The sequence below is a fragment of the Bacillus sp. 7_6_55CFAA_CT2 genome, from assembly GCF_000238655.1.
Lineage (GTDB): Bacteria > Bacillota > Bacilli > Bacillales > Bacillaceae_G > Bacillus_A > Bacillus_A cereus.
In genome coordinates this window covers 599,213-655,985 of record NZ_JH414710.1, presented here as the reverse complement: position 1 = coordinate 655,985, position 56,773 = coordinate 599,213, and the positions used below count along the sequence as shown (strand labels likewise).

The window sequence follows — 56,773 nt, the reverse complement described above, 5'->3', positions numbered from 1 at the left end:
TTCTGCCTGTGCATTTGTAATAATCCCTGACGGAATATTTACCCGCATCATAAAATAACCAGCTTCTTTCGGTCTTTGTAAATACAAGCCTGCCCATTTAAAGGCATCCCACTCTTCTTTCGGAATAGATTCGAAACCATTTTCCGCATAGTAAGGAATATCATTAAAAATTTCTAAGCCATCTTTTTCTAATTTATTTTTCTCGGTCTGATTTAATTTTTCATTGTTAGCCCATACTTTTTCATAATTCATTGTTTATCCCCCTATATAAAACTACGCTCTTGTAAGTACTTCACGATTTGTTCTGCACATTCTTCAATAGAATATTTGTGCGTTTCTACAATTAATTCTGCTTGCTCTGGCTCTTCATAAGGCGAATCAATACCTGTGAAATCCTTAATATCACCTTTTCTTGCCTTTTTATAAAGCCCTTTCGGATCACGTTTCTCACACTCTTCAATCGGACACTTCACAAAAATTTCAATAAATTCATCTGCCGCTAATAAATCTCTTACTTGTTTACGGTCTACTCGAAATGGTGAAATAAATGCTGTAAGGACAACTGTTCCTTGATCTACAAATAACTTTGCCACTTCGCCAATACGTCTTATATTTTCCATGCGATCACTTTCAGAAAATCCTAAGTCTTTATTTAAACCGTGGCGAATGTTATCCCCATCCAGCACATAATTTCCAATATTCTTTTCAAACAGTTTACGAGCGACCGCATTCGCTACTGTAGATTTACCCGAAGCTGATAAACCAGTAAACCAAATTACAAAACTATGATGTCCATTCTTCAATCTTCTCTCATCTTTTGAAACCGAAGCTGTATGCCAAGTAATATTCGTATCCATCTCGTTCTCTCCCTATTCTGTTACTACTTCTTTTTTTAAACCTTTAATTAGCACTTCTACTACTTCTTTACGACTAAATGTACTTGGCGGAATCTCACCGTTTCTTAATAATTCTCTTACTTTCGTACCTGATAAAATAACATGATCTTCTTTTCCGTGCGGACATGTTTTCGTTGAAGCCATCGCTTCACATTTCGTGCAGTAAAAACTATGTTCAAAGAATAGTGGTGTAATGCCTAACTCTTCTATCGTAAAATTCGTGAAGATTTCTTGCGCTTCGTATGTTCCGTAATAATCTCCTACTCCGGCATGATCACGTCCTACAATAAAGTGGGTACATCCAAAATTCTTTCTTACTAACGCATGAAATATCGCTTCTCTTGGTCCTGCGTAACGCATTGCAGCAGGAAATACACTTAAAAAGACACGATTTTTCGGATAATAGTTTTGAAGGAGTACTTCATAGCTTTCCATTCTTACATCAGCAGGAATATCGTCCGATTTCGTTTCTCCAACGAGTGGATTTAAAAAGAGACCATCTACAATTTCAAGAGCAGACTTTTGGATATACTCATGGGCACGATGTACCGGGTTTCTCGTTTGAAACCCGACCACTGTTTTCCACCCACGTTTTTTAAATTCTTCCCTCGTTTCAATTGGGTCTAAATGATAAGAAGGAAATTGATTATTTTCAAAGCGTTTTGTTAGAATAATAGTTCCTCCAACGTAAACGTTTGGTCGTTCATATAATTTTTCCACTCCTGGATGAGCCTCATCCGTTGTTTTATATACAAGTAACGCTTCTTTTTCTTTATCTGGTACAAAAATATCTTCTATTTGAATGACACCATATATATTTCCATTGTTGACAAGCTTTACTTCCTCTCCAACTTTCAGGCTTTCTGCGACTTTTTCTGTTACAGGTAATGTAATTGGTATACTCCACACACTACCATTTGCTAAACGAAGCGTTTCTACAACTGAATCATAATCTTCCTTCCCTAAAAAACCAGTAAGGGGGCTATATCCACCTGTCGCCAATAGTTCTAAATCACTTAACGCAATATTGTCTAACTTAATTTCTTTTTCAATTTGTGATACGTCATATGCCTCATCTATACGGTTTACTAATTCGTTTACTATACTCATTTTTCTATATCCTCTCTTAGCTTTATTTCAAGATTCATCTTATTGGTAATGAAGACCACATTCAGTTTTCACTTTTCCAGCCCATCTACCATCTCTTGAATCGCCACCATTCCCAACAGGTAACGTACATTTCTCACACCCAATACTTGGATAACCAACATCATGCAACGGGTTATACGGCAAGCTATGTTTGTATACATATCGCCAAACTTCTTTCCACGTCCAATGAATGAGTGGACAAACTTTAATAGATTGAAAACGATGATCTTGATTTATAAACTTTGTATGCTTACGTGTTTCTGATTGTTCCCTTCTTAAGCCTGATATCCATGCTTTTTCCACCACTAATGATTTTTCTAAAGGTAAAATTTTTCTAATCTTACAACAAAGATTCGGATTACTTTCCCATAATTTCTCACCATGCAACTTCTCTTGTTCATCAAGCGTAAGTTCCGGTTGTTTTTCTATAATATTTAATGAAGGAAATCGCCTCCGCACTTTTTGAATTAATTCATATGTTTCTTGAAAATGAACATTTGTATCTAAAAATACAACTTTAGCAGATGGATTTACTTGGTTTATAAGGTGCAGCAATACCATACCTTCCACCCCAAAGCTACATGCGTAGACGATTTCATCTTTATATTCTTTATAAGCCCACTTTAATACTGATAGCGCACCTTTTGTTTCATCTTCTTCCGAAAACGAAACAACATTTTCTTCCCACGTTTCATACGTCAACATGTTTTTTCCCCCTGTAAAAGCAAAAAGACGGTTTTAACCTAATGAAAATAGGTTAAAACCGCCTCTAGTTTTTCTAGTCAGCGCTTTTCACTTTAAACGTACTTTTTCACTTTTCTCTAACTGAATTACTTTTCCATCTTGCACAACAATTGTAATTGAACCATATTTCATATCAGCAAGCATCGCTTCAATCTTCTCGGATACTTCATCAAAATGTTCCCGTACACCCACGCGAACAGCCCCCCTTTTTATTCATAAAAAAAATCTTTCCCATTTCGAAAAGACTGTTCGGTAATATATTTTACCTTATCTTTCAAAATGGATCCCATTTTGCTGGATTTAGCACCTTGCTTTCTATAAGCAGGTTGCCGAGCTTCTTCGGGCCAGTTCCCTCAGCTTCTCTTGATAAGCTTTGTATTTGTATTTTATCACAATTCTGATTTTTTTCAATCCTAGTTTTCCGATATATTTTAATTATTTTATTTTATAAAAAAGGAATTGCCCATACGAACAACTCCTTTTCCTATTTAGACAAGTTCTTTAATACGTATGCGATCGTTCCCAATAATATTTTCATATGTTTCGCGTTCCACAACTACTTGCGATGTTCCGCCTTTTGCAAAGACAACGGCTGGTCTTCGAATCCGATTGTAATTATTCGCCATCGAGTACCCGTATGCTCCTGTACAGGAAACTGCTAGTAAATCAGAAGCAGCGACTTTCGGTAAATGAATATCCCAAATCAACATATCTCCACTCTCACAGCATTTCCCAGCAATCGAAACGAGTTCCTCATTCTCATCATTCCCTCGATTCGCTAACATCGCTTCATAACGCGCACTATATAAAGCAGGTCTTAAATTATCTGTCATTCCACCATCGACTGATACATATTTCCGAATACCAGGAATATCTTTCACAGATCCAACTGTATAAATTGTTGTCCCAGCATCACCTACAATGCTACGGCCTGGCTCAATCCATATTTCTGGCAATGGATATTCACATACAGTAAATTGTTCTCTCACTGCACTTGTTACAGCTCGCACATATGTCTCAAGAGTTAATGGTGTATCTGACTCTGTGTAACGTATTCCAAATCCCCCGCCTACATTTAACACTTTTACTACATAGTTTGTTTGCTCTCTCACTTCTTCTAAAAATTGGCGAAGAACTTCAATTGCTCGAACAAAACCAGCTGTTTCAAATATTTGCGACCCAATATGTGAATGGATCCCTAGCACATTATAATTTGATTTTTGTAAAGCAAATCCAATTGCCTGCATCGCTTGACCGTTTGAAACACCAAATCCAAATTTCGAATCATCTTGACCTGTTGTAATATATTCATGTGTGTGCGCCTCTACTCCAGGCGTTACACGAATTAATATGTTCACAAATTTCCCATGTTGCATCGCTAAATCGTGTAAAACTTCTAATTCAAAGAAATTATCTACGACAAAACAACCGATATTCGCCTGAAGAGCCATCACTATTTCTTCTTCTGTTTTATTATTTCCATGAAAATGAATACGTGATGCCGGAAATCCTGCTTGGAGCGCAGTATATAATTCTCCCCCAGAAACAACGTCTAATGACATACTCTCTTCACGAGCTACTCGGCACATCTCCATGCACAAGAACGCCTTGCTTGCATATGCTACTTGATAAGAGAAACCACTTTCTTTAAAAGCACGATGAAATGCTCGGCATTTTCCTCGAATAGACTCTTCATCGTATACATAAAGTGGTGTTCCGTATTGCTTTGCTAGCTGCGTCGTATCGCACCCTCCAATTTCTAAGTGTCCTTGCCCATTAATTCGGCTTGTGCCGTGTAAATACATTTAAATTCCTCCCTTATTTCCTCTAAAACTCATAACCCCAATCTTCTATTCATTGCAGCACGCTTTTAGATAGACAAAAAACGCGCGGAACAATGTTCACACGCGTTTCTTATTAGGAAAAATATATATTGAAAAAATAAACGAGTTGTTATCTCCTCAAAATAAGAAACCGCATCAACATCTCCAAATAGCTCTCCATAAAATAAATCTTATGACAGTACTACATTTATTCAATGCAGTCCCAATATATGAATAAGATGGTTATTCTTATATTTCGGCAATAGTCCCTTTCAACCTATGATTACAGATTCCATTAAATCTCCCATAGCTTACTCTTTCCTATCGCGGCCTCTACCTTTGAGAGTAGATGAGGTAAGTCTATTTAATTTTCAAACATCTAATTGTTGCTATTAACAATACCAAAGGACCATTTTATTTGTCAAACAATTTTTTATATTGTTTTTTTGCAGTTTAATTTCGTATCGTCTGGTAAGCGCTTTACTAATACCTTTGTTACTTCCCATTCGCCTTCTTCGTTATTAAATGTAATCGTTACCTTCTCAAATGGTGGAGCAATTTTCCCAGCAACACGTTCATACTTTGTCACTTCAATACTTGCTTGAAATAAATATGTACCGCTATACACTTTTTTTAAACTAATAATTTTAGGACATTGATAAGGTTTCAAACTTCCATATTGTTTTTCAATTGCTTTATTTATTTTTGGAAATAAAACAGAATAAAGTGCATCTTCCATAAGAGGTGCATCATATTGGGCTACCGACACACTCGGTGAAGTAAAAAATATAACACTACTGCATGCTATAAAACATAATAATTTTCGCATTATAACCTCCGTATTATCACGCGATTCTTTCTGCGTACGATAATTATCATACATAGAAATTCTGTTTTATTGTCTCCCACCACTCTTTTTCTACTCGATTATTATAAAAAAGCCCACAACCTTCTTTTATTTTCGTATAATGATACTCATAGTATAATAATCATAATAACAAAGGACTGTTCGTATATATAAAATGAGTCGTTAAGCAAACTGACTCTCAAGAACTGTCATGCTTTTTAGGAGAGGAGTATATTATGCTACAACATCTGTTTCCAAAACTGCGATTTGCACTCGTTGCAGTCGTTTTACTATGGATTAAAACATATATTGTGTACAAGCTAGCATTTGATATTAAAATTGATAATTTCTTTGAAGAATTCATGCTTTTTATCAATCCACTAGCTGCGTTACTTTTATTTTTCGGCTTAGCTTTACTTGCATCTAAGCACCGAAACCGAATTATAATTGGAATCAGTTTTATACTGTCATTTATTTTATTTGGAAACGCAATGTTTTATGGGTTCTATAACGATTTCGTTACTTTCCCGGTTTTATTCCAAACAAACAATATGGCTGATTTAGGGACAAGTATAAAAGAACTCTTTACGTACAAAACATTACTTTTATTTGCAGATGCAATTATTTTAATGTTTATTTCGCGTAAATTCCCATCATTTGGCGACAAAACACCACTTTCCCGCTCAGAGAAGCGAACTTTCTTTAGCGGTGTAACAGCTTTATTAGCACTACAAATTGTTGTATCAGTTATTTATAAACCACAAATGTTCTCACGCTCATTTGACCGTCAAACTGTCGTGAAGAATTTAGGTTTATACACATATCATCTATTTGATATTACGCTTCAATCCAAGTCTTCAGCTGAGCGTGTATTTGCAAGTGGGGATGGGTTTTCTGAAATTAAAAACTATACAGACTCAAAAGATAAACAAGTTGATAAAAACTTATTTGGAGCTGCAAAAGGTAAAAATGTAATTTTAATTTCAATGGAATCTACACAAAGCTTTGTTATTAATAAAAAAATAAATGGAAAAGAAATTACACCATTTTTAAATAAATTTATTAAGGATAGTTTCTATTTCGATAACTTCTATCATCAAACTGGACAAGGTAAAACTTCTGATGCTGAATTTATCGTTGAAAACTCACTTTATCCGCTAGATCGTGGTTCTGTATTCTTTACTCATGCAACAAATGAATACACAGCGACACCAGAACAATTAAAGAAATACGGATATTCTTCTGCCGTCTTCCATTCAAATGATAAAACGTTTTGGAATCGGGATGTAATGTATCCTGCGCTTGGATATAATCGTTACTTTAATTTAAATGATTACGCAGGAACGGAGCAAATGTCTGTCGGTTGGGGATTAAAAGATAAAGAGTTCTTTGAACAATCTATTCCAAAGTTAAAATCTTTACCGCAACCGTTCTATACAAAATTTATTACATTAACAAATCATTTTCCGTTTCTTCTAAATCCGGAAGATCAATATGTTGATGAATTCAACTCGGAAAGTGGTGTTGTAAACCGCTACTTCCCAACTGTTCGTTACACAGATGAAGCTCTTAAATTATTTATTAAACAATTAAAAGAAGAAGGATTGTATGATAATTCCGTTATTGTCATCTATGGTGATCATTACGGTATTTCCGAAAACCATAACGCAGCTATGGCACAGTTCCTAGGAAAAGATACTATTACACCATTCGATTCTATGCAATTACAACGAGTCCCTCTTATTATTCATGTGCCTGGCCAAGAAGGAAAAGTTGTTTCTAAAGTATCCGGTCAAATTGATATTAAGCCAACGCTCCTTCATTTACTTGGTATTAAAACAAATAAATCCGTTGAATTTGGAACTGACTTATTTATTAAAGAGAAAGACCCGCTTATGGTAATGCGTGATGGTAGCTTTGTTTCTGAAGAGTATGTTTATACAAAAAATATGTGTTACAAAAGAAGTACGGGTGAAGAAGCTGACATGACGCTATGTCAGCCGTATATTGAAAAAGCAAAAACAGAATTAAAACTCTCCGACAAATTAATTTATGGAGATTTATTACGCTTCGATCCTAATAATCGATATAAAACTGGAACGATGACAACGAAATTTGAATAGTAAAGGAAGCAACTTTATATAAGTTGCTTCCTCTTTGTATTTGCACTTAATTTTCAAACCATCCTTCTATGAAATCTTTCACAAATTGGTAATTTCTTTCGTATGAGGAATAAATTTATGGTATGATAAAATAAGTAAACTTTCATACACTAATTAAGAATTTATTACAGAAAGCAAGGGATCAGATTTTGTATAGAGCAGCTATTCCAAACTTATTTACGCTCGGAAATTTATATAGCGGATTTTTATCAATCGGCTATGCATCTTTAGGATATTATAAATCAGCTGCTATTTTAGTACTTATCGGGATGATGTTAGATAGTCTTGATGGTCGTGTTGCTCGTTTATTACGTGTTGATTCACAAATGGGAAAAGAGCTCGACTCGCTTGCAGATGTCGTAACATTTGGTGCAGCACCAGCTGTTTTAATGTATTACACATCTTTCTCAAACTACGGAATCATCGGATTATACATAGCGGGATTATTCCCTCTTTTCGGAGCATATCGTTTAGCACGATTTAATGTAACACCATCTTCTACTTCAATGAAATATTTCACTGGAGTACCGATTACAGCAGCGGGAGGGCTTGTTGCTTTCTTAACGTTATTTTCACATACCATTCCAAAAATCGTTCTTATTACTGTATTTGTAACGTTCGCATTTTTAATGGTGAGCCGCATTCGTATCCCAAGTTTAAAAGATGTACCAATTCCACGATATAGCATCATTATTACACTATTTTTAGTTGGAATCATTATTACAATGTATCAAACAGGATTTGGCAATTTTTCTGTTTTCTTATTTATTGCCATTCCACTATATATTTTGTACATGTTATCTCAATTCATTAGACAAAGACCGTCTAAAAAAGCGAATAAAGAAAAATAAGAAAACCTTCCGAGTCCGGAAGGTTTCTTTTTATTTTGTAACTAATACCTTTTCATTTACAGGTGTTACTGGCTCTTCGCCGTTTAATACAGCTAAAATATTTCTAACAGCCATTTCAGCCATCGCATCACGAGTTTCAAATGTTGCATTCCCTACGTGTGGAGCAAGTACTACATTCTTTAATTCTTTTAGCTCTTCTGTAATTTTCGGTTCAAATTCAAACACGTCAAGAGCTGCTCCTTCAATTTCATTCGTTTTTAATGCATGAGCAAGTGCTGCTTCATTCATAATTGGTCCACGTGAAGCATTTACAATATACGCTGTTTTCTTCATCATTTTAAACTGCTCTTCATCAATCATATGATGTAAATTTGGATTATAAGCACAGTTAATTGTAATAAAGTCTGCTGTTTGTAATAATTCTTCCAACGTCACATACGTTGCTCCCAGTTCACTTTCAGCTTCAAGCTTACGATTTGGCCCTGTATATAAAACATCCATTCCAAATGCTTTCGCACGTTTTGCAACAGCCTTCCCGATTTTTCCAAGACCTATAATTCCAATTGTCTTACCATGGACTTCTCTTCCTAAGAAAAATAACGGTGCCCATCCGTTAAATCCAGTCGTACGACATAACGTATCCCCTTCAGGAATTCTACGCGCCGCTGCTAAAAGAAGTGCAAATGTTAATTCTGCAGTCGCTTCCGTTGATACTTTCGGTGTATTCGTAACTGCAATTCCTTTTTCGCCCGCATACGTGTAATCAATATTGTCGTAACCAGCACCATAGTTTGCAACAATCTTTAAATGAGGCGCTGCATCAATAACTTCTTTTGGCACCTTTGTCGAAAGTAAACTTAACAATGCATCTTTATCTTTTACACGCTCTGTTAATTCATCTATAGAAATTAACTCCTCTTTATCGTACATTTCTACATCATGATCTTTTAATAGTTCTAATCCAATTTCCGGAATTTTTCCCGCTACTAATATTTTTGCCACTACTAACACCTCTTCTATAGAAAATAAGATATCTCTTATATTTCATTGTAAGAAATCCACATATAAAAACCAAGGAATTTGATTATAGTTTTAAAAATCGACACTTTTCCATGAAAAAAGAGGAGATGCAACTCTCCCCTTTTCTTACGCTTTTTCCTGCGATTCTTTTCCAAGCTCCACATCAATCGTTCCTTCTGCAACCGTATCGCTAATTTGCTCCTCAATAACCGATTGAGATGCAGCATTCGTTTCAGAAGTATAAGCTTGTTGCTGTGCACCTTGTACATTTTGTTTATTTTGTTGTTTCGCCATTTCTTACCCTCCTTTTCATTCTTTCTTATTTTGAACAAAAAGGACGGTTTTCATCAAAAAATTGCGTTTCATTTTGAATTTGTTACTTCTTCTTCAAGCGACCTCATTACTCTTGCTCGCTTCGTAAATGTTGCAACCTGAGTAACACCGTGAGCTAGTAATGTTTGTACATTTTCTTGTACATAATTCCCTAAATCATTTGGATAATGGGCATCCGAAGAAATCGTAATTGGAACACCATACTTAGCTAATACTTGTAAATATAGTGGACTTGGGCACATTTCACGAACAGGATAACGATAGTATAATCCTGCATTTATTTCTGTTGCCGTATTCGTTTCTACTAACGCACAGGCAATTTCCTCATAATAAGAAAGCTGTTCATTCTCATCCAATCGATAATTAAATACCTTTATATTATCAAGATGAGCGATAATATCAAATAACTCGGTACGAATCGCACTCTCAACTGTTTTAAAAAACATATCATATAATGCGCGTAGGTCATGCTTCTCAAAATATTCTTTCGTATCTGGATTATCAAATCCCCAGCCATTTAGAAAATGAACAGAACCAATTATATAATCAAAGTCTCCTAGCGCTAATAATTCTTTTAACTCTCCTTCACAACCAATAAAATAATCCGCTTCAATTCCAAGTTTAAGTGTGACACCTCTTTTACTCCATCGTTCTTTCGCCTCTTCAATGACCTTTGTAAAATCATACAGTGAAACTACCCTTACTTGATCTAACCATTCCTTCTGTATACGACCGAGCTTAGAATCACTAATATCTACATATTTTTCATAATATCCTTTCGCTTCATGAAAACGATATAAATGATCAACAATCCCAACTTCTGTTATACCTTTTCGCACAGCTTCTTCTAAATAGAGGTCCATCCATTCTGTTGTAAATGGCCCTTCCTTCACACGCTTTTGCAAACGCTCTTGTGTTTTCATAAGCCAATCAATAGAATGCCTTTCTTGAAGCGGTTCATAACGTTCCAGCGCTTCATTTATTTTAGCAAGCCATCCTATTGAATACGGTCCTTCTTCTAAGTGAAGATGATAATCTACTTTCATATACATTCCCCCTTATAATGTATCTATTTCCCTTCTATCCCCAACTCTCGAAAGCTTTCCATTTCGTTCTTTCACCTCCCGCATGACATCTTCCAATGTAATATTTTTTTCAGCTAATAAAACGAAACAGTGATAAAATACATCAACCATTTCTTTCACTACTTCTTCTTTATCATTATTTTTACATGCGATAATTACTTCAGCACACTCTTCACCAATTTTCTTTAAAATTTTATCTTCTCCTTTTGAAAATAAATAATTTGTATACGATTCAGGAAGTGGGCTTTCCTTTCGTTCTTCAATTGTTTTATACAGCAACTTAAAGGCATTTTCCATATGTATCCCCCTATATAATTTGATAGTGAAAACATGTCTTCTCTCCCGTATGACAAGCAGGTCCTACTTGTTTCACATTCACAACAATTGAATCTTGATCACAATCTAAATATAAAGATTGCACATATTGAAGATTCTCTGATGTTTCCCCCTTATTCCATAACGACTGCCTAGAACGAGAATAAAACCATGTTCTTTTCGTCTCTAACGTTTTTTCATATGCTTCTTCATTCATATAAGCTAGCATTAAAACTTCTTTCGTACCTTCTTCGATGACAATTGCTGGTATTAATCCTTTTGAAAAATTAGGTTTCATAACCGCACCTCAACATTTGCATCTCTTAATTTTCGCTTTACACTCTGCACTGTCGCCTCACCATAATGAAAGATGGATGCCGCTAACGCTGCATCAACTGTTGTCTTTTGAAAAACTTCTATAATGTGATCCGTATGACCACAGCCCCCTGATGCGATGACTGGAATGGAAACACTTTTTGAAATTTCTTCTGTTAAACGAAGGTCATATCCGCTTTTCGTTCCATCTGCATCCATACTCGTTAACAAAATTTCACCTGCCCCAAGTTTAACAACACGCTTCGCCCATTCTATGGCATCCATTCCTGTGTCAACTCTTCCGCCGTTGACGTATACGTTCCATTTACCTTCTGCTACTTTTCTAGCATCAATTGCCACGACAATACATTGTGATCCAAAGTGTTCTGTCCCTTCTTCTATAAGCTTCGGGTTTCGCACTGCCGCTGAGTTTATTGAAACTTTGTCTGCTCCAGCTCTTAGTAAATTGTACATATCTTTCACACTTGAAATCCCCCCGCCAACCGTAAGAGGAATAAATACTTTAGCTGCTGTTTTTTCTACAACATCTATAATCGTTTTTCTTCCTTCATGAGTCGCTGTAATATCTAAAAATACGATTTCATCTGCCCCTGCCTCGTTATATGCTTCAGCTATTTCAACCGGATCACCGACATCTTGTAATCCTATAAAATTTACACCCTTTACGACTCGCCCTTCTTTCACATCTAGACATGGAATGATTCGTTTCGCTAACATAACTTCGTTACCTGTAACACTTCTTCTAAATCAATCGTTTTCTCGTAAAGCGCCTTTCCAATTATGACACCATATATATTCATATCATTTAACTTTTTCACATCTTGAATAGATGCCACTCCTCCAGAGGCGATGAGACGAATGCCCACACTTTTTTGAAGTATCGCTAATTGTTCAAAATTTGGACCTGCAAGCGTCCCGTCTTTCGAAATGTCTGTAAACACAATCGTTTGAACACCTAAACTTTCCATTTGTTTCGCTAAACTAACGTAAGAAATTTCAGACAGATCAAGCCAACCTCTCGTTGCTACGAAACCATTTTTCGCATCAATTCCAACAATGATTTTCTCTTTATATAGACGAACTGCTTCCTCTAAAAATGACTTATTATAAAGAGCTGCTGTTCCTAAAATCACTTTTTCTACACCTGCTGACAATAACTTCTCCACCGTTACAAGTGAACGAATTCCTCCTCCCACTTGCACAGGAATACGTACCGCCTTGCAGATTTTTTCAATGACGGGCAAATTTAACGACTCGCCAGCAATTGCACCGTCTAAATCAACAATGTGTAGTATTTCCGCTCCAAGCTTTTCAAATATGATCGCCTGCGCTACCGGATCTTCATTCATCACCGTTTCTTTACTAAACTCTCCTTGATAAAGTCTAACGCATCGCCCTTCTTTTAAATCGATAGCTGGGAAGATTTCCATGCTTCTACCACTCCTTGAAAATTTTTTAATATTTGCATGCCAATTTCGCCACTTTTTTCTGGATGAAACTGTGCACCAAATACATTTCCTTTCGCGACAAACCCTGGTATTTGCATTCCATAATCACTTACTCCGCATACAATTTCATCTGGACAATCCGCGTAATATGAGTGAACATAATACACGAAAGAACCATCCACTAATCCATTCCAAAGCGGAAATTCTCTTTCCTTCCTTAATTCATTCCATCCCATATGAGGAATTTTATACGAAACTTTTAACTTCCGAATTTCACCTGGTAGTAAACCTAACCCGCTACAATCTTTTAGTTCCTCACTTCGTTCAAATAAAAGTTGCATGCCCAAACATATACCGAGGAGTGGTTTTCCTATGTCACAAACTTCTTTTAGTACACACACTAAATCTCTTTCTTTTAATACTTCCATCGCTTTCGGAAATGCACCTACTCCCGGTAGAATCACGCCATCGCTTCTCAATATCTCTTCTTTATCACTCGTTACAATGTACTCTGCGCCAATATATTTTAATGCTTGCTCTACACTGCGAATATTCCCCATTCCATAATCTATAATGGCAATCAATTACAACATCCCTTTCGTTGAATTTACACCAGTAATGTTGGCATTTTTTTCGACCGCTTCTCTAAGCGCTCTACCAAAAGCTTTAAATAATGCTTCAATTTTGTGATGTGTATTACTTCCGTATAGAACGCGCGCATGTAATGTAATATTGGCAGCATGTGCAACTGCTCTAAAAAATTCCTCCGTCAATTCTGTATCAAAATCCCCGAGCTTCGGATTTGTTAATTCCCCTTGAAATACACAATATGAGCGTCCACTTATATCAATTGCGACAAATCCTAAAGATTCATCCATCGGTACATACGCAGAACCGTAACGATTAATTCCTTCTTTATTTTGCAATGCTTCTTTCAAACAATTTCCGAGTACGATTCCAACATCTTCAACGGTGTGATGTGCATCGACAAATACATCACCTTCTGCCTCAACTTGCAATCCAAATCTTCCATGTCTAGCAAATAAAGTCAGCATATGATCGAAAAAACCAACCCCCGTTTGAATAGATACACTCGTACTTTCATCAAGCTGCAAACTTAATTTAATTTTTGTTTCTGTCGTCTCACGTGCTTGACTGGACTGACGCATTATTTTTCCTCCTCAAACCTTATTTGGATTGCTCTCGCATGTGCATGTAACCCTTCTTTATTTGCAAGCTCTACAATATGATGCTGTACATTTTTTAATGCTTCCTCTGTATAAGAAATAAAACTTAATTTTTTCACGAAATCATCGACTGATAACGGAGAAAAAAATCTTGCCGTTCCGCTCGTTGGTAATACATGATTCGGTCCCGCCAAATAATCCCCGAGCGGTTCAGGTGCATATGGCCCAAGGAAAATAGAGCCTGCATGTTTCACATAATCTAGAGCATTCATCGGTTCTTTTATATGTAACTCTAAATGTTCTGGAGCAATTTTATTTGATAACTTTAGTGCCTCCTCTAAAGAAGCAACGATAAAGATGGCTCCATTTCTATTTATTGATTCACGTGCAATTTCACTTCTTGGTAACGTTTCTAACTGTCTTTCTACCTCTTTTTCTACTTCTTTAGCTAGTTCCATATTCGTTGTAATACAAATCGCCGTTGCTCTCTCATCATGCTCTGCTTGCGATAATAAATCCGCTGCGATATATTTTGCATTACCTGTTTCATCCGCGACAACTACAATTTCTGATGGACCAGCAATCATATCAATATTTACTATTCCGTATACTTCTCGTTTCGCTAGAGCGACGTACAAATTTCCCGGTCCAACTATTTTATCCACTTTCGGAATCGATTCCGTCCCGTATGCTAACGCAGCAATTGCTTGTGCTCCACCTATCGTATAAATTTCATCTACTCCCGCAAGATTTGCAGCAGCTAATATATGAGGATCAATTCCTCCTTTCCTCGGCGGTGTTACCATTACAATCTTTTTCACACCTGCGAGTTTCGCCGGCAATACATTCATTAATACTGAAGAAGGATATGAGGCTGTCCCACCCGGTACATATACACCTACATTTTCTAACGACCGAATGAGTTGCCCTCTAATTATCCCTTTACTTTCACAATCGAATATTGAGTGCTTCTTTTGCTTTTCGTGATACGAAACAATGTTTTTCTTCGCCTCTTTTAAAGCTTCTAAAAATGAATTCTCTACAAACATACTCGCTTGCTGTATTTCTTCTTCACTTACACGAAAATCTTTCATCTCTACACCATCAAACTTTTTTGTATAGAAAGATAAAGCCTCATCTTTTCCTTCCCTTACATTTCTAATGATTTCTCTTACACTTCTTTGAACAGTTTCTTCTATTATATTAGCGTTTTCTCTTAGCACTTTTATTTTAGATAATGCCTCCTTAAAATCTTCATAAATGATTTCCACTTTAAATCCTCCTATTTCCCTGATAAGATTTCTTGCTCCATCATATTTACAATACTGAATATTTCGTCTTTTTTAGTTTTTAAAGCTGCCTTATTCACAATCATCCGAGCCGATATAGAGTGCATTTCCTCAAATACAATGAGTCCATTCTCTTGTAATGTTTTTCCTGTTTCAACAATATCTACAATTGCATCCGCCAATCCAAGAAGAGGAGCGATTTCTACAGAACCTTCTATTTTAATAATTTCTACATCCTCTCCCTTATCATGAAAATAAGTAGAAGTAATATGCGGGTATTTCGTAGCAATTCTTTTCTTCCGGTAACTCTTCGGATTATACGTAGGAATAGATGCCACACAAAACTTACAAATCCCCACTCCTAAATCCAGCATTTCATAAATATCTTTCTCGTTTTCCATTAAAATATCTTTTCCAACGATGCCAATATCAGCTACCCCATGTTCTACATAAGTAGCAACATCAATCGCTTTTACTAAAATAAATGAAATATTTGTATTTTTACTTTGAAATACAAGCTTCCGACCTTTATTTTTGAGCTCGGAACAATCAATTCCAATCTGCTCAAAAAGTGGAATGACATGTTTTTCTAACCTTCCTTTCGTTAACGCAATTTGAATGTTACGCATGAAGCCTCTCCTTCTTTCTGGACTACCCATTTCTCATTCCATACATATTCCACTAAGTATTCATTCTTTGCCTCAACGACCGTTCTTATTTTATTTTTTCTTGCGAATTGAAAGGTATCGCTTAAATTAGAGAATAGAGATAACCAAGCATTTTTTCCATCCTTTCGAATTAAATTTCGTAGCCTTTCTGCTTCCGCTATTCTATTTAACTCATAATGAATCACAATCTCAATTTGATTTCGTTCATATGGTTCTTGTTGCTCTTGCAGCGCCTTCACAATTTGATTTACTTGTACCGCGAGTCCAACAGCTGGCAGCATTTCTCCAAAATTGCCAATTAGCTCATCGTATCTTCCGCCACTAACGATTTCTTCTCCAATTTCATATATATATCCTTTGAAAATAACACCCGTATAGTAATCTAAGTGTTGAATCATGCCCAAATCAATTGATATGTAAGAACCATATCCTAACGTTTCAATTGTTTCATACATTTCTTTTATTCTTGCAATTGCCATTTTCATTTCATTACTTGAAGCAAGCTTTTCTGCCTCCTCAATAACTTCTAAATTTCCAAATAGCCTTGGTAATTTCTCAAGTAATCTTACTGTCTCATCGCATCGATCTAATTTCTTTTCTCCGATAAAATTTGAGAGGGCTGCATAATTTTTACTTTCTATATACGTTCTAAGTACCCTTTCTTCTTCATCATGGATGGAGAGTTTTTTTACAATACATTTATATAACTGTACTTGCCCAATCTCAATTGTAAAAGATTGCACCTTCAACTTTTGAAGTGCTTGAATGACACTTATTACACATTCAATTTCAGCTCTTACATTATCAATCCCGATAACTTCAATACCACTTTGTACGATTTCATTATATTTTCCAGAATGGGATTCATTCGCTCGAAATACATTCCCGCTATACGTCACTTTAAGTGGCGTATCCCATCTCTGTGTTCCAATAACTCTCGCTAAAGGAATTGTCATATCTGGACGTAAAACGATAATCCTTCCCTTTTCATCAAAAAATTTATACATCTTCTCTTCATCTATCGGTCTATTTTGAAATGCAAAAACGTCATAAAATTCAATTGTAGGTGTTCTTATTTCTTCATAACCTCTCTCTAAAAAAGTAAGCCTTAATTTTTGTTCTACTTCTTCAATTAACGTACATTCTTCGAATAAATAATCTCTCGTTCCATTTGGATTTGCCCGTTTCCATTTTGTCATCTAAATTTTCACACCTTTCCCCTTCTAATGTATGCCTATTTCATTCCCCTAAGCCGAAAATAAAAAGAGCCTTGTAGACAAAATACCTACAAGGCTCTTCAGTAGAGTGTAGGTACAACGGGAATAACCCTTGTACCTACACGTTTTCACGCTAGGTTCAAGGGTTTCATGTATGATGATGTAGTTGTGTAAGCATTGTAATAGATTGCACGATATTCATAATACTTACTCCCTTTCTCCTCTGATTTTCACATAGTATATAACAGTTAATTTTGAATGTAAATACATTTTTAATATTCCGTCATTTTTTTAATGTAAAGCCACTTTTCTTTCATACTCTTTTATTTCTTGTTCATATTGCATTGTAATACTAATTTCATCTAAACCATTTAATAACTTCTCTTTCCACATTTTCTCGATTGTAAAATGGAATCTATGCGTATTCGTTGTCATTATTTCATTTTCTAAATCAACTGTGATTTGTTCTCTCGCATCTGTTTTAGCAAGTTGTTCACGCATATCTTTATCCATTACAATCGGTAACATGCCATTTTTCATACAATTCATATAAAAGATATCGGCAAATCCTCCAGCGATAATAACGCGGAAACCATAATCAGCAAGTGCCCATGGAGCATGTTCTCTTGACGAGCCACATCCAAAATTATCGCCTGTGATTAATATACTGGCTCCTTTTCTTTCTTGTGCATTAAGCGGGAAATTAGGGTTTTCTTGGCGATTATTATCATATCGCCACTCATCAAATAAAAACTTCCCAAACCCAGTTCTTTCAATTCTCTTTAAATATTGCTTCGGAATAATTTGATCTGTATCAATGTTATCATTCATCAGTACTGCGGCAGTACCTTTATGAATACGAAATGGCTCCATCATAACTCTCCTTTCTAATATCAACAAAATGACCATATAACGCAGCCGCTGCCGCCATTGCCGGGCTAACTAAATGCGTTCGTGCTCCCTTTCCTTGTCTTCCTTCAAAATTGCGATTTGACGTAGAGGCACAATGTTCCCCTTCAGGCACTTGATCTGGATTCATACCTAGACACATTGAGCATCCGGGCTCTCTCCATTCAAATCCAGCTTCTTCAAATATGCGATGTAATCCTTTATGCATCGCTGCTTCTCTTACCCTTTGAGATCCAGGTACAACAAGTGCTCGCACACCTTCTTTTACTTTTTTACCTTTCACGACAGATGCAGCAATTTCTAAGTCAGAAAGCCTGGAATTTGTACAAGATCCAATGAAAACATGTTGAACTGGAATGTCATACGTACTTTGTCCGGGACTCAATCCCATATAAGAAAACGCTCTTTCTTCATTTGCATCATGCTTTTCTGGCAATTTCTCATCGATCCGAACACCCATACTAGGATTTGTTCCCCACGTAACGTACGGTGCTAAATCCGTAACATCTACTAGAATATGTAAATCATAAACTGCATCTAAATCTGTATAAAGTTCTGACCATTTTTTCTTAATAGATTCATAGTCTTTCGGTGCATATTTACGCCCTTTTACGTAAGCAACCGTTTTTTCATCTGGTGCAATAATGCCAGCCTTTGCTCCCCCTTCAATTGCCATATTGCAAAGCGTCATCCTCTCTTCCATATCCATAGCATGAATGGCCTCTCCGTAAAATTCCATTACGTAACCTGTTCCAACTGCTACTCCGTACTTTGAAAGAAGGTGTAAAATAATATCTTTCGCATAAACACCTTGCGGTAACTTTCCTTTTAACTCAATGCCCATCGCTTTCGGCTTTCGTTGCCATAACGTTTGCGTCGCCAATACATGTTCCACTTCACTCGTACCAATACCAAACGCTAGTGCGCCAAAAGCACCGTGTGTTGCTGTATGACTATCACCACAAACAATCGTTTTTCCTGGCTGTGTGAGTCCAAGTTCTGGTCCTATTACATGAACGATCCCTTGCTCTTCATCTCCGATATCCGCTAATGGCACCTGAAATTGTTTACAGTTTTCCCGAAGTGTATCTAGTTGCTGCTTCGCAATGCGGTCGGTAATATTCCAAACATCTTTCGTTGGAATATTATGATCCATCGTTGCAAATGTTAAATCTGGTCTGCGGACTGTTCGATTTGTAAGCCGCAAGCCTTCAAAGGCTTGCGGTGACGTTACTTCATGAACAAGATGTAGATCGATATATAATAAATCCAATCCATTTTCATTAGTCGCAACTACATGTCTTTCCCAAAGCTTATCTAGTAACCTTTTCCCCATTATCTTCCTCTCCCTACTAACGCTTGCTCTTCCATTTCTTGAATAACTGCCTTTGTAAATGAAGTTGTCGTTTCAGTCCCCCCGATATCTGCTGTACATTTTCCTGATTTAAGGACTGCAGAAACTGCTTCTTCAATTGCATAGGCTTCTCTCGTTAATCCAAACGATTGCCCAAGCATCATTGCAACAGAACGCATCATCGCAATTGGATTCGCCTTATTTTTCCCCGCAATATCCGGTGCTGATCCGTGAATAGGCTCGTATAATGAAGGCCCCTTTTCAGCGTGACTTGCTGATGGAAGCATTCCTAATGATCCAGCTAATACTGAAGCCTCATCACTTAAAATATCACCAAATAAATTTTCCGTTACAATAACGTCAAATCTTCCTGGATTCCGAATTAATTCCATAGCTGCTGCATCTACTAAAATGTGTTCTACTTCCACATTTGGGTAGCGAAGTGCTACTTCTTCTGTCACAGTTCTCCATAATTTACTAGACTCTAAAACATTCGCTTTATCAATAGATGTTACTTTTTTCTTCCGCTTATTCGCTAATTGAAAAGCATACGAAACGATACGTTCAATTTCATGGCGATGATACGTAAGTGTATCTGTCGCCACTTCTTCCGTTCGCTCTTTCGGATAAGAAAAATAAATTCCGCCTGTTAATTCACGAACGACAACGAAATCAATTTCATCAGCGTTTTTTAATGGTGATAAATGTGCAGTTGCACTTTCTACCGTTACAGGGCGAACATTCGCAAATACACCGAGTCCTTTTCTTAATGCTAATAATCCTTTCTCAGGCCTTTCTTTCTCACTATCCCACCTTGATCCACCTACTGCTCCAAGTAAAACCGCATCACTCGCTAAACAGGCGGCAAGTGTTCGCTGTGGTAATGGTTGCCCAGTTAAATCGATAGCAACACCACCAAAGTACTCATCTTGCAAATGAAAATGATGTCCATATAGCCTTTCTACCATATGCAATACTTCCTTCGCACTTTCCATTACTTCTGGACCAACACCATCACCAGCTAAACAAACGATACGTTTTTCCATTTTTAACACTCCTTTTAACTGAATTTTCAGAACTTTAATTTGATAGGTGAGGAAAGCTTCTCTCACCTATCAAATATTTATTTCACAAGCGCTATAAGAGATTTTAATTTCCCTGCTGCATGGACATAAGCTCTCGCCGACGCTTCCAATACGTCTTGCGCAACTCCGAAACCAGATATTTGGTGACTACCTTCTTTTAATTCAACATGAACGTGAGCAAGTGCATCTTGACCTTGTGTAATAGATTGTATGCGATAATCTGCCAATTCACATTCTAATCCTAAAATTCTTTGAATCGCATTGTATATCGCTTCAATACTACCAGAACCAGTGGCTGCATCTTCATATACATTTCCTTCCTCATCCTTCAGCACAACTGTTGCGCATTGTGTACTATTTGATACGAAATGCACTTGTAATTGCGTAATGTTATATTGCTGAGCTGCAAATGCTGCTTCACCAAGCATAAGTGCGCGTAAATCTTCTTCAGTAATTTCCTTTTTACGATCAGCCAATTTTTTAAATGCTTCGAATGCCGCATCTCGCTCTTCATTTGTAAATTCATAACCAAGCTCTTTCATTTTTTCCGTAAACGCATGACGGCCAGAATGTTTCCCAAGTACAAAGAGATTTTGAGATTCTCCTATAAGCGCTGGTTCGATAATTTCATAAGTTGTTACTTCTTTTAAAACCCCGTCTTGGTGAATGCCCGATTCATGAGCAAATGCATTCGCTCCAACGATTGCTTTATTTTTCGGTACAACCATACCCGTTAACCTGCTTACTAATATACTCGTCGCCTTAATTTCTTTTAAAGTCATTGAAGGCTCTGCTTTATAAAAATCTTTTCTAATATGAAGAGCTACCGCAACTTCTTCTAACGCTGCATTCCCTGCTCTTTCTCCAATGCCATTAATCGTTCCTTCTACTTGCAATGCTCCTCCTTCAACCGCAGCTAACGAATTTGCTACTGCCATACCAAGATCGTCGTGACAATGACAAGAAAAAATCGCTTTTTCATATGATGGAACGGATTCTTGTAAGTATTTAAAAAGAGAATAATATTCTTCCGGATTCGTATATCCAACTGTATCCGGAATATTAATTACATTCGCTCCTGCGCGAATCGCAGTTTCTACTGCTTCAGCTAAAAATGCTCTCGATGTTCTTGTCGCATCTTCTGCAGAAAATTGTACTGTCGGAAATAATGATTTTCCAAGCGTAACCGAGCGATGAATACTATTTAACACATCTTCTTTAGACATACAAAGTTTATATTTCATATGAATATCACTCGTAGCTAAAAATACGTGTAGACGGGGAGATACAGCTTCTTTCACCGCTTCATATGCTCTTCGAATATCACTTTCTTTCGCTCTAGCTAAACTCATAACTGTAGCATTTTGAATCGTATTCGCAATGCGTTTTACCGATTGAAAGTCACCTTCGGAAGCTGCCGCGAATCCAGCTTCCATTACATGAATACCAAGCCTCTCTAATTGCCTAGCAATTTGTAATTTCTCTTGTTCATTTAAATTTACTCCTGGTGATTGTTCGCCATCACGAAGCGTTGTATCCATGAACAAAACCTGCTTCATATTATTTAACCCCTACCTTTACTCGCGGCTGTACGAAAGGCATCATTTCACGTAATTTACGTCCAACTACTTCGATTTCATGTTTATTCTCTTTCTCATTTGTCGCATGGAAATTTGGTCTTCCTGCTTGATGCTCTGCAATCCAGCCTCTTGCAAATGTACCATCTTGAATTTCTGCTAATACTGCCCCCATCGCTTTCTTCGTATCTTCAGTAACAACGCGTGGTCCTGATACGAAGTCTCCCCACTGCGCTGTATCTGAAACTGAATATCTCATATTTTCAAGTCCACCTTCGTACATAAGGTCAACGATTAGCTTCAGTTCATGTAAACATTCAAAATATGCAAGTTCAGGCTGATATCCTGCATCAACTAACGTTTCAAACCCAGCTTTTACAAGTGCAGTCACTCCGCCGCAGAGTACAGCTTGCTCTCCAAATAAATCTGTTTCTGTTTCTTCTTTAAACGTCGTTTCTAGTACACCAGCTCTCGTTGCTCCAATTCCGTCAGCATAAGAAAGTGCTTTTTCAGTCGCAACTCCTGTTGCATCTTGATATACTGCAAATAATGCAGGAACAGCCCCGCCCTCGGCGAACGTACGGCGTACGAGATGCCCCGGTCCTTTTGGCGCTACTAGAAATACATCTACATTAGCTGGTGGTTTTACTTGATCAAAGTGAACATTAAATCCATGTGCGAACACGAGGGAGTTTCCAGCCTGTAAATTTGGTGCAATTTCAGCTTCATATACTTCTGGTTGTAATTCATCAGGCAGTAGAATCATTACTACATCAGCTTTTTCCGCTGCTTCTGCTACTGTATATACAGAAAATCCATCTTCATTCGCTTTATTCCAAGACTTACCTTTTCTTAAACCTACTACTACATCAAATCCGTTATCACGTAAATTTTGCGCATGTGCATGACCTTGCGAGCCATATCCGATGATTGCTACTTTCTTTTCCTTTAATACATTTACTGTTACATCTTTCTCATAATAAACTTTTGCCATTTTCATTTCCCCCTATATTTAAATGATTATTGAATTAACATAACTTGCTTATCTTGTTTTTTCATACTACGTGTAAATGCTGTTACACCTGTTCTAGCAATTTCTTTCAAACCGTATGGACGAAGTAATTCAATTAACGCTTCTACTTTGTCTTGCGTACCTGTTACTTGCACAACTATGGAATCCTTCCCAACATCTATTACAGCGGCTCGAAACGGTTCAATTAAACTATATAATTCTGCCCTCGCTACAGAAGTTGCTACTTTAATAAGAGCAAGCTCTCTAGCAATCATCGCTTCTTCTGTAATATCTGATACTTTCAGTACGTCAATTTGCTTATGCAGTTGTTTAATTAACTGCTCCACTTGCTGTTCACTTTCAACGTGTACAACAATCGTCATTCGCGATATATCTGATGATTCTGTATGACCTACTGAAATACTTTCAATATTAAAATGTCTTCGTGTCATAACCCCTGTAATTCGGTTTAAAACACCACTTTGATTTCGAACTGTCGCTGTAACAATTCTCTTCACCCTTTTTCCACTCCCTCCATTTGGTGAACACCTTTTCCTGGCGCAACCATCGGCATAACCTTCTCTGATTGAAGTACACGACAATCAATTACGACTGGCTCTTGTAATTCAATAGCATGCTGGATTTGCTTCTTTGCAAGAAGTGGATCGTCAATACGAACACCTTTTATGCCATATGCATTCGCAAGAGCGACGAAATCTGGTTGGCATGGTAATAAAGAATGTGAATATCTTTGATTGTAAAATTCATCTTGCCATTGTCTTACCATTCCTAAAGCTTCATTATTTAAAATAAATACTTTAACGGGTAAAGCGTGTTCTTTTAATACACTTAATTCTTGTAGAGTCATTTGAAACCCAGCATCACCAACAATTGCAATAACCAATTCTTCAGGCTTTGCAATTTGCGCACCGATTGCTGCTGGAAATCCAAACCCCATCGTCCCTAATCCACCAGAAGTTACCCATTTATCTGGATTTTTCAGCGGATAATATTGGGCTGCCCACATTTGGTGTTGCCCAACGTCTGTTGTTACAATCGCTTCTCCCTTCGTAATTTCATATAACATATCAATTGCGTATTGGGGCTTAATACTTTCAGAATTTCTTTTATAAGAGAATGGATATTGTTCTTTTCTCCCCTTTAATAAAGTGATCCATTCATGATGATTTTCTTTTCCCCCTTCTGGTTCAAGTAATACTTCCAATGCCCGCTTAGCACTTGCAACAATAGGAATTTCAGTTGGCACATTTTTCCCGATTTCTGCTGGATCGATATCGATATGCGCAACAGTAGCCCCTTTAGCAAAATAAGCTAAATTCCCTGTAAGCCGATCATCAAATCTCGCGCCTATATTAATGAGTAAGTCACATTCATATAACGCCATATTGGCTGTATAAGAACCATGCATTCCTCCCATCCCTAGAAATAGTTCATCATCTGGTGGAAAACCACCAAGACCAAGTAATGTATGCACAACAGGGATTTCATATTTACGAGCAAAATTTGTCAATTCTTTCGAAGCTTTCGCATGCAATATACCCGCTCCAGCTAAAATTAACGGTTTTTTTGCGGTTTCAATTACTTTGAGTAATTTGTTTATTTGAAGTAGATTCGGTTCATAATTAGGGTTATATCCCGGTAAATCCATTTGTACATTGCTACATTGCTCACCTTTCTCGACTACCATATCTTTCGGAAGGTCAATAACGACTGGTCCTGGTCTTCCAGTTTTAGCAATATGAAATGCTTCTTTAATAATTCGAGGTAAATCTGAGGCCTTTCGCACTTGATAGTTATGTTTTGTCACTGGCATCGTAAGTCCCATAATATCTGCCTCTTGAAAAGCATCGCTCCCAATTAACGTTGTTGCTACTTGGCCTGTAAATACTACAAGTGGCAATGAATCAATCATCGCATCAGCTAGACCCGTAATTACATTTGTAGCACCTGGCCCACTCGTTGCAATTACAACCCCTGGATGCCCTGTAATTCTGGCATACCCTTCAGCAGCGTGAATTGCCCCTTGCTCATGCCTTGTTAAAATATGCGGAATTTCACAATCATACAATGCATCATAGAGAGGTAAAACGGCACCACCCGGATAACCGAAAATCACTTCTACGCCTTCCTTTTCTAGCGCTTCTAACAATAGCTGTGCACCAGTTGCCAGTTTCTCTTCCGTTTTTGAAGACATTGTTCTTATAAGCCCCCTTTTTCAAACTTTTATACAATAAAAAAATCCTACGTCCACACTCCAGCTATGTGCTGAAGGGACGAAAGATTTCGCGGTACCACCCTTCTTCGCAAGAATACTCTTGCCTCAGTGATCCATAAATGGATCTAGCTAATAACGGAGCTACCGTCTAAGCCTAGACAAATGCTTTAGCTTAGCACTCAAGGGCGATGTTCGTCGACGTGAACCATCGGTTTTCAGCAACCACCGACTCTCTGTGAGGCTTCACAATCAACTACTCCTCCCTATCAACGCTTTCTTATGTTAAAAAAGTTGTTATCCAACTTTATTTTCTTCGTAAATTTTCTCTCCATCTTCTACAACTAACTTACGAAACTCTTCTAATAAACGGTTCGTATGTGGACCTGTTTGCCCTAAGCCAATCGTTCTACCATCTACTGTCGTAACAGCAATCACTTCAGCAGCTGTTCCTGTTAAAAACACTTCATCAGCTACATATACATCATGTCTTGTAAATAACTCTTCTCTTACGTCATACCCAAGTTTTTCGCCGATTTCTAAAATGGCGTTTCGTGTAATACCTTCTAACGCTCCAGCAGAACTTGGTGGTGTAATTAATTTATTTCCTTTAACAATAAACACGTTATCTCCTGATCCTTCAGCTACATATCCTTGATCATTTAACATAAGTGCTTCTTGTACTCCAGCTAATTTCGCTTCAATACGAACTAAAATATTGTTTAAGTAATTTAAAGATTTTACTTGAGGGGATAAAACATCGGGACGATTTCGGCGCGTTGCAACTGTTACAACTGGAATCCCTTTCTCATAATATTCTTGTGGGAATAAAGATAATTGTTCTGCAATTACTACTACATTCGGCTTCTTACATGAATCGGGATCCAATCCAAGATTTCCTGCTCCTCTTGATACAACAAGGCGAATGTATCCATTAGATAATTTATTTTGTCGAATCGTCTCAACAACAATATTTGTTACTTCATCTAATGAATATGGAATTTCTAAAAGGATTGATTTTGCTGATTCATACAGCCGGACAAGATGCTCTCTCAAACGGAAAACATTACCGCTATAAACTCTAATTCCTTCAAACACTCCATCGCCATATAAATAGCCATGATCATATACTGAAACTTTTGCCTCATCTTTTGGAACAAATTCTCCATTTAAGAAAATCCATTGCTCATTCACTAGAAGCGCCTCCTATGTTCTATGAATTTTTTATTGTTTCCTAGTTTACTCTCCTTTCTAAATAAATCAAGTGAATTTTTAGAAAATTTATAATTTTTAATCATACGTACTTCTTTGCTTATACTGATTTAACAACATTGTTAACGTTTACAAAAAGTCAAAAATTTTTTTTCGCCAATTTCCACTAAAAAAATATTTGTTTAAAAGAAGGATTTTCATCAGTTAATACGAATCTATTGTATTCAATAAACGGACGTCCGATTTTATAAATCCGGGGATATATAACGACTTTTGCTGAAAAAGGGGGAAAATAACAAAAATAGCGCTGTCTAAAAATAACATTCATATTTTTCATTTCGTAATCATAATCCTATTTTTAAAAAACAATTTGTCAAAATAAAGGAGGAAATAAATATGGCGTGTGTACAAATTAAAGGAACGAGACAAGAGGTAGTAGAAATGCTGCAATTATTTGATCTAATGGATACGAAAGGTTTTTGTAAATTCGATAATTACGTAGAGGTAGAACCAAATACGAAAGAACATAATCATTTTATTGCTTCAATCGACATCCATTCAAATACTTCTTCAGCACAAGATACATTAAACGATCAATTCGTTAGTCAAATGCTTACTGGCGTATATAACGACTAAACAAAGATTTACTTCCTACCGTCTTTTCATAAATATATGCAGTGAACTTGAGCATACTAGCAACTAGATGGTAGGAGGTGATAATTATGGCTAGAATTGGCGTTGAAAACTCATTAACAGACGTTCAACAAGCTCTTCAACAACAAGGTCATGAAGTTGTTACACTTAACTCAGAACAGGATGCACAAGGGTGTGATTGTTGCGTTGTAACTGGGCAAGATTCTAATGTGATGGGCATTGCAGATACATCAATTAAAGGATCAGTCATTACAGCTCACGGTTTAACAACGGATGAAATTTGTCAACAAGTTGAAAGTCGCACTTAAAAAATGAAAGAGGACCCCTTTTAAAAGGAGTCCTCTTTTTTATATTCACCTAACGGGAAAGTAACATATACTGGATGAAAGCCCTACCTCTCTCTCATCATTACGGTTCCACTGACCGCTCCTTGATTCACTAGTATACATATATAGCTTACAAATACAATTTATAGGGTTTGTTCACAAAAGTTGTTGATAAAATTACCCGATCTTTCGCAAACTTTTCGTATTGCATTCATAAGAGATATTTACTTTACACTAGCTGTAACCGAGACACGAATTAAAATTATAACACCAATACAATAACTTGTCAACTTTTTTCCGTAAATTAAAAACAGACATTAACGGTTTGTCTGTTTTAGAATGGAGCTTTTTCTTTTATTACATATACAACAAAGCCGCTAACTAACATAAATAAGCCAACTACTAAGTTTTTGATATTAATCATAAATTCCTCTCCCTTATTCCACACATCATATATATTTACATTTCAATTATTCCGATCATCCTAAAGCGCACTTTTTCTAATATATCATAATTCCTAAAAAATGCAAGTTCACTTTTGACGACCATTCACAAATTTATCTACAGTGCTTGGTACAGTATTTAAAGCCTTTTCAATTAAATGTGTACTGCTGTTGAGATGTAATACTTGCACCCCATTAGAACCAACTACTAAAAAAGCTACTGGACTAATGGAAACCCCAGCCCCGCTTCCTCCTCCAAATGGATGCCCTTGTTTGTTCTCTTTATGCTGATTTTGCCCACCGTTATGTTTTTCAGTGATGAAATCCCCTTTAAAATCACTTCCACCAGCTCCAAAACCAAAAGCCACTTGAGATACTGTTAATACTACATTTCCGTCAGCTGTTGAAACCGGGCTCCCAACAATTGTATTTACATCTACCATCTCTTTTAAATTTGTCATTGCCGTTTTCATTAAATTTTCAATTGGATGTTCCATTATGTATTGCACCCTTTCCTCATTATTCCTTTTTATATTTTCCAAAATAGAGGAAGTCATACTAACTTTTCCTATTTCAAAAAAACATTTTCCTTCTTTTAAAAGATACTACTCCCTGTACATGCTCCGGTATAGTGAAACTTTAATCAGTGGGATGTGTACGTAGCTCGACTCCCACAAATAGCGGGATAAAAAAGAAAAAGAGATACATACTACTATTGAACCTTGTTATGAAAGGAGTCATGACTTTGACTGAGAAATTTGATGATTATAAAAGAAGAGATAGAATAGATAGTGATTATAGTGACTATAAAGAAGAGTACGCCGCTGAGGTTGCACCACAACGCATTGATTATGATTACGATGATAAAGACGATAAAGATGTTGTAAAATCGTCCGCTGCTGGATCAACTGCTGGTTTTATCGCTCTTGCGCTATCTATCTTATCGCTATTTACATTTCCAACACTATTTGGTCTTGTTTCTGTTTTACTCGGTATTTACGCTTATAATCGCGGAGCTACTGTAACTGGCGGTATCGCTGCAGTTGTCGGTGGAATTGCTGCACTTATCGCAATTTTATTCCGAGTAGCACTTATTGGTCTATTGTTCTCCCTGTTCTAAAAAAGAAAAAGGTATCTCGCTTAACGCGGGATACCTTATCCTGTAAACACATCTTCCGATGGATATTTTATTTTTTGTTTTGCTGGTCGCGCTAAAGAGAACACAAGTGTTAATGGTCCAATTAATCCGCAGAACATAACAAACATAATAATACATTTTCCGAATGCCGATAGCTTTGCAGTAATTCCCATCGTTAATCCGACTGTGCCAAACGCTGATATTGTCTCAAATAATAATTGAATAAAGCTGAAGTTTTCTGTAAGCATTAATATGAATACCGCTGCTAAAATAAGTATTTGACTGGCAACAGCAATCGCTAAGGCCCTCGTTACTGTCGACATTTTAATTGTACGCTGAAATAAAACAATTTCCTCCTTTTTTCTAAAGAAAGAAAGGACAGATGTAATTAAGATAACAAACGTCGTTAATTTAATTCCTCCACCTGTCGATACACTTCCTGCACCAATAAACATTAAAATCATCGTAAATAATATAGATGATTCTTCCATACCTCCATAGTCAACCGTATTAAATCCAGCTGTCCGCGGAGTAATACCTTGAAAGAAGGAAGCCCATAGTTTTTCATTTAAAGATAAATTCCCTAACGTCTTCACATTATTATATTCCAATACAAAAATCACAATCATTGCTATAACATTTAGTACTACTGTTCCAATAATCATTATTTTTGAGTGAAGTGATAATTTTCGAAAACTGCGACTATACCATATATCAATTAATACGGTAAAACCGAGTCCACCAATTACAATTAAAGAGCAAATCCCAATATTAATAATGGGATCCCCTACATATCTTGTTAAATTATCTGGCCATAAAGCAAATCCTGCATTATTATAAGATGCAATTACATGGAAAATACTATAGTATAAACCTTTTCCAAAACCAAACTCTGGAATAAAGCGAAACGATAAAAAGATGACCCCAATAAGTTCAATACAAATCGAAAATATAAAGACACGCTTTACTAATTTTACAAGACCACCTATATTTGTTTGATTAAATGCTTCTCCAATTAATAAACGATGGCGTAATCCGATTTTTTTACCTAGTACCCAAACAATTAAAATGGCAATTGTCATAAGACCTAGACCACCTGTTTGAATTAAAAACATAATAACAATTTCGCCAAACATCGTAAATGTACTTGCTGTATCCACTACTCCCAAACCAGTTACGGTCGCTGCTGACGTTGCTGTAAAGAAAGCATCTACCCAACTAATATGTGCTTTCGTTGCGAATGGTAATTTTAATAACAAACCACCAACCACAATTAAGCAGAAAAAGCCTAATGCTAATATTTGTGGTGGGTTTAATCGTATAAGACGATTATACAGCCCTTGTTTTTTTGTTACGTCCATATCACTAACTCCCTTATTAAAGTGAAGCTTCCCCTCATAAATAAAAAGCTTTTTAAAAGCCCTTAAATAATTGGGACAAACCTTATATTCTCATAATATAGTTGAGCATAATCTTTTTTTTCTATAGATTACAACTTTTATTTATATTCAGATTCCTTTTCGTTTTATGCTGGAAAACTCTATATCCTAATTCTATATTGCTAGCAATAACAATTTCATATGTACTATCTTTCAAATCCCCATATCTTTCACTCTATGTTCACATAGAGGTCACATCCACCTTTTATAGTATATGTATCGAAGTTGTTCCTCCCTAATTTATAAGACATTCCCCAGTGTCTTTGAACAGCTTCCATCCCTAATTAAATTGACATAAATTGTCCCCTTCCATTGACCATCTTATAAATGATGGTCTTATTTTTTGTTTGCTTATCTTTTATTCCGCTATTTGTGGGCAATAAACGCCCGATTGGTTAAGGCTAATAATCAACAGGGATGAACAAAAAACACTCATTAAATTTTCATTTTATTTAAAACTCCCTCTCTCTTTCACTCTATATTCACACAGAGGTCACATCTATCTTTTATAGTATATGTATCGAAGTTGTTCCTCCCTAATTTATAAGACATTCCCCAGTGTCTTAAAGTAGCTTCCATCCCTAATTAAATTGACATAAATTGTCCCCTTCCTTGACCATCTTATAAATGATGGTCTTATTTTTTTGTCTTTCTATCTTTTATTTAAAACTCCCTCTCTCTTTCACTCTATGTTCACACAGAGGTCACATCTACCTTTTATAGTATATGTATCGAAGTTGTTCCTCCCTAATTTATAAGACATTCCCCAGTGTCTTTGAACAGCTTCCATCCCTAATTAAATTGACATAAATTGTCCCCTTCCTTGACCATCTTATGTGATGGTCTTATTTTTTTGTCTTTCTATCTTTTATTTAAAACTCCCTCTCTCTTTCACCCTATGTTCACATGAGAGTCACACCTACCTTTTATAGTATATGTATTGAAGTTGTTCCTCCCTAATTTATAAGACATTCCCCAGTGTCTTAAAGCAACTTCCATCCCTAATTAAATTGACATAAATTGTCCCCTTCCCTAGACCATCCTATGTGATGGTCTATTTTATTTTCCAAACACAAAATCAGTCTATCTACACTTAAAAACCAAAAAATTCAGAAAATATTGTTAAATTAGGGATTTTTTCGGTATAATTACTTTAGAAAGAAATTTCACAAAAACAAAAGGGGGGATTTTATTGAAACAAACAAAAGCAATCTTAATCGCATTATTTCTAGGTCTAGTTGTTGGACTCACTCTAAATTTAGCTGCTCCATCTATCTTTGAGCCACTAAATCAATATGTGTTCAACCCAATTGGTCAATTATTTATTCGACTTATTAAAATGCTAGTTGTTCCTGTTGTGTTCATTTCTATCGTACTTGGTGCTGCCGGCCTTGGAGATCCGAAACAACTTGGAAGAATCGGTTTAAAATCAATTTCATTCTTTCTCGTAACAACTGCGGTTGCCATCTCTATAGCGGTTACATTTGCACTTATTATAAAACCAGGAGCTGGCGGTAATTTTAAAACAGAAGGTCTTAAGTATGAAGGTGCAAAAACTGAAACATCTTTCGTTGACACATTGCTAAATATCGTACCAGATAACCCAGCAAAAGCGATGGCTGACGGAAACATGTTACAAATCATTGCCTTTGCCGTATTGATTGGACTCGGTATAGCTATTTTAGGAAAACGAGTTCAAGGTATCCATTCATTACTTGAACAGGGCAACGAATTAATGATGTATCTTGTTAATCTCGTTATGAAATTAGCCCCAATTGGAACATTCGGTTTGCTCGCTTCATCCGTTGGTAAAATGGGGCTTGCAGGCGTCGCTGCGATGTTCAAGTATATGATTGTCGTTATGTTAGTACTCATTATTCACGGGGTCTTTGTATATGGTGGCTTATTAAAGGTATTAGCAAAAGAAAATATTGTTCGTTTCTTTAAACATTTCGGACCAGTAATGGCAATTGGATTTAGTACATCTAGCTCTAATGCATCGCTTCCATTTGCAATGAAAACAGCACAAGATAAGCTTGGCGTTCCAAAAGCGATAAGCTCATTTGTACAACCACTAGGGGCAACTATTAATATGGATGGTACTGCCATTATGCAAGGAGTAGCCACTGTATTTATCGCTCAAGTATACGGAGTTGAACTTACATTACCGCAATTAGCTATGGTCGTATTAACTGCTGTACTAGCTAGTATCGGTACTGCTGGTGTACCTGGTGTTGGACTTGTAATGCTTACAATGGTTTTAAATCAAGTAAATCTGCCAGTAGAAGGTATCGCTTTAATTATCGGTATTGACCGTATTCTAGATATGTCTAGAACAGCTGTAAACATTTCTGGGGATGCAATTTGCGCAATGATTGTCGCAAAATCAGAAGAAAAATATAATACGGATCAATCGGCAGCATCGTAAATCAAAAAAGGAGTGAATTAATTCACTCCTTTTTTGATTTACTCCCTTTTTTAGAACGATATTCTTTCCCTTTATTATCATTACCAGTTTCAAATTCAGTGCTAAATTCCTGATTAAACTGGCCGGACTTTGGTGATCCTTGATTACCGCTCCCTTTACTACCGTTACGATTCGTCATATTTCTCCCTCCTTCCTTGTATTAGTAGTATGGCGCTCTATCTTTTTTCATACACATTTTATTTATTAACATCTATTACACACGAAAGAAGATCTCCCATATATAAGGAAGACCTTCTATTTTATCACGTAAGCGTTTTCTTGTTTATAATCACTTAAATAAGTTTTTTGGAAATTGAAATCATTACATTCATTTCATCTTCTGAAAGTGCAGAGAATCTTTCTTGTAAATATTGTTTTTTCGCATCTTCCATTTTCGCAACTAAATCTTTCCCTTGTTCTGTAATCTCTAAATACACAACTCGGCGATCTGATGTAGAACGTGAACGAGTTACAAAACCTTTATTAATTAATTTTTCTGTAACAGCTGTAATATGACTATTCGACACATTTAATTCATTTGCTACACGCGATACCATTTCTTTATTCGTACGATTTAATATTCTTAGGACGATGAATTCATTCCACGGTATGTAACCACCGAATATTTTTCCGATATCATTACGCAACGTGCGAAACATAGCAAACACATTTGTCGATAGTTCTTCCATTAATTGCTCTCGATTTTGAGACAACATTGACAGCTCCTTTTATTTCATTTAGTTAAATAAAAACCTTATTAATAATTTTACATGAAATCTTACTTTTTGTCATCTTATTTTCCCATAATTCGTAGTTTTTTAATATGTATTTCATGATAAAATGAAGTCAACTTCCAGAAAAAGGGGTATTTTAATGCATGAGGAGGATAGGTTCTCAAATCTCAGCCTAAAAGATAAAACAATTATCATTAGTATTATTGCTCTTTTTCTCATTATAGTTTTTACATTTATATTTTTTGTATATGTAGGAATCTTTCAAATTACAGGTATAGCGTATAGTTCACGTACTGCTTTACTTCTCTTTTTTTATTAATCACTTTCTTAGATGGTATTACATTATTTATTTTCAGTTTCTTCAAAGCACTGCTATATCCATTGACTCAAAACATGCCAAATTGGATTTCTCTCACTCTTTTCTCATTCATTGAAATTACACTAGATTGGTTCGTCATTCATATTGCTGATGATTGGATAGAAAGCGTACAAATGTCCAACTTAACTGAATTATGTGTCGTACTATTCTTTTTTCTATTAAATAAATTATTAAGTGACAAGAAAGAGTAAGAATACAAGCTTTTCTATATAAAAATTGGTACAATGAAAGCAAATCGTACTAAAGAGGTGTTAATTATGAACTTACAACAATGGGCTGATAAAGGTATGTCCTTTGATACATATGTGAATGAAATGCAAGTAAACCAATACGAGCTACTACACATTTACAATAATTTTTTAATTCCAAATGAATTACTTCCTGTATTAGAAGAACGTCAAAATGATGGCTGGCGTGTTATCGTATTAACTGCTGATTGGTGTGGCGATGCTCTTTTATGCGTACCTGTTATGAAACGAATTTCTGAAGTTGCAAATATTGATATGCGTTTATTAATTCGTGATGAAAACTTAGAATTAATGGATCAATATTTAACAAATGGAACAGCACGTGCGATTCCAATCTTTATTTTCATTGATAAAGATGGAAATGAACAAGCCGTCTTTGGACCACGCGCTCCAAAAGTACAAGAATTAGTAACTTCAATGCGCGCTACATTACCTGAAAAAGAAGATCCAACATTCGAAGAAAAACAAAAAGAAATGTATGCTAATTTCCGTGCTACATTAGCTGATGATACTTCTCTTTGGGAACATGTAATGGAAAACATGATAGAAAAATTAGTAAAATAAAAACCTGCCGAGCTCGGCAGATTTTTATTTTACATAATGAAGAAATAGAATACCGCAGCTAAAATGAAACGATAATAAGCGAACGGTGTTAGTTTTACACGAGATAATAATTTCAAGAATGAAACAATTGCAAGCATCGCAACAACGAATGCAGTTACAAATCCTGTTACAAATAGCGTTATATCTGCTGAGCTTAATACATCCCAGCTTTTAATTAAATCTAAGCCACTTGCAGCTACCATCATCGGTACCGCTAAAATGAACGTATATTCAGCTGCCGCTGTATGCGACACGCGAGCTAATAAACCACCACTTATTGTAGAACCAGAACGAGAAAATCCTGGCCAAAGAGCTAAACATTGGAACATTCCAATTGTAAATGCCTGTTTATATGTGATTTCATCTAACGTTCTTGCTGTACTTGGTTTTGAAAACTTCTCAGCAACAATCATTAAAATACCACCGGCTACTAAGCTAATAACAACTGGTCCTGGACCAAATAAAACCTCTTTAATAGTGCTATGGAATAATACGCCAAGTACCCCGGCAGGAATCATCCCGATAATAATATGTAATAAATTTAACGATGGTCCGTCTGTTACTTTACCTATTCCAACTAACGACCATAGACGCTTCCAAAATATAACAACAACTGCTAAAATCGATCCCAATTGGATAACAACTTCAAAAACTTTCGCTCTCTCGTCTTCAAATCCAATTAAATGTCCTGTTAAAATCATATGTCCTGTTGATGATACTGGTAGAAACTCTGTTAACCCTTCAACAGCACCCATGATTAAACCAATTAACCAATCAGCCACAAGTAGTGCCTCCTTAATAACAAATAATATGTAATTTTTTCACACCTTATCATAATACCTTATCCCTTTTCAAAGTGCATCCTTTTTTTATTGGCTTCATATGTTGTAGGCGCGTATTTCTTTTCTAATCTTTGATTAAATTGTATGATAGTAAGAGTTTGTTTTTTTATACGGAAAGGGGATTTTATGAAAGAAACTACTTCATTCTCACAAAAGTTAAAGCAATTTGTATTACTATTTTTTCCGATTTTCGTAACGCAAATGTCATTATTTGCGATGAGCTTTTTCGATACAACAATGTCAGGACATGCAAGCCCAACTGATTTAGCAGGTGTCGCAATTGGAACAAGTATATGGATTCCAGTTAGTACTGGGTTAACAGGGATTTTAATGGCCACGACTCCCATTGTTGCCCAGCTCGTTGGATCCAAGAAAAAAGAGGACGTTCCTCACGTTGTCATACAAGCAGTTTATTTAGCAATTTGTGCTAGCTTCGTTGTTATCCTCATCGGTTTCTTCGTCGTTTCACCTATTTTAAACGGCATGCGCTTAGAAGAACCTGTGGAACGTATTGCAGCTCAATTTTTAAGTATTATCGCAATAGGAATTATACCTTTATTCACTTACACGGTTTTACGTGGATTTATTGATGCATTAGGAAAAACTCGAACAACGATGATTATTACATTACTATCATTACCAATTAACGTAATATTAAATTACTTATTAATCTTTGGTAACTTCGGTTTCCCAAAACTTGGTGGTGTCGGAGCGGCAATTGCTTCCACTGCAACATATTGGTGCATTTTAATTATTACAGTCATTATTATTCAGACGAAAGAGCCTTTTGCCTCTTTCAACATTTTCAAACAATTATACCGCCCTTCTCTTTCGAGTTGGACAGCATTCTTAAAGCTTGGCGTCCCTATCGGATTTGCTATCTTTTTTGAAACGAGTATTTTCGCTGCGGTAACGCTTATGATGAGTAATTTTAGTACGACAACTATTGCAGCTCACCAAGCAGCTATGAACTTTGCTTCCTTGTTATATATGACTCCGCTAAGTTTAGCAATGGCAATGACTATTGCGGTCGGATTCGAAGTTGGTGCAAAACGTTTCGATAATGCAAAACAATACGGACTGATTGGAATTGGATTAGCCCTTGCCTTTGCTTTATTATATTCGATTCTTCTCTACTTCTTTGATGATCAAATTGCTTCTATTTATACGACAGATGCAAAAGTTCATCATTTAGCAAAAGAATTTCTTATCTTTGCGATTTTATTTCAAATTTCAGATGCAATTGCAACCCCTGTACAAGGAGCTCTGCGTGGTTATAAAGATGTAAATGTCGCTCTAATTATGACTTTAATTGCTTATTGGATAATAGGTCTACCACTAGGTTATATATTAGCAACGTATACAGAATGGGCCGCAAAAGGCTATTGGATCGGTCTTATTATCGGTCTAGCATTTGGCGCTGCCTTCCTACTTATCCGTCTCTTTCAAGTACAACGAAAATATACAACACAAAACAGCCGCTAATAATAAAGCGGCTGTTTTCTTTATGCATATTTTTTCTTGTAACGTATAATATAATGAACAAGAAATGAACAAGAAAGGTGGGTACATATGGACGACAAAGAAAAAAAGCAATCATTCGATGAAGAATTTGCCCCTGAAATTTCACCTGGATATCGGCAAGATGTACATAAGCCACCTAAATATAAAAACACTTCGTTTTTAATGGGCATTACCATTTTCGCTGCTGTATTACTCATACTTATCATTTTCGTTTATTTTTGATGAAAGGTGGCCTATTATATGAAGAAACAAGATTCCAATCGTTCAAAAAGAACTGTTAAAACACAAAAAGGATATGCAGGAGATTCTGTTCATACCCTTAAACAAGTCGAGCAAGGAAATTTATATATTGCTCAAAAAGAACTTGGTCAACAAAATGAAAATCTTTAAAGGCCCTTTATTCCTTGAGGGCCTTTTTATTCCGCATTAAGTAGTACACACCCCAAAATGTTCTATTGAGCAATGAATTTCCTTTATTGTACGCGCTGCTTTTGTTCTAGCACCATAAATATATTATTAACCTTTACAATTTTCACTTCATAATTCAATTTCATTTCGCTTCTCTTACCATTTTCAGTACCCGCAACGTACGCTACAGCTTGATAAAGAAAACTCTCATCGGTCTCTTCACGTATCTCCTCGTTTGTAAATTTATACTCTAAATCTCGAAAACGATTTGGATAATAATTTCCCATTAATTGTTCATACCCTCTATTTAAAAATAGTTCTTCACCTTTTCGTTTCACATCTTCTTTATTAGTAGACCCAAACACTGATAGTTGCTCGGTCACAAAATGCTCTCCTACCTTTTTCATTTCATTATGAGTTAAATTTTCTATACTTTTGTTCTTTAACTCCTTATTTAACTCGTACTGATCAATCGGTTTAAAGGTAGCAAAAACCTCCTCTTTATATGACCAAAACAATATAAAAGCGATACATAGAGAACTGATTAACAGTCTTTTTTTCGTAATACTCCCACCCTTCTTCATAATGATAGCTATATTTTAACATATAGAAAGAAAATTCTGATATCATAAAGTGGAATAACTTAACTTAGAAACGAGGAACAATTATGGACTCTTACAAACATTATATAAAAGAAGCTTTGCCTAATCTTTCTATACATTCATATAAACAAAATGAAGAAGGATGGGATAATGTAGCAGTTATAGTAAATGATGAGCTATTGTTTCGTTTCCCGCGAAAACAGGAATATGCGATGCGAATTCCGTTAGAAAAAGAACTATGCGCAATTCTCACTCAATCACTACAAGAAATCGAAGTTCCACAATATCACCTAATTTATAAAAATGAATCTGATGAGGTTCCTCTTTGTAGTTACTATACTCTCATTCATGGTGAACCATTAAAAACAGACACAGTTGCCACGCTGGAGGATCCAGAGCTGAAAGCAATTATTACACAATTAGCTACTTTCCTTGCGGTACTACATAGCATTCCTTTACACCAAGTTACAACGCTATGTTTCCCTATTGAAAAAACATGTACCTACTGGAAAGAGCTACAAACAAAATTAAACCAATATCTCACTACTAGCCTTACTTCATTACAGAAACTAGCCTTAAATCGCTTATTTGAAAATTTCTTTGCATGTTTAGCTACATCCACTTTTCAAAACACAATCATTCACGCTGATTTTACTCATCATCACATTTTATTTAACAAGCATAACAAAAGTATTTCAGGTGTTATCGATTTTGGTGATGCGCAAATTGGCGATCCTGCTTTTGATTTTGCAGGACTATATTATGATTTCGGACATGAGTTTACTACATCTGTATATGAACAGTACAGTACACTTATTTCTCATCATGATCCATTACTCATTCATCGCATTACTATCTTCTATCAATACAGTCCTTTACTACATAATATTATTTATAACTTTGAGTCAGAGAATAAACTCGAATTCATTACAGGCACAGAACAGCTAAAAACGATATTACAGGGATGAGATTACATTCTCTCCCTATATACTCTCTCCTCATACAACATTAACTTTTTATCCATTTCAACAATGACTTTATACAGTTGAAATGCTTGTAAAATTTGCAGTTGAATTTCAAAAGGAGCATTCTGTTCTTTTAACCATTGAAATACTTTCGTTTCATCTTTCATTGATTATTCCTCCCTTTATTAAAATCTGCTACAAATATACGGTAAATGATGAAAAGCTTTTCATGTCAACAACAAAAAAGGATGCAAAGTTGCATCCTTTAATGTACGATATTTTTCTTCTGCTCCGCTTCTTTCTTTACTTCTTCCCCTTGGCATTCACTACGAAACGCACAACTTATACACTCAGAACGAAAATGACGCTCTGTATAATGCTCAGGTTGTTGCAACATTTCTTTCATTCTAGATAAATCAGCCATTCCAGTTATAATATCTTCCTGTTTTGGAATGTACTCATACTTAGTTCCTTCTATTAAATTAATAACTTCAATCTTTCCTGGAAGAACGCCGAAAGCTTTATAACTGAATACTGTCATTAGCTTCTGACAAAGAGCAAGCATTTCCTCATCCGCATCGACGACATACTTTTTAATTACAAACGACCCAGCACTCCACTCACCAACTTCAAATGTCAATGACATGTGGACACCTAACTCTTCCATATATGTTTGAAACTTCTCGTATAAAAACAATGGTGGTGTCTGACTATCATCCTTTTCAACAAACTGTAATAAGTGATCCGTTAGCTTAGCTAATACAATATAGTACTCCGTCTTCGAAGCAAACATATTAATCCTTACTTTTTTCCAATACTTTTCTATTAATATTAAAAGTACAATTTTCGTTTGTTGACCCGCAGGTAGCGTGTAATACTCGTTAATAATTTGATTGACAATCATTTGTGCTATTTGTTGCCATTCAAATGAAGAAGGTTCTCTTCTTTTTATATGACGAAAATAAAATTTATGCGGACAACGCATAAAATCATACAAATGATAATCTGTCATCGTTTTGATTGAGATTTTCTCATGCACTTGCTCTTCATCTCCCTTCTGCCATTAAGAAAGGTGTTTTACAAATTCAGCTCCAAACTGTAAACATTTTTCTACATCTTCATCTTCTGGCGTTAATTCTACTTTTAGTCCTTCTAACACAACTGCTGCCCCGCGCTCTTGTAGCTTTTCTATTAAAATGTCAACTGCCACTCCGTATTTCGGATAAGCCGAATCACACGATCCGAATACTGCCGCTTTTTTCCCAGTTAAATCAATAGAATCCATTGCATCATAAAAATCTAAGAAATCATCAGGAAGATCACCATCTCCCCAAGTATATGCACCTAAAATAATTCCATCATACTGTTCTAATATAGAAGCTTCTGGTGAATCCATAATATCAATAACTTCAATTTCATTTTCTGTTTCACGAATTACGCCGGCAATGTGGTCAGCCATTTCCTCTGTATTTCCACTCATACTTGCAAAAATCATTACTAACTTACTCAACTGAACCTCTCCCTTTACTTTGTATCTCTTTTTCTGTTTGAATGCTCTTCTTCTCATCTACATATTCAGACCGAATTACATTTCTTTGCCATTCCATATGCTGATCAACATCTTTATCTTTATTTTTATCTTTTAATCCCCTCCGCAGAAGGTGAAAATTTTTTCTCATTAACATGTCGCATCCATCCTATTGATAATAATTATCAATTTCAACTACATTTAGATTAATTGACATTGATTATCAATGTCAACAACTTTTTTTAAAAAAATGATTAAAATGTACAAGCTTGTCCGTTAGCTATTCATATACTATGAATGAGCATAGTTCTTTCTCAGCCCTCTCTGACGGAAAGAAATAAAAGCAACTGCAATAGAGTGCAGTTGCCTTTTTTTGTTTTTTCTATGATTTTAGTAATCTTATAGTCGTCTCTAAAAATAGCTCCACTCCACAAATTAATGCTGATTCATCCACATCAAATTTCGGATGATGATGTGGATAACAAGTATATATATTTTCATTACCTGTTCCTAATTTAATGAAACAACCGGGTGCTTTTCTTAAATATGCTGAAAAATCTTCCCCACCCATAGAAGGTTCAAGCTTCACAACACGCTCATTCCCAAACAAATGTAGTGCACTTTCTTCTACTATTTTCGTAATATATTCATCATTAATAACCGGATCATATCCATATCGATACGTATATGTATACGATCCTCCATGTGCTTCTGTAATTCCTTTCACAATTTTCTCGATTTTCCCTTCTGCTTCCACCCTCAATGCTTGATTAAATGAACGAACGGTTCCCATTAAAGTTGCTGTACTAGGAATAATATTGTCAGCCGTTCCCCCATGAAATTGTGTAACTGAAATAACCCTTTGCATAAAAGCACTCGTATTTCTTGATACGATATGTTGTAAATTTGTAATAATCTGTGCTCCGATAGCAATAGGGTCTATCGTTTCTTCTGGCCGCGCCGCATGTCCTCCTTTGCCTTGAATTTCAACTGTAAATACGTCTGGTGCCGCCATCATCGGCCCATACGCAATTCCTACCTTTCCGCTTTCTAATCCAGACATAACATGTAAACCTATTACATAATCAACACCGTCCATTACACCTGCCTCAACCATTTCTTGTCCCCCGCCAGGATACACCTCTTCTGCGTGCTGAAAGAATAGACGAATCTCACCTGCAAAATCTTCCTTTATATTTGATAGCACCTCTGCTGTACTTAATAAAATAGCTGCGTGAGCATCGTGCCCACATGCATGCATCATTCCTTTATTCACAGATGTATAAGATTTACTTGTCTCCTCTTGAATTGGCAAAGCATCTATATCAGCTCGAATCGCAATTACTTTCCCTTGCTTCACACCTCTTTTAATTGCTAGTACACTATACTTCGTCGGTCTCGTTACTTCAAAAGAAGAAAATGAGCATAATGTATCATATATAAATTGCGAAGTTTCTTTTTCATGAAATGATAATTCCGGATACTTATGGAAGTGCCTTCTCCATTTCACGATATTTTCTTCCGAAATTAGATTCTTCCACACTCTATTCATGATAATTTCCTCCTTTTCAAAAAAACTAGAAATTTAAAAGTTTACTCCGTCTTGAATGATTAATAAAAACAAATACTGTATTTTTACGTATTCTTATAGTCCACTTTTATGTATTCACACAATCCACTTTCTATTTACATGTCAAACCCATTACAAATTCATACTGAATGTAATATAATTGCTAAGTTAGGGATTTTCTTTTTTAGTATTTAGTGCTAATATCAAAAAAGAGCCTTTTGACTTATTTTTACCTAAAATGTGGGATTTTGTTTTTTTCACAATAATGTAGGACATGATACCTACAAAGAGCTATTATTTCATTAAGAGAGGGAAAGACATGGAAAGATTAAAAGAGATATGGTCTCGACCACTCACACAATGGGTTGCAAAGACGGTTTATTATCTTGCAATTTTATTTGCATTACTTTGGTTGTATGGATTCCATGATACAAACACAAGTACATTTATTTACAATGAATTCTAGGGTGGGAACGTTATGAAGTTATTAGAACAAATTGAAAAGTGGGCTGCAGAAACGCCTGATCAAACCGCTTTTGTTTGGCGAGATGCGAAAATTACGTACAAACAATTAAAGGAAGATTCTGATGCGTTAGCACATTGGATTTCTTCTGAGTATCCAGACAATCGTTCACCAATTATGGTGTATGGCCATATGCAACCTGAAATGATTGTTAACTTTTTAGGATGTGTAAAAGCTGGACATGCTTACATTCCTGTAGATTTATCTATCCCAGCTGATCGTGTACAACGTATTGCTGAAAATTCTGGTGCGAAATTACTTTTATCGGCAACAGCAGTAACTGTAACTGATTTACCAGTTCGCATCGTAAGTGAAGACAACTTAAAAGATATTTTCTTTACTCATAAAGGGAACACTCCAAATCCTGAACATGCGGTAAAAGGTGATGAGAACTTCTACATTATTTACACATCAGGAAGCACAGGTAATCCGAAAGGGGTTCAGATTACTTATAACTGCCTTGTTAGCTTTACAAAATGGGCTGTAGAAGATTTCAACTTACAAACAGGGCAAGTATTCTTAAATCAAGCACCTTTCTCATTCGATTTATCTGTAATGGATATTTACCCATCATTAGTAACAGGTGGTACACTTTGGGCAATCGATAAAGATATGATTGCGCGTCCAAAAGACTTGTTTGCTTCTTTAGAGCAATCGGATATTCAAGTATGGACTTCGACACCTTCTTTCGCTGAAATGTGTTTAATGGAAGCATCCTTCTCTGAAAGTATGCTACCGAACATGAAAACATTCTTATTCTGCGGTGAAGTGTTACCAAATGAAGTGGCTAGAAAATTAATTGAGCGTTTCCCAAAAGCAACAATTATGAATACTTACGGTCCAACAGAAGCTACTGTCGCTGTAACAGGTATTCACGTTACAGAAGAAGTGCTTAATCAATACAAATCACTTCCAGTTGGCTATTGTAAATCAGACTGTCGCCTTCTTATTATGAAAGAAGATGGCACGATTGCACCTGATGGTGAAAAAGGTGAAATCGTAATTGTCGGTCCAAGCGTAAGCGTTGGATATTTAGGAAGCCCTGAATTAACAGAAAAAGCATTTACTATGATTGACGGTGAGCGCGCCTATAAAACAGGCGATGCTGGCTATGTTGAAAATGGTCTTCTATTCTATAATGGTCGTCTTGATTTCCAAATTAAGCTGCATGGTTATCGAATGGAATTAGAAGAAATTGAGCATCACCTTCGTGCGTGTTCTTACGTAGAAGGTGCAGTTATCGTTCCAATTAAAAAAGGTGAAAAATACGATTATTTATTAGCGGTTGTTGTTCCTGGAGAACATTCATTTGAAAAAGAATTCAAATTAACATCTGCAATCAAAAAAGAACTCAATGAGCGATTACCAAACTACATGATTCCACGTAAATTCATGTATCAATCTTCTATTCCAATGACACCAAATGGAAAGGTAGATCGCAAAAAATTATTGAGTGAGGTTACAGCATGACCGCATATGGATCATTTTATTTTTTCGCTATAGTGGGCATTTTATTAATACCTACTATCATAGCTGGATTAAAAGGTAAAATGTTGCGTAAATATAATGCAGTATTAACATTAGTCATGATTGCTATTATCTTCTCAGATAAACCGAAGCAAGCGATTATGTTAGCCGCATTTATTATTTGGCAATATGCCCTAATTAAAGGCTATTTAATTTTAAGAAAACAAAATAATAGTACATTCATGTTTTGTATAGCTGTTATTTTATCGATTTTGCCACTTATTTTGGCAAAAATCGCACCCTTTGTACCTGAATTACATTTTATTGTTTTCGCAGGTATGTCTTACGTAACATTTAGAGCTGTACAAATGGTCTTTGAAGTTCGTGATAATTTAATTAAAGAACTTTCCTTCTTTAATTTCTGGGAGTTTGTTTTATTCTTCCCTGCGATTTCAAGTGGACCTATTGATCGTTACCGTAGATTCCAAAAAGATATTCAAAAGCCACCTAGCGGTGAAGAATATCAAAAGTTACTATATACAGGACTTAACCGTATTTTCCAAGGTTTTCTGTACAAATTTATAATTGCACACTTGATAACAACATATCTTGTAAAGGCCGTATTCGCCAATCAAGATACACTTTTATCTAATGTGATTTTTATGTACGCTACTAGCATGCAATTATTCTTTGACTTTGCAGGTTATAGTGCGTTCGTAATTGGTATCAGTTACATGATGGGAATTAAAACGCCAGAAAACTTTAATAAGCCATTCCTTAGTCGTAATATTAAAGACTTCTGGAACCGCTGGCACATGAGTTTATCATTCTGGTTCCGTGATTTTATTTACATGCGTTTCGTCTTTTTTGCAACGAAGAAAAAGTTAATTAAGAACCGTTACACAATTTCGTATATCGGTGCATTTTTAAACTTCTTCATTATGGGAATTTGGCACATCCAAGGAAGCGCTGTTGCGCAGTATGTTATTTATGGTCTCTATCATGCCGCACTGTTTATTTTATTCGATATTTTCGAACGAAAAAACAAGAAGCATAAATTTTGGCCAAACAATAAATTTACACACGTCCTTGCGATTGTAATTACGTTCCACGTTGTATGTTTCGGTTTCCTAATCTTCTCTGGACACCTTAACAGATACTTTTAATGCACCCTTCTTATTCCATTAAGAAGTTGCACATATAATATATTTCGGATATAAAGGAGATTTTAAAAATGGCAGAATTCAAAGAGCAAGTATTAGATATTTTAGAAGAAGTATGTGAAAACGATATTGTGAAAGAAAACTTAGATGTTCAATTATTTGAAGAAGGTATCCTTGATTCTTTCGCTGTAGTATCTTTATTAGTTGAATTCCAAGAGCGTTTAGATATTGAAGTTTCTATTTCTGATTTTGACCGTGACGAGTGGGCTACACCAAACATGGTTATTAAAAAGTTGGAAGAAATCCGATGAACAAAGCAAAATTTGGTCCGATGCTTTTAGCATTGGCCCTTTTTGCTGTATTCTTACTTATTCCAACGCGCTTCCTACTTCCACTTTTAAGTGATGAAAAAGTAGAACAAGCTGCCACTTCTTTAAAAGAAGAAAAAATTCAAAGTATGATTTTACAGCAAAAGATGTTAGCAGATTCAAAATATCTTCCGATGTACGGTTCATCGGAATTCGCACGTATGGATGCTTTCCATCCATCTAATTATTTTAAAGTAAAGCCTGAAGGATTTACGCCATTCCTTCTTGGACGCGGCGGAACACAAGACCTTGTACATGTGTTAAACTTCGCATCTACAATGGATCAATTGAAAGATAAGAAAATGGTATTCGTTCTTTCTCCGCAATGGTTTGTACCACAAGGTATTGACGAGACGCACTTTGCACCTAACTTTTCAAAACAACAAGGTTACCACTTCATTTTCAACAATGATTTAAAACCTGAAATGAAAAAACAAATTGCAAAGCGTTTATTAAACTTTGAGATTGTAAAAAAAGAAACTTTATTAAAAATCTCGCTTGAAGGCATCGCTTATGATGATACGAAGTATAAAGTAAAAGCACTTGCTGCTAAACCTTTCGCTTATATTTACCGTAACATTTTAGATCGTAAAGATTTATTTACAGCTATGTTTAATATTAAACCGCACAAAGAGAAGCTCGATCCTTCATTAAAACAAATGAACTGGGAAGAAGCTCGTAAACATGCGGATCAAACAGGTGCAGCAGAATCTGGATCTAATGAATATGGTATCGAAGATGGTTACTTCAATAGCAAAATTAAGAAAAAATTAAAGCAACGTGAAGGTTACTTAAAAAATGATGCTTACGACCAATCGCCAGAATATGAAGATTTACAAATTGTACTTGATTTATTAAAACAATCTGGTGCAAAACCACTCTTCATTTCTGTTCCTGTAAAAGGTCCTTGGTACGACTACGCTGGCTTCCCAAAAGAACGCCGCGAAGCATACTATAAGAAAGTTCATGAGCAAATTGAAAAAGCTGGTTATCCAATTGCCGACTTCTCAAATCATGAATACGATAAATACTTCTTAAAAGATCATATGCACTTAGGTTGGAAAGGCTGGGTTTACATCGACGAAGCCATCCAACAATTTTATAAAGCAAACTAATGAAAAGACCGCTTGAATTACTCAAGTGGTCTTTTTATATATATTTTGTAATTGTTCGATTGCATTCTCTGCTTCTTTCATAACTCGCTCCACTACATGCTGAGCTGATTCGATTCGAGCTAATGATGCTGCCTGTCCTGCCCAAAGTGACATATATTCTTCCTTATTTTGCTTCGCTGCCTCTTGGCGTATTTTAGAAGTTAATACGTTTTGCACTGGATACATCGGTAGCCCTTCTTCTTTTCCTTCATGTCTCTCTATAAATTCATTCCGAATACCCCGCGCATATTTCCCAGAAAACGCACGAGTTACAGTTGTGCTCGTATCTGTACTATGTAAAACCGCTTCTTTATACACATCGTGCGTAATACTCTCTTCACTTGTTAAAAAGGCCGATCCCATTTGAACACCTTCTGCTCCTAGTGCCAATGCCGCAACAAGCCCTTGTCCGTTCATTACACCACCTGCTGCGACAATTGGGATATGTGGAACAGCCCCTACTAACTGAGGTATCAACGCAAAAGTACCAATCATAGCATCTCGTTCTTTCCCAATAAACGTTCCTCTATGCCCTCCTGCTTCGCTACCTTGCCCAATAATAATATCTACTCCTAGCTCAGCAAGTACTTTCGCTTCCTTCACATGGGTAGCTGTTCCGATAACTTTTATTTCACTTCTTTTTAAATCATTTATTTCTTCTTTTTCTAACGTTTGAAATGCAAAACTAACGACCGGTACTTTTTCATCTAATAGCACTTGTAATTGTTCCTTATAGCTTTTTGGAAGCTTTAACGTTCCTTCTACTTCTATACCTAATTCTCTATTCACTCCGCTTAGTAATACTTTCGCCTCATTTACCTTCTCTTCTTCTATTTCTATCTCTTTCGTTACAAGTAAATTAACACCGAACGGCTTATCTGTTAGTTCTCTTATTCTATAAATCGCTTCACGAATTTGTTCTGGGCTCATATAGCCCGCTCCAAGCGTCCCTAATCCTCCGCTATTACTTACTGCTGCAACAAGTTCTGGCGTCGTAATCGCGCCTGCCATACCGGCTTGAACAACGGGATACTCAATTTTTAATATGTCTGTTACTCGACTTATAAACATCATTTCCCCTCCTATTTCCTTTATATCTTCTTTATTTGATAAGCTTTCCCCTGCTTTTGCAAGGATTGAACTTCATATGAAGCGAATATATTGAAAGAGAAGGAGGCTGAGCTTAATGATTTATCCAAATGCATTAAAACAAGGTGATACAGTAATGATCATTGCACCATCTGGTCCACCTACAATCGAAAATGTATTACAAGGTGTGAATGTATTACAAGAGATGGGGTTATCCGTAATAATCGGGAAGAGCGTTTACGAGAAATATGGATTTTTAGCCGGAAGTGATCAAGTTCGGCTTGACGATATACATGAAGCATTTACAAATAATGAAGTGAAGGCCGTTTTCTGTGCACGAGGTGGTTACGGAAGTGCTCGTCTCCTCCCTCACATTCAATATGAAATCATTCGGCAAAACCCTAAAATCTTTTGGGGATATAGCGATATTACAGCTTTACATACTGCTGTTTCACGTTATGCAAAGCTTATAACATTTCATGGTCCGATGATTGAAGAACTAGGAAAAGGTATTGATTCCCTATCTTTATCCTCTTTCAATCAGCTATTCCATCCGTATTCAACCATTTTATCTGCATCAGAGTGTATCGTATCTAGCTCTCACAGTACAGTTACAGGTACGTTAGTTGGAGGAAATTTAGCTGTGTTAACAAGTATAATTGGCTCGCCCTACGAGATAAATACGGACAATACACTTTTATTACTTGAAGACATTGGTGAAGAACCGTACCGCATTGACCGTATGTTAAATCAGCTACTTTTATCTGGAAAGTTTAATGAATGTAGGGGCGTTATTTTCACAAGTTGTCACGACTGCACTCCTTCAAAGCCATCTCAATCATTGCAAGCAATATTATATGAATATTTCGCACCATATCATATACCGGTCCTATTCGGTTTACCAATTGGACATATAAGTCCAAACATCGGTATTCCACTTGGAGCTACAGCGACAATAAACACGAATAATAAAACAGTCTCTATTTCTTCCGGTATAGCCACTCCATATTCAAATTAAAAAGGAAAAGCGATTACGCTTTTCCTTTTACTTATAATAATTAAAAATTCGTCCAGATGAGATATCTGCAATTTCTTCTGGAATAAATGTTTTACTTATATCAGTACCAACATTTAATACAGCTGTAGCATCTTTCTCAATGCTACCAAATAACTCTTTCCCACGTATCGTAATAAGGGGCGTTCCTTCTGGCAACACATCTTTTACAAATTCCATTTGTGTAAAGAACGGAACGATCCATCTACCTTCTCCTTGGAAATGACGCAAACGAAGTATTCCCTCTGTTGCCCCGTCCTCTGCTTCTAGTGAACCAGCAACATAAAACTCAGTAGATAAGAGCAATTCATAAAATTCCTTTTGCTTCTGTTTATCATCCCCTGCTACAACAAGTACCTCTTCTAATTTCTTTACTGAAATTTGCTCCATATGATGCCACCCCTATTTTCAAAATGATTGTACTTAGATTATACGAAATATTCTTATTTTTTTCTACATAATTTGCAATTATTTTCTTAAAATAATTTTAATACTTCTTTTGTCGTCACAATCGTAGCAAACTCTTCATGTAAATTTACAAGTGTCATATTGTGAATATCTTCTGCACTATACTCCTTACCATCTAAACCTTTACGGTTAAAAGTAGCCGTTGCATCACTCACTAAATATGTTGTAAATCCTAAATTCCCTGCCATTCGTGTCGTAGTTTCCACACAGTGATTTGTCGTTAATCCTACAACCACTACTGCATTACATTTGTTCTTTCTTAATTGCTCTTCTAAATTTGTCCCAATGAACGCGCTGTTAACGAATTTCTGAATAACCACTTCACCAAGTAGTGGTTGCACTTCTTCTTTAAAGTTTACCGTTTCCGCTCTCTCATAAAACATTGACTGAGCATTTTCTTTATTTACATGTTGAATATGAAAAACTGGTCGTTCCCTTTTTCTCCATTCTTCTAATAAAATTCTCATGTTTTCTTCAGCAAAAATATTATTTCTCTCGCCCCAATCTGGTAATTGAAATGCCTTTTGTACATCGATTATGATAAGTGCTATTTGATTTGTCATCATTTCCCCTTAATTTGGCTGTAATTGAAATAGAAAACCAAGTTGTTGTGACGCAGTAATAAAGCAAACATAGGCGCAAAGCTCTACAATTTCTTTTTCTGTCCAATATTGTTTTAATACGTGAAACATAGTATCATCTATTGCTTTTCGGTCATGAACAAATGTATGCGCAAAAGTAACGGCTACACCAATCTCCTCTGCCTTTTGCATATCATCAGGTCTTCCTTTTGCCATACAGTACGGACATTCATTCCCATACGCTAATGTTCTTCTCACTTGCTCCTTCAACTCTGCTGAAAGAGTTCCTTTATTGTACAGTGTATCTTCTAACGTACTCCACGAATGTAATATATCCGAATTATGCCCTAATAACTTTTGAAACTTTGTATCTCCTACATTTGATAATGAAATTCTCTCCATCATTTCCCCTCCTATTTCCTTCTGTTTTATTGTAAAATAAATAACGTTCACTTTACATTTCATATGAATCTTAATTTATATTTTCCCTTTACAAAAATCATTATTTTACTGGAGGTATATTTACAAATGCAATTAGACCGTGTTGATCGAAAAATTTTAAATGAATTATATAATGATAGTCGCCTTTCGATGCGTGAATTGGCGAAACGAGTAAACTTATCTGCTCCATCTACTTCAGAACGTGTTCGTAAGCTCGAAAGCGAAGGTGTTATTCAAAAATACACAATCGATATTGATTATAAAAAAGCAGGACTCGTTTTAGATTGTATTTTAGAAATCACTTTAAAAAATGGTGATACAACACGTATGCAACAGTTTATTCAGTCTTATCCATCTGCAAGTTTTTGTTACCGAGTAACAGGAAGCTTATGCTACATTGTAAAAATTTCTGTTCCTTCACTCGTTGAACTGGAAGAATTTATCAATGATGTTTCTTCATATGCAACGACCGTTTCTCATATCGTATTATCAGAAGTATCTCTTACTCCTGATATTGAACATATCTTCCCAGAAGATTAATTTATTTTTATTCATAAAATATAAAAAACCCCTTACAATAAGAATAAAAATAATATATTATGTATTAAAATACATAAAGTTCGAGAAAGGGGCTTTACATTGAAAATCTGGTTTTATGAAAAAACGGCACAATTAGATGACTTGCTTGGTATTTGGGACAATGTTCCGACCATCCCACGAATTGGTGAAAAAGTGGAGATTTTAAAGACGGTCCGCACTGTTACAGATATTAAATATGTAAAGAACGGTAATAATTTTCGTGTAGAAATTATTACAAATTAAAAAGTAGCTCCTAAGGAGCTACTTTTTAATTATCTATTATGTGCTTTCTTTATAACGATTTTATCTTCTTCTACAGATACTGTTACATAATCATTTTCTTCTAACCGAAGCTTATTTACAGCCTCATCTGGTAACTCTATGGCCATCAATCTATCGGTTACGATCACTTGACTATACACTTCATTTTCTTGTGATGAACTCACTACTTTTTGCTCATTTATAAAACGTACTGGTGGCACGCCAACTTCTTTTACTGTACGCCATTGTTTCCAAACATAAGGAATTAACCAAAGTAATCCAACAACTGTAAGACCGATACCAATCCATAAATTACTTTGCGCTTGTAATTCAGTAATTGAGATTGTACCACTTTCTTCTCCACCAAAAAATTGCATACTTGTTGCAATCAAATTATTTAGAGCGTGCACAGCTATATTCGTCCATATATTTTGTGTCTTTATATATAAAAGACACATAACGACACCAAACATGAACGCACCAATAACATCAAAATGTCCTAAGCCAAAAATAATTGAAGATATAATTACAGCTTTTTTAATTCCCCATTTATAAGCCATTCGCTGTAAGAAAAATCCCCTAAAAATAACCTCTTCCATAATAGGTGCTAACACACATGCTGAAATGAAAGTAAATATCGTCATATATACGTTACTCGTATTAATAACATTTCCGTCTTCTAGCATAGTAACTAAGAAATTCGGTAACGTATGTGCTAATATGTAAAATTGAATCTGAGATATGCCAACTGAAAAAATCATTCCCATTATCGTTGCTAATACAATTAATCCCCAAGGTAAATGTCCTGGCTTATAAAAAAAACTGTTAAATACAATATTATTTTTATTTGTTTTTACGTATAGCCAAAGTAACGGAAATACAAAAAATACAGTTATTTGTGAAATAACCTCCATCGTATTCTCAGAAACATTTGCTAGACCTAATGGGATCATTATAAGGAGCACCCCTATAATCATCCATCCAAAAAAGCTACGTAGCCTTATACGTGAAAATGCATAGTGCATATAGAACACCCCCAAAGATAGTAAAAATACAATAAAACTTTAATCAATACTTTATAGGCAATCCTTTCCCTATAAATAGCAGGATAACTAAATTATAATATGAATATAGTTGAAATTCTTCCTATTTTTCTCAAATCATTTCAAACAGCATATCTCTTAAAATAACATATCGCTGTTCTTCAGGTTGCAATCTAAGAGAAATTTATGTAATAAAAATCCCCGTTTTTACAAGCGGGGATTTCTTTTATTATAATACGTCACGTTTTTGGAATAATGCACTTGATGCTACAAGTAACACAACAAAGTATGCAACTACAAGTAATAATGAAGTTGTAAACGTAAATTCTGTAAATGTTGGTTCCATTCCACCATTGATTAATTTATTACTATCGTAAGCTCTTAAATCCAAATGGTTGAATACTACAAACTTCGCTACACCTTTTGCAAACATTATTAATACCATATTAATTGCACCTTGTAAGAAGAATAGGAACATCGTAATAATTAATGGTAATACAGATTTTCTAAAGACATTTGCTAGGAAAAATGAAAGTGTTGCAAAAAAGAACGGTGAAAGTAGTTGATATAAAGTTGACTTTATTACGATTCCTAACGTTAATTCTGTTTTACTACCATCCATTACAATACCGCCAATAATCATTGCAATTAGCATACCAGCTAATACGATAAATAACATTGCTAATAACACTGTAATATATTTAGAAAATAAAACTGCAAGTCTTTTTCTTGGACGGATTAACAATTGTTTAATTGTACCTTTTTGGAACTCATCAGTAAGAGTACGGGCAGCAAGTGTAATCCCAAAAATCGTTGTAAATAAAACAATTAAGCCAATCTCTGAGTTTGCATAATCTAAATATGACCCCTTAAACTCATCACCTTTTCCCCACTTCAACATTGCTAAAGTACCTAAAATTTCGAGTGCCGCAATGACACCAATTAAAATATACATACCTTTTTTCGCATGCAACTTTAAAAATTCATTTTGAATTAATTTAAACATTACGCTTTCACTCCCCCAGTAATCGCTAAGAACTCATCCTCTAACGTTTTATTTTGAACAGTAACGCCATATACAAGCACATCAGCATGAACAAGTTTTTTTACAAGTTGCGGAATGTTGTCTTTTGTTACAGATGCTACAATTACATTCCCTTTTGCTTTACCTTTAATGATTTCATTTGCTTTCTGAACTTCACCTACTTCAAACGCTACAACGGCTGCCTCATCATGTTTCACTTTTTCATGTAAGTTGTACTCTTGTACAAACTCACCTTGTTTAATAATAACGACGCGATCACACATTAATTCAATTTCACTCAATAAGTGACTTGATACGATTACAGCAATATTCTCTTCTTTCGCTAAACGTTGTAAATAATCACGAATTTGGCGAATACCAGCTGGATCTAATCCATTTGTCGGCTCATCTAAAATTAAGATTTTCGGCTGATGAAGTAATGCTTGTGCAATTCCTAAACGTTGTTTCATACCAAGTGAATATGTTTTCACCTTTTTATGAATCGCATGCTCTAATTCAACAAGCTTTACAATCTCAGCAATGCGCTCTTTACTAATTGGTGTAATGGCCATATTCGCAAAATGCTTTAAGTTTTGCATTCCTGTCATATAATCATATAGTTCAGGATTTTCTACAATCGCTCCAATTTGCTCTAGTGCCTTTTCACGCTCCGAGCGAATACTATGTCCACAAATTGTAATATCGCCCTCTGTCATTGAAATAAGACCTGTCATCATACGGATCGTCGTCGTCTTACCGCTACCGTTCGGCCCAAGGAATCCGTATACTTCTCCTTCACGAACCTCAAATGATAAACCACGAATAATTTCCGTTCCACCAATCTTTTTTCGAACATTCTCTAACTTTACTACTACGTTTCCCAATGCCGATTCCTCCTTTAGACTTCTAGTTTTTTATCGATAATGTGACCTGTAACTACTAGTAATATAATTGTTAATAAACAATTAAAAAATAGATTTAAAATTGTAACCTCTGTACCAGAATAAAATGATGTATTTAAAAAACCATTTTGATCTATAAATCCAATATTATTTATAGCAAACACATACTTTTCTATTTGCTGAAAAATATACGTTATTCCTCCATTAAATGCGGTAAAAATGACGAATAAAACTAAACAAGCAACTTTATTCATCGATGATTTCACATTGAATAGTTTTACAATTACTATAATAAAATAAATAGAAACTAGCATATTAAGAAAATCTAGTCCCCATAAAAAAATAGATAATATATGATGTAATATTCCATAATTATATAAACTGTGTATTGCTTGCTGAATACCTAAATTAGTTTTTCCATTGTAAATATTTAAAGAAAAATAGTATAGAAAAATGATTCCTATTCCTAGCAAAATCATAAAGAGTAGTACACAGAATAAAATATTTGCACATATATACTTTTTTGCTGAAATAGAAGTATAACGTAGCATAGAGTTTTTTAACATTTTCCGAAAAGACGATACACCTGTTAAAAGAATTGCAAATCCATTTATACCTAGTACGATAAAGAATATAATAATAATTATATCTTGCCTACCTGAAATTCTAACTCCTGAAACTCCTTTCATATTAAATAAAAGAATTAATGAAACTGTAATAAAACCAAAGTAAATAATGGCTATCTTTCTCTTATTACAATTATACAGATAATGAAAAAGCTGATTCATTTCTCATAGGCCTCCTTAAACAACTCATGTACTGCTTTACCCTTTTGAAATCGTAGTTCTTCCACATTTTCATGCAATATTATTTCTCCATCTTTCAAAAAGATTACTTCATCGAATATATTTTCGATTTCTCTTATTAAATGAGTCGATATAAGTAGCGTACAATCTTCACGATAAAATTTAAGTATTAGCTCAAGTACATGTTCTCTAGAAACAAGATCTATCCCGCCCAATGGCTCATCCAGTACGTATAGCTTCGCTTTTCGAGAAAATGTTAAAATAATCTGCAGCTTCTCAACCATACCTTTTGACAATGCTGTAATTTTTTCTTCTAACGGTATTTTAAATTCTGCAATCGTATCTACCGCTTTTTGAATATCGAAATCATTGTAAAAATCCCGGTAGAAAAATAAAGCGTCTTTTACAGTCATCCAATCATCAAAGATTGACTTATCGGACATAAATGAAACGATTTCTTTCGTCTGTAATCCTACCTTTTTACCGTCTATTGTAATACTACCTTCAGAAGGGTGTTGCAAGCCTGCAATCATTTTCAATAACGTCGTTTTCCCGCTCCCGTTATCTCCAACAAGCCCAACGATTTTCCCTTCCGGAATCTCTATGTTTAATTCACGAATCACTGCTTTTAATCCGTATCTCTTCCATAAATTTTCTATTTTTAATAGCTCTGTCATTCGCTCTCCTCCCTTTTCTCATGTAATGAAGAACGAAGAATTGTAAGAATTTCTTCTTCTGAAAAACCTAAATTGTCCATTCCATCTATAAAAGAATGAAGTAATTCTTTCGCCATCTCTTTTCGTAGCTCCATAATTTTCTCCCCTTCATTCGTTACATACCGTCCCATTCCTCTACGTGTGACAACAACTCCATCCCGTTCTAGCTCTTGAAATGTACGCTGAATCGTATTTGGATTCACTTGTAATTCACTCGCTAATTCACGGACCGAGGGAATTTTATCACCAGGTAATAAATGTCCTGTTACGATCTCTTTTTTTATGTATTCCATTACCTGAATGTAAATTGGTGTATTTGGAGAAAACTCTATTTTCATTTCTTCCCTCCTTTTGTATCGGTGTACTAGTTAAATAATACACCGATACAAAAGGTTTGTAAATACCCATTTAATTACAAAAAAGTTCTATCCGTTAAACGAATAGAACTTCCCAAATATAAATCGCTATACAAAAATAATAGTGTTATGTAAACAAAATTATAAAGAAAAACT

68 protein-coding genes, 1 pseudogene, 2 riboswitches and 1 other annotated feature (1 of these 72 only partly in view) are annotated in these 56,773 nt (G+C 35.6%); of the genes and pseudogenes, 20 read left to right on the top strand and 49 right to left on the bottom strand.

Annotation, left to right across the window (positions count from 1 at the left end):
- The 7 genes from HMPREF1014_RS19065 to HMPREF1014_RS19035 form a co-directional block, all read right to left on the bottom strand.
- Positions 1-252, bottom strand: partial view of a nitrite/sulfite reductase gene (locus tag HMPREF1014_RS19065; RefSeq protein ID WP_001105423.1) — the 5' end (the start) only. The gene continues 1,371 nt to the left of window position 1, outside the view; only the first 252 of its 1,623 coding nucleotides appear in the window; its start codon is at positions 250-252; its stop codon lies beyond the left edge, outside the window.
- 11 nt (positions 253-263) lie between these two features.
- Complete coding sequence (cysC, locus tag HMPREF1014_RS19060; RefSeq protein ID WP_000380497.1) at positions 264-857, bottom strand: adenylyl-sulfate kinase; 594 nt, start codon at positions 855-857, stop codon at positions 264-266.
- Positions 858-869: 12 nt separating this feature from the next.
- A complete protein-coding gene (sat, locus tag HMPREF1014_RS19055; protein WP_000029481.1) occupies positions 870-2,006 on the bottom strand; it encodes a sulfate adenylyltransferase in 1,137 nt (378 codons plus the stop codon).
- Between the two features lie 39 nt (positions 2,007-2,045).
- Positions 2,046-2,750 (bottom strand): phosphoadenylyl-sulfate reductase, encoded by a 705-nt coding sequence (locus tag HMPREF1014_RS19050; protein ID WP_000959014.1) that lies wholly within the window; start codon positions 2,748-2,750, stop codon positions 2,046-2,048.
- Between the two features lie 87 nt (positions 2,751-2,837).
- Positions 2,838-2,981: a YezD family protein gene (locus HMPREF1014_RS19045; RefSeq protein ID WP_000538896.1), complete on the bottom strand. Its 144-nt coding sequence runs from the start codon at positions 2,979-2,981 to the stop codon at positions 2,838-2,840.
- 72 nt (positions 2,982-3,053) lie between these two features.
- Positions 3,054-3,162: riboswitch (SAM riboswitch) on the bottom strand.
- 115 nt (positions 3,163-3,277) lie between these two features.
- Positions 3,278-4,594, bottom strand: a complete 1,317-nt coding sequence (gene lysA / locus HMPREF1014_RS19040) for a diaminopimelate decarboxylase (protein ID WP_000280676.1) — start codon at positions 4,592-4,594, stop codon at positions 3,278-3,280.
- A 180-nt stretch (positions 4,595-4,774) separates the two neighbouring features.
- Positions 4,775-4,956, bottom strand: a riboswitch (Lysine riboswitch).
- Positions 4,957-5,045: 89 nt separating this feature from the next.
- A complete protein-coding gene (locus tag HMPREF1014_RS19035; protein WP_001228751.1) occupies positions 5,046-5,441 on the bottom strand; it encodes a DUF3888 domain-containing protein in 396 nt (131 codons plus the stop codon).
- A gap of 254 nt (positions 5,442-5,695) precedes the next feature.
- On the opposite strand from HMPREF1014_RS19035, the gene HMPREF1014_RS19030 reads away from it, so the two are divergent.
- Together HMPREF1014_RS19030 and pssA are read left to right on the top strand one after the other, a co-directional pair.
- Positions 5,696-7,582: an LTA synthase family protein gene (locus tag HMPREF1014_RS19030; protein ID WP_000939086.1), complete on the top strand. Its 1,887-nt coding sequence runs from the start codon at positions 5,696-5,698 to the stop codon at positions 7,580-7,582.
- 188 nt (positions 7,583-7,770) lie between these two features.
- Complete coding sequence (pssA, locus tag HMPREF1014_RS19025) at positions 7,771-8,472, top strand: CDP-diacylglycerol--serine O-phosphatidyltransferase (protein ID WP_000285417.1); 702 nt, start codon at positions 7,771-7,773, stop codon at positions 8,470-8,472.
- Between the two features lie 30 nt (positions 8,473-8,502).
- On the opposite strand, the gene HMPREF1014_RS19020 is transcribed toward pssA, so the two are convergent.
- The 20 genes from HMPREF1014_RS19020 to ilvE all read right to left on the bottom strand — a co-directional run bounded on the left by HMPREF1014_RS19020 (position 8,503) and on the right by ilvE (position 26,734).
- Positions 8,503-9,474: an NAD(P)-dependent oxidoreductase gene (locus HMPREF1014_RS19020; RefSeq protein ID WP_001062839.1), complete on the bottom strand. Its 972-nt coding sequence runs from the start codon at positions 9,472-9,474 to the stop codon at positions 8,503-8,505.
- Positions 9,475-9,618: 144 nt separating this feature from the next.
- Positions 9,619-9,786 (bottom strand): YozQ family protein, encoded by a 168-nt coding sequence (locus HMPREF1014_RS19015; protein ID WP_001118877.1) that lies wholly within the window; start codon positions 9,784-9,786, stop codon positions 9,619-9,621.
- 68 nt (positions 9,787-9,854) lie between these two features.
- Positions 9,855-10,871 (bottom strand): histidinol phosphate phosphatase domain-containing protein, encoded by a 1,017-nt coding sequence (locus tag HMPREF1014_RS19010; RefSeq protein ID WP_000861846.1) that lies wholly within the window; start codon positions 10,869-10,871, stop codon positions 9,855-9,857.
- Positions 10,872-10,883: 12 nt separating this feature from the next.
- Positions 10,884-11,207 carry a phosphoribosyl-ATP diphosphatase gene (gene hisE / locus HMPREF1014_RS19005; protein ID WP_000426357.1) on the bottom strand — a complete coding sequence of 108 codons (324 nt, stop codon included), beginning with the start codon at positions 11,205-11,207 and terminating at the stop codon, positions 10,884-10,886.
- A 10-nt stretch (positions 11,208-11,217) separates the two neighbouring features.
- Positions 11,218-11,523 (bottom strand): phosphoribosyl-AMP cyclohydrolase, encoded by a 306-nt coding sequence (gene hisI / locus HMPREF1014_RS19000; RefSeq protein ID WP_000803960.1) that lies wholly within the window; start codon positions 11,521-11,523, stop codon positions 11,218-11,220.
- Complete coding sequence (gene hisF / locus HMPREF1014_RS18995) at positions 11,520-12,278, bottom strand: imidazoleglycerol phosphate synthase cyclase subunit (RefSeq protein ID WP_000880110.1); 759 nt, start codon at positions 12,276-12,278, stop codon at positions 11,520-11,522. Before hisF ends, hisI begins: the two co-directional genes overlap by 4 nt.
- On the bottom strand, positions 12,272-12,991 hold the full coding sequence (gene hisA / locus HMPREF1014_RS18990; protein WP_000402300.1) for a 1-(5-phosphoribosyl)-5-[(5-phosphoribosylamino)methylideneamino]imidazole-4-carboxamide isomerase: 720 nt from the start codon (positions 12,989-12,991) through the stop codon (positions 12,272-12,274). Before hisA ends, hisF begins: the two co-directional genes overlap by 7 nt.
- Positions 12,964-13,593: an imidazole glycerol phosphate synthase subunit HisH gene (gene hisH / locus HMPREF1014_RS18985; RefSeq protein ID WP_000560356.1), complete on the bottom strand. Its 630-nt coding sequence runs from the start codon at positions 13,591-13,593 to the stop codon at positions 12,964-12,966. Before hisH ends, hisA begins: the two co-directional genes overlap by 28 nt.
- Positions 13,594-14,178: an imidazoleglycerol-phosphate dehydratase HisB gene (gene hisB / locus HMPREF1014_RS18980; protein ID WP_001249951.1), complete on the bottom strand. Its 585-nt coding sequence runs from the start codon at positions 14,176-14,178 to the stop codon at positions 13,594-13,596.
- On the bottom strand, positions 14,178-15,467 hold the full coding sequence (hisD, locus tag HMPREF1014_RS18975) for a histidinol dehydrogenase (protein WP_000402918.1): 1,290 nt from the start codon (positions 15,465-15,467) through the stop codon (positions 14,178-14,180). The genes hisB and hisD overlap by 1 nt, the downstream gene beginning before the upstream one ends.
- Before the next feature lie 11 nt (positions 15,468-15,478).
- Positions 15,479-16,114, bottom strand: coding sequence for an ATP phosphoribosyltransferase (hisG, locus tag HMPREF1014_RS18970; protein WP_001244484.1), 636 nt, complete (start codon positions 16,112-16,114; stop codon positions 15,479-15,481).
- The gene (locus HMPREF1014_RS18965; protein ID WP_000170291.1) at positions 16,090-17,352 is read right to left on the bottom strand and encodes an ATP phosphoribosyltransferase regulatory subunit; all 1,263 of its coding nucleotides are present in this window, start codon (positions 17,350-17,352) and stop codon (positions 16,090-16,092) included. Before HMPREF1014_RS18965 ends, hisG begins: the two co-directional genes overlap by 25 nt.
- Positions 17,353-17,661: 309 nt before the next feature.
- On the bottom strand, positions 17,662-18,243 hold the full coding sequence (gene leuD / locus HMPREF1014_RS18960; protein WP_000433189.1) for a 3-isopropylmalate dehydratase small subunit: 582 nt from the start codon (positions 18,241-18,243) through the stop codon (positions 17,662-17,664).
- Positions 18,221-19,615 carry a 3-isopropylmalate dehydratase large subunit gene (leuC, locus tag HMPREF1014_RS18955; RefSeq protein WP_000518103.1) on the bottom strand — a complete coding sequence of 465 codons (1,395 nt, stop codon included), beginning with the start codon at positions 19,613-19,615 and terminating at the stop codon, positions 18,221-18,223. The genes leuD and leuC overlap by 23 nt, the downstream gene beginning before the upstream one ends.
- Complete coding sequence (gene leuB / locus HMPREF1014_RS18950; RefSeq protein ID WP_000415390.1) at positions 19,615-20,679, bottom strand: 3-isopropylmalate dehydrogenase; 1,065 nt, start codon at positions 20,677-20,679, stop codon at positions 19,615-19,617. The genes leuC and leuB overlap by 1 nt, the downstream gene beginning before the upstream one ends.
- A gap of 77 nt (positions 20,680-20,756) precedes the next feature.
- Positions 20,757-22,277, bottom strand: a complete 1,521-nt coding sequence (gene leuA / locus HMPREF1014_RS18945) for a 2-isopropylmalate synthase (RefSeq protein WP_000815747.1) — start codon at positions 22,275-22,277, stop codon at positions 20,757-20,759.
- A gap of 1 nt (position 22,278) precedes the next feature.
- Entirely contained in the window at positions 22,279-23,289 is a 1,011-nt protein-coding gene (gene ilvC, locus HMPREF1014_RS18940) for a ketol-acid reductoisomerase (protein WP_001151748.1), read from the bottom strand.
- Positions 23,290-23,315: 26 nt separating this feature from the next.
- On the bottom strand, positions 23,316-23,825 hold the full coding sequence (ilvN, locus tag HMPREF1014_RS18935) for an acetolactate synthase small subunit (protein WP_000822952.1): 510 nt from the start codon (positions 23,823-23,825) through the stop codon (positions 23,316-23,318).
- Positions 23,822-25,522, bottom strand: coding sequence for an acetolactate synthase large subunit (gene ilvB, locus HMPREF1014_RS18930; protein WP_000095832.1), 1,701 nt, complete (start codon positions 25,520-25,522; stop codon positions 23,822-23,824). The genes ilvN and ilvB overlap by 4 nt, the downstream gene beginning before the upstream one ends.
- Positions 25,523-25,594: 72 nt before the next feature.
- Positions 25,595-25,822, bottom strand: a binding site (T-box leader).
- 15 nt (positions 25,823-25,837) lie between these two features.
- Positions 25,838-26,734, bottom strand: a complete 897-nt coding sequence (gene ilvE / locus HMPREF1014_RS18925) for a branched-chain-amino-acid transaminase (protein WP_001005486.1) — start codon at positions 26,732-26,734, stop codon at positions 25,838-25,840.
- Between the two features lie 414 nt (positions 26,735-27,148).
- Between ilvE and HMPREF1014_RS18915 the strand changes: the two genes are divergently transcribed.
- Together HMPREF1014_RS18915 and HMPREF1014_RS18910 are read left to right on the top strand one after the other, a co-directional pair.
- Positions 27,149-27,388 carry a DUF3911 family protein gene (locus tag HMPREF1014_RS18915; RefSeq protein WP_000752512.1) on the top strand — a complete coding sequence of 80 codons (240 nt, stop codon included), beginning with the start codon at positions 27,149-27,151 and terminating at the stop codon, positions 27,386-27,388.
- 86 nt (positions 27,389-27,474) lie between these two features.
- Complete coding sequence (locus HMPREF1014_RS18910; protein ID WP_000101022.1) at positions 27,475-27,714, top strand: YkuS family protein; 240 nt, start codon at positions 27,475-27,477, stop codon at positions 27,712-27,714.
- 352 nt (positions 27,715-28,066) lie between these two features.
- On the opposite strand, the gene HMPREF1014_RS18900 is transcribed toward HMPREF1014_RS18910, so the two are convergent.
- Both HMPREF1014_RS18900 and ytfJ read right to left on the bottom strand, forming a co-directional pair.
- Entirely contained in the window at positions 28,067-28,156 is a 90-nt protein-coding gene (locus HMPREF1014_RS18900) for a hypothetical protein (protein ID WP_000608227.1), read from the bottom strand.
- Positions 28,157-28,264: 108 nt separating this feature from the next.
- Complete coding sequence (gene ytfJ, locus HMPREF1014_RS18895; protein ID WP_000204234.1) at positions 28,265-28,732, bottom strand: GerW family sporulation protein; 468 nt, start codon at positions 28,730-28,732, stop codon at positions 28,265-28,267.
- 188 nt (positions 28,733-28,920) lie between these two features.
- Here ytfJ and HMPREF1014_RS18890 point away from each other — a divergent pair, with 188 nt between their 5' ends.
- Positions 28,921-29,295 carry a hypothetical protein gene (locus HMPREF1014_RS18890; protein ID WP_000136546.1) on the top strand — a complete coding sequence of 125 codons (375 nt, stop codon included), beginning with the start codon at positions 28,921-28,923 and terminating at the stop codon, positions 29,293-29,295.
- Positions 29,296-29,330: 35 nt separating this feature from the next.
- On the opposite strand, the gene HMPREF1014_RS18885 is transcribed toward HMPREF1014_RS18890, so the two are convergent.
- On the bottom strand, positions 29,331-30,674 hold the full coding sequence (locus tag HMPREF1014_RS18885; RefSeq protein WP_000383521.1) for a TrkH family potassium uptake protein: 1,344 nt from the start codon (positions 30,672-30,674) through the stop codon (positions 29,331-29,333).
- A gap of 1,270 nt (positions 30,675-31,944) precedes the next feature.
- On the opposite strand from HMPREF1014_RS18885, the gene HMPREF1014_RS18880 reads away from it, so the two are divergent.
- Positions 31,945-33,180 (top strand): dicarboxylate/amino acid:cation symporter, encoded by a 1,236-nt coding sequence (locus HMPREF1014_RS18880; protein ID WP_000814808.1) that lies wholly within the window; start codon positions 31,945-31,947, stop codon positions 33,178-33,180.
- Between the two features lie 22 nt (positions 33,181-33,202).
- On the opposite strand, the gene HMPREF1014_RS18875 is transcribed toward HMPREF1014_RS18880, so the two are convergent.
- Both HMPREF1014_RS18875 and HMPREF1014_RS18870 read right to left on the bottom strand, forming a co-directional pair.
- Positions 33,203-33,358, bottom strand: a complete 156-nt coding sequence (locus HMPREF1014_RS18875) for a hypothetical protein (RefSeq protein WP_000184928.1) — start codon at positions 33,356-33,358, stop codon at positions 33,203-33,205.
- Positions 33,359-33,512: 154 nt separating this feature from the next.
- On the bottom strand, positions 33,513-33,932 hold the full coding sequence (locus HMPREF1014_RS18870) for a MarR family winged helix-turn-helix transcriptional regulator (protein WP_000081432.1): 420 nt from the start codon (positions 33,930-33,932) through the stop codon (positions 33,513-33,515).
- A 160-nt stretch (positions 33,933-34,092) separates the two neighbouring features.
- Between HMPREF1014_RS18870 and HMPREF1014_RS18865 the strand changes: the two are divergent.
- Positions 34,093-34,523 (top strand): annotated as a pseudogene (locus tag HMPREF1014_RS18865) (regulatory YrvL family protein).
- A gap of 33 nt (positions 34,524-34,556) precedes the next feature.
- Entirely contained in the window at positions 34,557-35,144 is a 588-nt protein-coding gene (locus tag HMPREF1014_RS18860) for a thioredoxin family protein (protein ID WP_114556288.1), read from the top strand.
- A 29-nt stretch (positions 35,145-35,173) separates the two neighbouring features.
- Here HMPREF1014_RS18860 and uppP read toward each other — a convergent pair whose 3' ends face one another.
- On the bottom strand, positions 35,174-35,965 hold the full coding sequence (uppP, locus tag HMPREF1014_RS18855; protein WP_000796263.1) for a bacitracin resistance undecaprenyl-diphosphatase: 792 nt from the start codon (positions 35,963-35,965) through the stop codon (positions 35,174-35,176).
- 186 nt (positions 35,966-36,151) lie between these two features.
- On the opposite strand from uppP, the gene HMPREF1014_RS18850 reads away from it, so the two are divergent.
- From HMPREF1014_RS18850 to HMPREF1014_RS31710, 3 genes are all read left to right on the top strand, one after another.
- On the top strand, positions 36,152-37,510 hold the full coding sequence (locus tag HMPREF1014_RS18850; protein ID WP_000665550.1) for an MATE family efflux transporter: 1,359 nt from the start codon (positions 36,152-36,154) through the stop codon (positions 37,508-37,510).
- Positions 37,511-37,597: 87 nt separating this feature from the next.
- On the top strand, positions 37,598-37,771 hold the full coding sequence (locus HMPREF1014_RS18845; protein WP_000341062.1) for a hypothetical protein: 174 nt from the start codon (positions 37,598-37,600) through the stop codon (positions 37,769-37,771).
- Positions 37,772-37,789: 18 nt separating this feature from the next.
- Positions 37,790-37,939 (top strand): hypothetical protein, encoded by a 150-nt coding sequence (locus tag HMPREF1014_RS31710; RefSeq protein WP_000743742.1) that lies wholly within the window; start codon positions 37,790-37,792, stop codon positions 37,937-37,939.
- An 83-nt stretch (positions 37,940-38,022) separates the two neighbouring features.
- Here HMPREF1014_RS31710 and HMPREF1014_RS18835 read toward each other — a convergent pair whose 3' ends face one another.
- The gene (locus HMPREF1014_RS18835; protein WP_000715261.1) at positions 38,023-38,541 is read right to left on the bottom strand and encodes a hypothetical protein; all 519 of its coding nucleotides are present in this window, start codon (positions 38,539-38,541) and stop codon (positions 38,023-38,025) included.
- An 83-nt stretch (positions 38,542-38,624) separates the two neighbouring features.
- Between HMPREF1014_RS18835 and HMPREF1014_RS18830 the strand changes: the two genes are divergently transcribed.
- On the top strand, positions 38,625-39,527 hold the full coding sequence (locus tag HMPREF1014_RS18830) for an aminoglycoside phosphotransferase family protein (protein WP_000378981.1): 903 nt from the start codon (positions 38,625-38,627) through the stop codon (positions 39,525-39,527).
- 2 nt (positions 39,528-39,529) lie between these two features.
- Here the strand turns inward: HMPREF1014_RS18830 and HMPREF1014_RS31705 are convergent, their stop codons facing one another.
- From HMPREF1014_RS31705 to amaA, 5 genes are all read right to left on the bottom strand, one after another.
- Entirely contained in the window at positions 39,530-39,691 is a 162-nt protein-coding gene (locus HMPREF1014_RS31705; protein WP_000651084.1) for a hypothetical protein, read from the bottom strand.
- 98 nt (positions 39,692-39,789) lie between these two features.
- Positions 39,790-40,563 carry a hypothetical protein gene (locus HMPREF1014_RS18820; RefSeq protein WP_000544577.1) on the bottom strand — a complete coding sequence of 258 codons (774 nt, stop codon included), beginning with the start codon at positions 40,561-40,563 and terminating at the stop codon, positions 39,790-39,792.
- Between the two features lie 24 nt (positions 40,564-40,587).
- Entirely contained in the window at positions 40,588-41,034 is a 447-nt protein-coding gene (locus tag HMPREF1014_RS18815; protein ID WP_000041153.1) for a flavodoxin, read from the bottom strand.
- Complete coding sequence (locus HMPREF1014_RS18810) at positions 41,027-41,209, bottom strand: hypothetical protein (protein ID WP_000929021.1); 183 nt, start codon at positions 41,207-41,209, stop codon at positions 41,027-41,029. The genes HMPREF1014_RS18815 and HMPREF1014_RS18810 overlap by 8 nt, the downstream gene beginning before the upstream one ends.
- A 225-nt stretch (positions 41,210-41,434) precedes the next feature.
- Complete coding sequence (gene amaA / locus HMPREF1014_RS18805) at positions 41,435-42,604, bottom strand: N-acyl-aliphatic-L-amino acid amidohydrolase (protein ID WP_001082785.1); 1,170 nt, start codon at positions 42,602-42,604, stop codon at positions 41,435-41,437.
- Between the two features lie 337 nt (positions 42,605-42,941).
- Here amaA and HMPREF1014_RS18800 point away from each other — a divergent pair, with 337 nt between their 5' ends.
- From HMPREF1014_RS18800 to dltD, 5 genes are all read left to right on the top strand, one after another.
- Positions 42,942-43,088: a teichoic acid D-Ala incorporation-associated protein DltX gene (locus HMPREF1014_RS18800; RefSeq protein ID WP_000440293.1), complete on the top strand. Its 147-nt coding sequence runs from the start codon at positions 42,942-42,944 to the stop codon at positions 43,086-43,088.
- Positions 43,089-43,100: 12 nt separating this feature from the next.
- A complete protein-coding gene (gene dltA / locus HMPREF1014_RS18795) occupies positions 43,101-44,615 on the top strand; it encodes a D-alanine--poly(phosphoribitol) ligase subunit DltA (RefSeq protein ID WP_000770514.1) in 1,515 nt (504 codons plus the stop codon).
- Positions 44,612-45,778, top strand: a complete 1,167-nt coding sequence (gene dltB / locus HMPREF1014_RS18790) for a D-alanyl-lipoteichoic acid biosynthesis protein DltB (protein WP_000127925.1) — start codon at positions 44,612-44,614, stop codon at positions 45,776-45,778. The genes dltA and dltB overlap by 4 nt, the downstream gene beginning before the upstream one ends.
- A 68-nt stretch (positions 45,779-45,846) precedes the next feature.
- A complete protein-coding gene (dltC, locus tag HMPREF1014_RS18785) occupies positions 45,847-46,086 on the top strand; it encodes a D-alanine--poly(phosphoribitol) ligase subunit DltC (RefSeq protein ID WP_000807310.1) in 240 nt (79 codons plus the stop codon).
- Positions 46,083-47,258, top strand: a complete 1,176-nt coding sequence (gene dltD / locus HMPREF1014_RS18780; protein WP_001030279.1) for a D-alanyl-lipoteichoic acid biosynthesis protein DltD — start codon at positions 46,083-46,085, stop codon at positions 47,256-47,258. Before dltC ends, dltD begins: the two co-directional genes overlap by 4 nt.
- 21 nt (positions 47,259-47,279) lie before the next feature.
- On the opposite strand, the gene HMPREF1014_RS18775 is transcribed toward dltD, so the two are convergent.
- Positions 47,280-48,368 (bottom strand): NAD(P)H-dependent flavin oxidoreductase, encoded by a 1,089-nt coding sequence (locus tag HMPREF1014_RS18775; protein ID WP_000470900.1) that lies wholly within the window; start codon positions 48,366-48,368, stop codon positions 47,280-47,282.
- A 115-nt stretch (positions 48,369-48,483) separates the two neighbouring features.
- Between HMPREF1014_RS18775 and HMPREF1014_RS18770 the strand changes: the two genes are divergently transcribed.
- Complete coding sequence (locus tag HMPREF1014_RS18770) at positions 48,484-49,404, top strand: S66 peptidase family protein (RefSeq protein ID WP_000640075.1); 921 nt, start codon at positions 48,484-48,486, stop codon at positions 49,402-49,404.
- A 27-nt stretch (positions 49,405-49,431) separates the two neighbouring features.
- Here the strand turns inward: HMPREF1014_RS18770 and HMPREF1014_RS18765 are convergent, their stop codons facing one another.
- From HMPREF1014_RS18765 to HMPREF1014_RS18755, 3 genes are all read right to left on the bottom strand, one after another.
- Entirely contained in the window at positions 49,432-49,830 is a 399-nt protein-coding gene (locus tag HMPREF1014_RS18765; protein WP_000435266.1) for an SseB family protein, read from the bottom strand.
- An 86-nt stretch (positions 49,831-49,916) separates the two neighbouring features.
- Positions 49,917-50,471, bottom strand: coding sequence for a cysteine hydrolase family protein (locus HMPREF1014_RS18760; protein WP_000184430.1), 555 nt, complete (start codon positions 50,469-50,471; stop codon positions 49,917-49,919).
- Positions 50,472-50,480: 9 nt separating this feature from the next.
- Complete coding sequence (locus HMPREF1014_RS18755; protein ID WP_000439753.1) at positions 50,481-50,891, bottom strand: carboxymuconolactone decarboxylase family protein; 411 nt, start codon at positions 50,889-50,891, stop codon at positions 50,481-50,483.
- Positions 50,892-51,017: 126 nt separating this feature from the next.
- Between HMPREF1014_RS18755 and HMPREF1014_RS18750 the strand changes: the two genes are divergently transcribed.
- Together HMPREF1014_RS18750 and HMPREF1014_RS18745 are read left to right on the top strand one after the other, a co-directional pair.
- The gene (locus HMPREF1014_RS18750; protein WP_001175505.1) at positions 51,018-51,470 is read left to right on the top strand and encodes an Lrp/AsnC family transcriptional regulator; all 453 of its coding nucleotides are present in this window, start codon (positions 51,018-51,020) and stop codon (positions 51,468-51,470) included.
- Positions 51,471-51,569: 99 nt separating this feature from the next.
- Positions 51,570-51,752 (top strand): DUF3913 family protein, encoded by a 183-nt coding sequence (locus HMPREF1014_RS18745; protein ID WP_000707107.1) that lies wholly within the window; start codon positions 51,570-51,572, stop codon positions 51,750-51,752.
- Between the two features lie 29 nt (positions 51,753-51,781).
- On the opposite strand, the gene HMPREF1014_RS18740 is transcribed toward HMPREF1014_RS18745, so the two are convergent.
- From HMPREF1014_RS18740 to HMPREF1014_RS18715, 6 genes are all read right to left on the bottom strand, one after another.
- Positions 51,782-52,795 carry a CPBP family intramembrane glutamic endopeptidase gene (locus HMPREF1014_RS18740; protein WP_000558818.1) on the bottom strand — a complete coding sequence of 338 codons (1,014 nt, stop codon included), beginning with the start codon at positions 52,793-52,795 and terminating at the stop codon, positions 51,782-51,784.
- 247 nt (positions 52,796-53,042) lie between these two features.
- Entirely contained in the window at positions 53,043-53,819 is a 777-nt protein-coding gene (locus tag HMPREF1014_RS18735; protein WP_000475424.1) for an ABC transporter permease, read from the bottom strand.
- The gene (locus HMPREF1014_RS18730) at positions 53,819-54,721 is read right to left on the bottom strand and encodes an ABC transporter ATP-binding protein (RefSeq protein WP_000528787.1); all 903 of its coding nucleotides are present in this window, start codon (positions 54,719-54,721) and stop codon (positions 53,819-53,821) included. The genes HMPREF1014_RS18735 and HMPREF1014_RS18730 overlap by 1 nt, the downstream gene beginning before the upstream one ends.
- Before the next feature lie 14 nt (positions 54,722-54,735).
- Entirely contained in the window at positions 54,736-55,527 is a 792-nt protein-coding gene (locus HMPREF1014_RS18725) for a hypothetical protein (protein WP_001072486.1), read from the bottom strand.
- Positions 55,524-56,222 carry an ABC transporter ATP-binding protein gene (locus HMPREF1014_RS18720; protein WP_000137711.1) on the bottom strand — a complete coding sequence of 233 codons (699 nt, stop codon included), beginning with the start codon at positions 56,220-56,222 and terminating at the stop codon, positions 55,524-55,526. Before HMPREF1014_RS18720 ends, HMPREF1014_RS18725 begins: the two co-directional genes overlap by 4 nt.
- Positions 56,219-56,599, bottom strand: a complete 381-nt coding sequence (locus HMPREF1014_RS18715) for a GntR family transcriptional regulator (RefSeq protein WP_000687513.1) — start codon at positions 56,597-56,599, stop codon at positions 56,219-56,221. Before HMPREF1014_RS18715 ends, HMPREF1014_RS18720 begins: the two co-directional genes overlap by 4 nt.
- Between the last annotated feature and the right edge of the window lie 174 nt (positions 56,600-56,773).

Bases quoted from the DNA above. Each gene is read 5' to 3' on its own strand.
- HMPREF1014_RS19015 (WP_001118877.1), bottom strand. From the start codon at position 9,786: ATGGCGAAACAACAAAATAAACAAAATGTACAAGGTGCACAGCAACAA.
- leuD (WP_000433189.1), bottom strand. From the start codon at position 18,243: ATGGAGCCATTTCGTATTCATAAAGGTACTGCCGCAGTACTGATGAAT.
- cysC (WP_000380497.1), bottom strand. From the start codon at position 857: ATGGATACGAATATTACTTGGCATACAGCTTCGGTTTCAAAAGATGAG.
- hisI (WP_000803960.1), bottom strand. From the start codon at position 11,523: ATGAAACCTAATTTTTCAAAAGGATTAATACCAGCAATTGTCATCGAA.
- hisA (WP_000402300.1), bottom strand. From the start codon at position 12,991: ATGGAAATCTTCCCAGCTATCGATTTAAAAGAAGGGCGATGCGTTAGA.
- HMPREF1014_RS18770 (WP_000640075.1), top strand. From the start codon at position 48,484: ATGATTTATCCAAATGCATTAAAACAAGGTGATACAGTAATGATCATT.
- HMPREF1014_RS19030 (WP_000939086.1), top strand. From the start codon at position 5,696: ATGCTACAACATCTGTTTCCAAAACTGCGATTTGCACTCGTTGCAGTC.
- leuC (WP_000518103.1), bottom strand. From the start codon at position 19,615: ATGGGGAAAAGGTTACTAGATAAGCTTTGGGAAAGACATGTAGTTGCG.
- amaA (WP_001082785.1), bottom strand. From the start codon at position 42,604: ATGAATAGAGTGTGGAAGAATCTAATTTCGGAAGAAAATATCGTGAAA.
- ilvC (WP_001151748.1), bottom strand. From the start codon at position 23,289: ATGGCAAAAGTTTATTATGAGAAAGATGTAACAGTAAATGTATTAAAG.
- HMPREF1014_RS18715 (WP_000687513.1), bottom strand. From the start codon at position 56,599: ATGAAAATAGAGTTTTCTCCAAATACACCAATTTACATTCAGGTAATG.
- leuB (WP_000415390.1), bottom strand. From the start codon at position 20,679: ATGGAAAAACGTATCGTTTGTTTAGCTGGTGATGGTGTTGGTCCAGAA.
- dltB (WP_000127925.1), top strand. From the start codon at position 44,612: ATGACCGCATATGGATCATTTTATTTTTTCGCTATAGTGGGCATTTTA.
- hisE (WP_000426357.1), bottom strand. From the start codon at position 11,207: ATGGAAAATGCCTTTAAGTTGCTGTATAAAACAATTGAAGAACGAAAG.
- HMPREF1014_RS18885 (WP_000383521.1), bottom strand. From the start codon at position 30,674: ATGGACGTAACAAAAAAACAAGGGCTGTATAATCGTCTTATACGATTA.
- HMPREF1014_RS18850 (WP_000665550.1), top strand. From the start codon at position 36,152: ATGAAAGAAACTACTTCATTCTCACAAAAGTTAAAGCAATTTGTATTA.
- HMPREF1014_RS18810 (WP_000929021.1), bottom strand. From the start codon at position 41,209: ATGTTAATGAGAAAAAATTTTCACCTTCTGCGGAGGGGATTAAAAGAT.
- HMPREF1014_RS18910 (WP_000101022.1), top strand. From the start codon at position 27,475: ATGGCTAGAATTGGCGTTGAAAACTCATTAACAGACGTTCAACAAGCT.
- HMPREF1014_RS18875 (WP_000184928.1), bottom strand. From the start codon at position 33,358: ATGACGAATCGTAACGGTAGTAAAGGGAGCGGTAATCAAGGATCACCA.
- dltA (WP_000770514.1), top strand. From the start codon at position 43,101: ATGAAGTTATTAGAACAAATTGAAAAGTGGGCTGCAGAAACGCCTGAT.
- HMPREF1014_RS18735 (WP_000475424.1), bottom strand. From the start codon at position 53,819: ATGTTTAAATTAATTCAAAATGAATTTTTAAAGTTGCATGCGAAAAAA.
- HMPREF1014_RS18900 (WP_000608227.1), bottom strand. From the start codon at position 28,156: ATGATTAATATCAAAAACTTAGTAGTTGGCTTATTTATGTTAGTTAGC.
- hisG (WP_001244484.1), bottom strand. From the start codon at position 16,114: ATGCGTAACATTCAAATTGCGTTAACGAAAGGAAGGTTAGAAAAACAT.
- HMPREF1014_RS31705 (WP_000651084.1), bottom strand. From the start codon at position 39,691: ATGAAAGATGAAACGAAAGTATTTCAATGGTTAAAAGAACAGAATGCT.
- HMPREF1014_RS19010 (WP_000861846.1), bottom strand. From the start codon at position 10,871: ATGAAAGTAGATTATCATCTTCACTTAGAAGAAGGACCGTATTCAATA.
- sat (WP_000029481.1), bottom strand. From the start codon at position 2,006: ATGAGTATAGTAAACGAATTAGTAAACCGTATAGATGAGGCATATGAC.
- HMPREF1014_RS18835 (WP_000715261.1), bottom strand. From the start codon at position 38,541: ATGAAGAAGGGTGGGAGTATTACGAAAAAAAGACTGTTAATCAGTTCT.
- HMPREF1014_RS18860 (WP_114556288.1), top strand. From the start codon at position 34,557: ATGAAAGCAAATCGTACTAAAGAGGTGTTAATTATGAACTTACAACAA.
- HMPREF1014_RS18760 (WP_000184430.1), bottom strand. From the start codon at position 50,471: ATGACAAATCAAATAGCACTTATCATAATCGATGTACAAAAGGCATTT.
- HMPREF1014_RS18720 (WP_000137711.1), bottom strand. From the start codon at position 56,222: ATGACAGAGCTATTAAAAATAGAAAATTTATGGAAGAGATACGGATTA.
- HMPREF1014_RS31710 (WP_000743742.1), top strand. From the start codon at position 37,790: ATGAAGAAACAAGATTCCAATCGTTCAAAAAGAACTGTTAAAACACAA.
- HMPREF1014_RS18845 (WP_000341062.1), top strand. From the start codon at position 37,598: ATGGACGACAAAGAAAAAAAGCAATCATTCGATGAAGAATTTGCCCCT.
- HMPREF1014_RS18830 (WP_000378981.1), top strand. From the start codon at position 38,625: ATGGACTCTTACAAACATTATATAAAAGAAGCTTTGCCTAATCTTTCT.
- HMPREF1014_RS18765 (WP_000435266.1), bottom strand. From the start codon at position 49,830: ATGGAGCAAATTTCAGTAAAGAAATTAGAAGAGGTACTTGTTGTAGCA.
- HMPREF1014_RS18725 (WP_001072486.1), bottom strand. From the start codon at position 55,527: ATGAATCAGCTTTTTCATTATCTGTATAATTGTAATAAGAGAAAGATA.
- HMPREF1014_RS18915 (WP_000752512.1), top strand. From the start codon at position 27,149: ATGGCGTGTGTACAAATTAAAGGAACGAGACAAGAGGTAGTAGAAATG.
- HMPREF1014_RS19035 (WP_001228751.1), bottom strand. From the start codon at position 5,441: ATGCGAAAATTATTATGTTTTATAGCATGCAGTAGTGTTATATTTTTT.
- lysA (WP_000280676.1), bottom strand. From the start codon at position 4,594: ATGTATTTACACGGCACAAGCCGAATTAATGGGCAAGGACACTTAGAA.
- hisF (WP_000880110.1), bottom strand. From the start codon at position 12,278: ATGTTAGCGAAACGAATCATTCCATGTCTAGATGTGAAAGAAGGGCGA.
- HMPREF1014_RS19050 (WP_000959014.1), bottom strand. From the start codon at position 2,750: ATGTTGACGTATGAAACGTGGGAAGAAAATGTTGTTTCGTTTTCGGAA.
- dltD (WP_001030279.1), top strand. From the start codon at position 46,083: ATGAACAAAGCAAAATTTGGTCCGATGCTTTTAGCATTGGCCCTTTTT.
- HMPREF1014_RS18755 (WP_000439753.1), bottom strand. From the start codon at position 50,891: ATGGAGAGAATTTCATTATCAAATGTAGGAGATACAAAGTTTCAAAAG.
- ilvB (WP_000095832.1), bottom strand. From the start codon at position 25,522: ATGTCTTCAAAAACGGAAGAGAAACTGGCAACTGGTGCACAGCTATTG.
- dltC (WP_000807310.1), top strand. From the start codon at position 45,847: ATGGCAGAATTCAAAGAGCAAGTATTAGATATTTTAGAAGAAGTATGT.
- HMPREF1014_RS18750 (WP_001175505.1), top strand. From the start codon at position 51,018: ATGCAATTAGACCGTGTTGATCGAAAAATTTTAAATGAATTATATAAT.
- hisB (WP_001249951.1), bottom strand. From the start codon at position 14,178: ATGCGTCAGTCCAGTCAAGCACGTGAGACGACAGAAACAAAAATTAAA.
- HMPREF1014_RS18800 (WP_000440293.1), top strand. From the start codon at position 42,942: ATGGAAAGATTAAAAGAGATATGGTCTCGACCACTCACACAATGGGTT.
- HMPREF1014_RS18775 (WP_000470900.1), bottom strand. From the start codon at position 48,368: ATGTTTATAAGTCGAGTAACAGACATATTAAAAATTGAGTATCCCGTT.
- HMPREF1014_RS18965 (WP_000170291.1), bottom strand. From the start codon at position 17,352: ATGACAAAATGGAAACGGGCAAATCCAAATGGAACGAGAGATTATTTA.
- leuA (WP_000815747.1), bottom strand. From the start codon at position 22,277: ATGAAGCAGGTTTTGTTCATGGATACAACGCTTCGTGATGGCGAACAA.
- HMPREF1014_RS18740 (WP_000558818.1), bottom strand. From the start codon at position 52,795: ATGCACTATGCATTTTCACGTATAAGGCTACGTAGCTTTTTTGGATGG.
- ytfJ (WP_000204234.1), bottom strand. From the start codon at position 28,732: ATGACTTCCTCTATTTTGGAAAATATAAAAAGGAATAATGAGGAAAGG.